The organism is Mesorhizobium sp. WSM4823, from assembly GCF_055811195.1.
Genome location: NZ_JBVVQL010000006.1, coordinates 165,300 through 222,970, shown reverse-complemented (window position 1 = coordinate 222,970; position 57,671 = coordinate 165,300). Strand labels below are relative to the sequence as shown.

48 protein-coding genes (1 of these 48 only partly in view) are annotated in these 57,671 nt (G+C 63.3%); 24 read left to right on the top strand and 24 right to left on the bottom strand.

Annotated features, from left to right (window positions below; translation table 11 throughout):
- On the top strand, positions 1 to 51 hold the 3' end of the coding sequence (locus AC0L26_RS18010; protein WP_473633759.1) for an SDR family NAD(P)-dependent oxidoreductase. The gene continues 711 nt to the left of window position 1, outside the view; only the last 51 of its 762 coding nucleotides appear in the window; the start codon falls outside the window, past its left edge; it ends in the stop codon at positions 49 to 51.
- Positions 52 to 259: 208 nt separating this feature from the next.
- Positions 260 to 850: a transglycosylase SLT domain-containing protein gene (locus AC0L26_RS18005; RefSeq protein WP_473633758.1), complete on the top strand. Its 591-nt coding sequence runs from the start codon at positions 260 to 262 to the stop codon at positions 848 to 850.
- A gap of 78 nt (positions 851 to 928) precedes the next feature.
- On the opposite strand, the gene AC0L26_RS18000 is transcribed toward AC0L26_RS18005, so the two are convergent.
- The 8 genes from AC0L26_RS18000 to AC0L26_RS17965 form a co-directional block, all read right to left on the bottom strand.
- On the bottom strand, positions 929 to 1,366 hold the full coding sequence (locus AC0L26_RS18000; RefSeq protein WP_473633757.1) for a TA system VapC family ribonuclease toxin: 438 nt from the start codon (positions 1,364 to 1,366) through the stop codon (positions 929 to 931).
- Positions 1,363 to 1,590, bottom strand: a complete 228-nt coding sequence (locus AC0L26_RS17995; protein ID WP_473633756.1) for a CopG family transcriptional regulator — start codon at positions 1,588 to 1,590, stop codon at positions 1,363 to 1,365. The genes AC0L26_RS18000 and AC0L26_RS17995 overlap by 4 nt, the downstream gene beginning before the upstream one ends.
- Before the next feature lie 139 nt (positions 1,591 to 1,729).
- On the bottom strand, positions 1,730 to 3,946 hold the full coding sequence (locus AC0L26_RS17990) for a dipeptide ABC transporter ATP-binding protein (protein WP_473633755.1): 2,217 nt from the start codon (positions 3,944 to 3,946) through the stop codon (positions 1,730 to 1,732).
- A gap of 48 nt (positions 3,947 to 3,994) precedes the next feature.
- Positions 3,995 to 5,152 carry an ABC transporter permease gene (locus AC0L26_RS17985; protein ID WP_352936888.1) on the bottom strand — a complete coding sequence of 386 codons (1,158 nt, stop codon included), beginning with the start codon at positions 5,150 to 5,152 and terminating at the stop codon, positions 3,995 to 3,997.
- Between the two features lie 12 nt (positions 5,153 to 5,164).
- Positions 5,165 to 6,199, bottom strand: coding sequence for an ABC transporter permease (locus tag AC0L26_RS17980; protein WP_352936889.1), 1,035 nt, complete (start codon positions 6,197 to 6,199; stop codon positions 5,165 to 5,167).
- 225 nt (positions 6,200 to 6,424) lie between these two features.
- Positions 6,425 to 8,077 (bottom strand): ABC transporter substrate-binding protein, encoded by a 1,653-nt coding sequence (locus tag AC0L26_RS17975; RefSeq protein WP_473633754.1) that lies wholly within the window; start codon positions 8,075 to 8,077, stop codon positions 6,425 to 6,427.
- 354 nt (positions 8,078 to 8,431) lie between these two features.
- Positions 8,432 to 14,479, bottom strand: coding sequence for a translocation/assembly module TamB domain-containing protein (locus AC0L26_RS17970; protein ID WP_473633753.1), 6,048 nt, complete (start codon positions 14,477 to 14,479; stop codon positions 8,432 to 8,434).
- Positions 14,479 to 16,407, bottom strand: coding sequence for an autotransporter assembly complex protein TamA (locus AC0L26_RS17965; protein ID WP_473633752.1), 1,929 nt, complete (start codon positions 16,405 to 16,407; stop codon positions 14,479 to 14,481). Before AC0L26_RS17965 ends, AC0L26_RS17970 begins: the two co-directional genes overlap by 1 nt.
- A gap of 377 nt (positions 16,408 to 16,784) precedes the next feature.
- Between AC0L26_RS17965 and AC0L26_RS17960 the strand changes: the two genes are divergently transcribed.
- The 6 genes from AC0L26_RS17960 (at position 16,785) to AC0L26_RS17935 (ending at position 28,693) form a co-directional block, all read left to right on the top strand.
- Positions 16,785 to 22,274: an alpha-2-macroglobulin family protein gene (locus AC0L26_RS17960; RefSeq protein ID WP_473633751.1), complete on the top strand. Its 5,490-nt coding sequence runs from the start codon at positions 16,785 to 16,787 to the stop codon at positions 22,272 to 22,274.
- 19 nt (positions 22,275 to 22,293) lie between these two features.
- Positions 22,294 to 24,384, top strand: a complete 2,091-nt coding sequence (gene pbpC, locus AC0L26_RS17955) for a penicillin-binding protein 1C (protein ID WP_473633750.1) — start codon at positions 22,294 to 22,296, stop codon at positions 24,382 to 24,384.
- 363 nt (positions 24,385 to 24,747) lie between these two features.
- Positions 24,748 to 25,776, top strand: coding sequence for a sulfate ABC transporter substrate-binding protein (locus tag AC0L26_RS17950; protein ID WP_473633749.1), 1,029 nt, complete (start codon positions 24,748 to 24,750; stop codon positions 25,774 to 25,776).
- A 23-nt stretch (positions 25,777 to 25,799) separates the two neighbouring features.
- Positions 25,800 to 26,651 carry a sulfate ABC transporter permease subunit CysT gene (gene cysT / locus AC0L26_RS17945; protein ID WP_473633747.1) on the top strand — a complete coding sequence of 284 codons (852 nt, stop codon included), beginning with the start codon at positions 25,800 to 25,802 and terminating at the stop codon, positions 26,649 to 26,651.
- Positions 26,644 to 27,528: a sulfate ABC transporter permease subunit CysW gene (cysW, locus tag AC0L26_RS17940; RefSeq protein WP_473633746.1), complete on the top strand. Its 885-nt coding sequence runs from the start codon at positions 26,644 to 26,646 to the stop codon at positions 27,526 to 27,528. The genes cysT and cysW overlap by 8 nt, the downstream gene beginning before the upstream one ends.
- Before the next feature lie 124 nt (positions 27,529 to 27,652).
- A complete protein-coding gene (locus tag AC0L26_RS17935; protein WP_352936898.1) occupies positions 27,653 to 28,693 on the top strand; it encodes a sulfate/molybdate ABC transporter ATP-binding protein in 1,041 nt (346 codons plus the stop codon).
- A gap of 68 nt (positions 28,694 to 28,761) precedes the next feature.
- Here AC0L26_RS17935 and AC0L26_RS17930 read toward each other — a convergent pair whose 3' ends face one another.
- Together AC0L26_RS17930 and AC0L26_RS17925 are read right to left on the bottom strand one after the other, a co-directional pair.
- Entirely contained in the window at positions 28,762 to 29,238 is a 477-nt protein-coding gene (locus tag AC0L26_RS17930) for a GNAT family N-acetyltransferase (protein ID WP_473633745.1), read from the bottom strand.
- Entirely contained in the window at positions 29,238 to 29,519 is a 282-nt protein-coding gene (locus tag AC0L26_RS17925; RefSeq protein ID WP_352936900.1) for a type II toxin-antitoxin system TacA family antitoxin, read from the bottom strand. The genes AC0L26_RS17930 and AC0L26_RS17925 overlap by 1 nt, the downstream gene beginning before the upstream one ends.
- A 264-nt stretch (positions 29,520 to 29,783) precedes the next feature.
- Here AC0L26_RS17925 and AC0L26_RS17920 point away from each other — a divergent pair, with 264 nt between their 5' ends.
- Positions 29,784 to 30,770, top strand: coding sequence for a sulfate ABC transporter substrate-binding protein (locus tag AC0L26_RS17920; RefSeq protein ID WP_473633744.1), 987 nt, complete (start codon positions 29,784 to 29,786; stop codon positions 30,768 to 30,770).
- Between the two features lie 251 nt (positions 30,771 to 31,021).
- Positions 31,022 to 31,471, top strand: a complete 450-nt coding sequence (locus AC0L26_RS17915) for an RrF2 family transcriptional regulator (protein WP_006202816.1) — start codon at positions 31,022 to 31,024, stop codon at positions 31,469 to 31,471.
- Between the two features lie 33 nt (positions 31,472 to 31,504).
- On the opposite strand, the gene AC0L26_RS17910 is transcribed toward AC0L26_RS17915, so the two are convergent.
- The 10 genes from AC0L26_RS17910 to AC0L26_RS17865 form a co-directional block, all read right to left on the bottom strand.
- A complete protein-coding gene (locus AC0L26_RS17910; RefSeq protein WP_473633743.1) occupies positions 31,505 to 32,032 on the bottom strand; it encodes a gluconokinase in 528 nt (175 codons plus the stop codon).
- Between the two features lie 29 nt (positions 32,033 to 32,061).
- Complete coding sequence (locus AC0L26_RS17905) at positions 32,062 to 33,048, bottom strand: ABC transporter permease (protein WP_473633742.1); 987 nt, start codon at positions 33,046 to 33,048, stop codon at positions 32,062 to 32,064.
- Positions 33,045 to 34,025 carry an ABC transporter permease gene (locus tag AC0L26_RS17900; RefSeq protein ID WP_473633741.1) on the bottom strand — a complete coding sequence of 327 codons (981 nt, stop codon included), beginning with the start codon at positions 34,023 to 34,025 and terminating at the stop codon, positions 33,045 to 33,047. Before AC0L26_RS17900 ends, AC0L26_RS17905 begins: the two co-directional genes overlap by 4 nt.
- Before the next feature lie 13 nt (positions 34,026 to 34,038).
- Positions 34,039 to 35,631, bottom strand: a complete 1,593-nt coding sequence (locus AC0L26_RS17895) for a sugar ABC transporter ATP-binding protein (protein ID WP_473633740.1) — start codon at positions 35,629 to 35,631, stop codon at positions 34,039 to 34,041.
- Between the two features lie 69 nt (positions 35,632 to 35,700).
- Complete coding sequence (locus AC0L26_RS17890) at positions 35,701 to 36,825, bottom strand: sugar ABC transporter substrate-binding protein (protein WP_473633739.1); 1,125 nt, start codon at positions 36,823 to 36,825, stop codon at positions 35,701 to 35,703.
- Between the two features lie 313 nt (positions 36,826 to 37,138).
- Positions 37,139 to 38,167: an HTH-type transcriptional regulator GntR gene (gene gntR / locus AC0L26_RS17885; protein WP_473633738.1), complete on the bottom strand. Its 1,029-nt coding sequence runs from the start codon at positions 38,165 to 38,167 to the stop codon at positions 37,139 to 37,141.
- Positions 38,168 to 38,409: 242 nt separating this feature from the next.
- Positions 38,410 to 38,721, bottom strand: a complete 312-nt coding sequence (locus AC0L26_RS17880; protein WP_473633737.1) for a hypothetical protein — start codon at positions 38,719 to 38,721, stop codon at positions 38,410 to 38,412.
- 38 nt (positions 38,722 to 38,759) lie between these two features.
- Complete coding sequence (locus AC0L26_RS17875; RefSeq protein WP_473633736.1) at positions 38,760 to 39,170, bottom strand: SRPBCC family protein; 411 nt, start codon at positions 39,168 to 39,170, stop codon at positions 38,760 to 38,762.
- The gene (locus AC0L26_RS17870) at positions 39,167 to 39,490 is read right to left on the bottom strand and encodes an ArsR/SmtB family transcription factor (RefSeq protein ID WP_473633735.1); all 324 of its coding nucleotides are present in this window, start codon (positions 39,488 to 39,490) and stop codon (positions 39,167 to 39,169) included. Before AC0L26_RS17870 ends, AC0L26_RS17875 begins: the two co-directional genes overlap by 4 nt.
- A 255-nt stretch (positions 39,491 to 39,745) precedes the next feature.
- Positions 39,746 to 40,918 carry an MFS transporter gene (locus tag AC0L26_RS17865; protein ID WP_473633859.1) on the bottom strand — a complete coding sequence of 391 codons (1,173 nt, stop codon included), beginning with the start codon at positions 40,916 to 40,918 and terminating at the stop codon, positions 39,746 to 39,748.
- Between the two features lie 238 nt (positions 40,919 to 41,156).
- On the opposite strand from AC0L26_RS17865, the gene AC0L26_RS17860 reads away from it, so the two are divergent.
- Positions 41,157 to 41,444, top strand: a complete 288-nt coding sequence (locus tag AC0L26_RS17860) for a DUF3175 domain-containing protein (protein WP_473633858.1) — start codon at positions 41,157 to 41,159, stop codon at positions 41,442 to 41,444.
- A 9-nt stretch (positions 41,445 to 41,453) separates the two neighbouring features.
- Here the strand turns inward: AC0L26_RS17860 and AC0L26_RS17855 are convergent, their stop codons facing one another.
- Positions 41,454 to 42,251 carry a FadR/GntR family transcriptional regulator gene (locus AC0L26_RS17855; RefSeq protein WP_473633734.1) on the bottom strand — a complete coding sequence of 266 codons (798 nt, stop codon included), beginning with the start codon at positions 42,249 to 42,251 and terminating at the stop codon, positions 41,454 to 41,456.
- Between the two features lie 101 nt (positions 42,252 to 42,352).
- The gene (locus AC0L26_RS17850) at positions 42,353 to 43,249 is read right to left on the bottom strand and encodes an NAD-dependent epimerase/dehydratase family protein (RefSeq protein ID WP_473633733.1); all 897 of its coding nucleotides are present in this window, start codon (positions 43,247 to 43,249) and stop codon (positions 42,353 to 42,355) included.
- A gap of 147 nt (positions 43,250 to 43,396) precedes the next feature.
- Between AC0L26_RS17850 and AC0L26_RS17845 the strand changes: the two genes are divergently transcribed.
- A complete protein-coding gene (locus AC0L26_RS17845) occupies positions 43,397 to 44,335 on the top strand; it encodes an NAD(P)-dependent oxidoreductase (protein ID WP_473633732.1) in 939 nt (312 codons plus the stop codon).
- 8 nt (positions 44,336 to 44,343) lie between these two features.
- On the opposite strand, the gene AC0L26_RS17840 is transcribed toward AC0L26_RS17845, so the two are convergent.
- The gene (locus AC0L26_RS17840) at positions 44,344 to 45,141 is read right to left on the bottom strand and encodes a FadR/GntR family transcriptional regulator (protein ID WP_473633731.1); all 798 of its coding nucleotides are present in this window, start codon (positions 45,139 to 45,141) and stop codon (positions 44,344 to 44,346) included.
- Positions 45,142 to 45,275: 134 nt separating this feature from the next.
- A complete protein-coding gene (locus tag AC0L26_RS17835) occupies positions 45,276 to 46,265 on the bottom strand; it encodes a sugar-binding protein (RefSeq protein WP_473633730.1) in 990 nt (329 codons plus the stop codon).
- A 432-nt stretch (positions 46,266 to 46,697) separates the two neighbouring features.
- Here AC0L26_RS17835 and AC0L26_RS17830 point away from each other — a divergent pair, with 432 nt between their 5' ends.
- From AC0L26_RS17830 to AC0L26_RS17775, 12 genes are all read left to right on the top strand, one after another.
- Positions 46,698 to 47,438: an ATP-binding cassette domain-containing protein gene (locus AC0L26_RS17830; protein WP_473633729.1), complete on the top strand. Its 741-nt coding sequence runs from the start codon at positions 46,698 to 46,700 to the stop codon at positions 47,436 to 47,438.
- Positions 47,439 to 47,477: 39 nt separating this feature from the next.
- On the top strand, positions 47,478 to 48,476 hold the full coding sequence (locus AC0L26_RS17825) for an ABC transporter permease (RefSeq protein WP_473633728.1): 999 nt from the start codon (positions 47,478 to 47,480) through the stop codon (positions 48,474 to 48,476).
- A 32-nt stretch (positions 48,477 to 48,508) separates the two neighbouring features.
- A complete protein-coding gene (locus AC0L26_RS17820; protein WP_473633727.1) occupies positions 48,509 to 49,276 on the top strand; it encodes an SDR family oxidoreductase in 768 nt (255 codons plus the stop codon).
- 173 nt (positions 49,277 to 49,449) lie between these two features.
- The gene (locus AC0L26_RS17815; RefSeq protein ID WP_473633726.1) at positions 49,450 to 50,277 is read left to right on the top strand and encodes an AraC family transcriptional regulator; all 828 of its coding nucleotides are present in this window, start codon (positions 49,450 to 49,452) and stop codon (positions 50,275 to 50,277) included.
- A gap of 134 nt (positions 50,278 to 50,411) precedes the next feature.
- Positions 50,412 to 50,855 carry an SRPBCC family protein gene (locus tag AC0L26_RS17810; RefSeq protein WP_473633725.1) on the top strand — a complete coding sequence of 148 codons (444 nt, stop codon included), beginning with the start codon at positions 50,412 to 50,414 and terminating at the stop codon, positions 50,853 to 50,855.
- 16 nt (positions 50,856 to 50,871) lie between these two features.
- Entirely contained in the window at positions 50,872 to 51,663 is a 792-nt protein-coding gene (locus tag AC0L26_RS17805) for an FAD binding domain-containing protein (RefSeq protein ID WP_473633724.1), read from the top strand.
- A gap of 50 nt (positions 51,664 to 51,713) precedes the next feature.
- Positions 51,714 to 52,196: a (2Fe-2S)-binding protein gene (locus AC0L26_RS17800; protein ID WP_473633723.1), complete on the top strand. Its 483-nt coding sequence runs from the start codon at positions 51,714 to 51,716 to the stop codon at positions 52,194 to 52,196.
- Positions 52,197 to 52,208: 12 nt separating this feature from the next.
- Positions 52,209 to 53,576: a xanthine dehydrogenase family protein molybdopterin-binding subunit gene (locus AC0L26_RS17795; RefSeq protein WP_473633722.1), complete on the top strand. Its 1,368-nt coding sequence runs from the start codon at positions 52,209 to 52,211 to the stop codon at positions 53,574 to 53,576.
- A gap of 1 nt (position 53,577) precedes the next feature.
- Positions 53,578 to 54,588 (top strand): xanthine dehydrogenase family protein molybdopterin-binding subunit, encoded by a 1,011-nt coding sequence (locus AC0L26_RS17790; RefSeq protein WP_473633721.1) that lies wholly within the window; start codon positions 53,578 to 53,580, stop codon positions 54,586 to 54,588.
- Positions 54,589 to 54,597: 9 nt separating this feature from the next.
- Positions 54,598 to 55,494: an AAA family ATPase gene (locus AC0L26_RS17785; protein ID WP_473633720.1), complete on the top strand. Its 897-nt coding sequence runs from the start codon at positions 54,598 to 54,600 to the stop codon at positions 55,492 to 55,494.
- A 101-nt stretch (positions 55,495 to 55,595) separates the two neighbouring features.
- Positions 55,596 to 56,732 (top strand): vWA domain-containing protein, encoded by a 1,137-nt coding sequence (locus AC0L26_RS17780; protein WP_473633719.1) that lies wholly within the window; start codon positions 55,596 to 55,598, stop codon positions 56,730 to 56,732.
- A complete protein-coding gene (locus tag AC0L26_RS17775; RefSeq protein ID WP_473633857.1) occupies positions 56,732 to 57,619 on the top strand; it encodes an amidohydrolase family protein in 888 nt (295 codons plus the stop codon). Before AC0L26_RS17780 ends, AC0L26_RS17775 begins: the two co-directional genes overlap by 1 nt.
- Positions 57,620 to 57,671 lie beyond the last annotated feature (52 nt).

Sequence of the window (57,671 nt, the reverse complement as noted above, 5' to 3'; positions counted from 1 at the left end):
GGCTACATCAACGGTGAGACCGTAAATATAGCCGGTGGTCTCGGAATCTGAACGCCGAAGGTCAGGCCGAAGGATCAAAACTCTTGAGCGCGCAATTGAAGGAAAGGATCACTGAGAAGTTTCGCGCAAACTCGGCCGCCGACGAGGTGCTTTCCAGCGTTGATCTCTTGGGAAAGCGATTTCTCGTCACGGGGCGGCCGACAAGCGATTAAGGAACGCAGCAAGATTCCCTTTATGTTTTCGGCCTAATCCTGTTCCGATGGGTAGGTCGAGTTTTAGTAAAATCGTAGCTGTTAGCGTGCTGCTCGTGCTGTCGGCCTGCGCGACGCCGCCCAACCATATCAACGATGTCTGCGCGGTGTTCGACCAGAATGACGGCTGGTTCGACAACTGGCAGGCGGCGGCCGAGCGCGTCGAACAAAAGTACGGCGTGCCGGTTCCCGTGCTGATGGCGACGGTGCGAAAGGAATCCGGCTTCAAGAGCAATGCCAAGCCGCCGCGCACCAAGCTTCTCGGCTTCATTCCCTGGAAACGTGTCTCCAGCGCCACCGGCTTCTCGCAGGCACTCGACGGCACCTGGGCGCAATACCAGAGCGAGACGGGCAGCTGGGCGGCGCGCCGCACCAAGTTTGCCGATGCCGTCGATTTCGTCGGCTGGTATCATTCCAAGACATCAGACACACTCGGCGTCGCCCGCAACGATACCTACAACCTCTATCTGGCCTATTATCTCGGCTGGACGGCCTATGGCCGCGGCAACCACGGCGACGCCGGCGTGCAGCGCTACGCGCGGGCCACTGAGCAGATGGCTCGCGACTACGCCACGCAGCTAAGGCAGTGCCGCAACTGAATCCGCCGAAGCTTCTTGCAGCCAGATGAGGTCTCTGGGCGTCGTTGATGCGCTGTTGAACTCGGATCGAGAAACAATTCATTCGGCCGGGATAAGGTGAAGAACCGACTTTCCTCCCTTTACCGCCGCCGTGGACAATTTTCGATCAAAGGTCGCCAACCTGCCGTCACGCGCTTTGGCAAGCGCCAGCAGGTAGCTATCTGTGACTTGCGCCGAGGTCAGGATCTTGCCGGCATCGATATCGGCTGAGCCGACCAGACTGATATCATCAGGCCAGAACCGATGTCCGGCAAGTGCGTGCAATTTGCGGACGATCTGCGCAACGACTGCGGGTGAGCCGGGAGAATTGGGATATTTGGGGTTACTCACGATCCTGATGACACCATTCTCCGTGATAGGACTCGTGGCCCATGAGGAGTGTCCGCTGGATTCGAACCATCTATGAGCGTCATCATGCGCAACATGACCGGGATCGATCAGCGCAATCAAGACATTGACGTCCAGCAGAAACGTCACAGCAGTTCGTCACGAAGCGTATTGACCGTTTCGAGATCAACCATTTGGCTGCCGGGCCGGGACGAAAGCAACGGGATGCCATTGCGCTCGTCGCCAGCCTGAGGCCGACGCAGCGAACGGCGAACAAGGTCTGAAATGACCTCGCCAACACTGCGATCCTGCTGCCGCGCCATGGCTTTGGCGGCAAGCAGGACATCGTCGTCGATCGCAAGTGTCGTTCTCACAATGCACCTCCTTCTGCGCATCAAACATCACGCATCAGTTAGGGTAACCAACAGAAATACTCAAGGGGCGTGGCATGCCCTTGGCATAACGGGACGCGTCGGAGGCAATGCGCCAACTGCGGCGTTGCCTCGATGTTCGTCAGCTTGGTCTCTTGCCGCGTGGACGCTTGGGCGGGGTGCCGGCAAAGCCCGGACCGACGCCCTGCGGCGCGTCGTCCGGCACCCCCTCATGGGCGGCATGCTCCTTGTCGAACTTGATCACCGGCTCCATTTTCGCCAGCACGTCGTCGGCAAGCCAGCACAGGCTCATATGGCCGTCACCGAGATTCTTCACCGGCGGCACCTGCGTCTCGCAAAGATTGTCCGGCACCAGTTTCTTGTAGCCGCAGCGCGTCTGGAACGGACAGCCGGTTGGCGGGTTCATCGCCGACGGAATGTCGCCTTCCAGCACGATGTGCTTCTTGATCACTGACGTATCGGCAATCGGGATCGCCGACAGCAGCGCCTCGGTATAGGGATGATAGGGCGGCGAAAAGATCTGGTCGGTCGTGCCCTGCTCGACGATATAGCCGAGATACATGACGACGACGCGGTCGGCGATGTAGCGCACCACCGACAAGTCATGGCTGATGAACAGCATCGTCGTCTTGTTCTTGCGCTGGATGTCCATCAACAGTTCGGTCACCGCCGCCTGCACCGACACGTCGAGCGCCGAGACCGGCTCGTCGGCCACCACCACCTTGGCGTTGCCGGCAAAGGCCCTGGCCACGCCGATGCGCTGCTTCTGGCCGCCGGAAAGCTGGCGCGGCTTGCGGGTCTCGAACGCCCGCGGCAGCTTCACCAGGTCGAGAAGCTCCAGCATGCGCTTGCGGCGATCGGCAACTGTGTTGCCGATATTGAACTTTTCCAGCGTGCGGATGATCTGCGAGCCGACCGAGTGGCTGGGATTGAGCGTGTCGAACGGATTTTGGAACACCATCTGGATCGACGACACCGTATCGACGCTGCGCTTCTCGATGCTGGTCGAACCGATCTGTTGATTTCCAAGTGTCACGTTGCCGGAGCTCGCGGTCTCCAACCCGAGCAGCACCTTGGCCAGCGTCGACTTCCCGCAACCGGACTCGCCGACGATGGCGACGGTTTCGGATTCGCGCGCCATGAACGAGATCGTCTCGTTGGCCTTGACGACGCGGCCTTCGCTCGATCCGAACACCTCGCTGCCGCCGACCTTATAGTATTTCCTGAGGTCCTCGATCTTGAGCACCGGCGCGCCGGGCTCGACGCGCTCGTTGACCTTCTTGGCGCCGGGCGGCAGCGCCTCCCAATCAATCTCGTTGAAGCGCACGCAGCGCGAAAAATGACCTTCATGGCCTTCGACCGCGATCATCGGAATTTCGGCGGCGTTGCAGACGCCCTCGACGAAATGGTGGCAGCGCGGGCCGAAATTGCAGCCCTTCGGCCGCTCATGCGGCAGCGGCAATTGCCCCGGAATGGAGATCAGAGGCCGCGAATTTTTGTCGGCGCCGGGCAACGGGATCGAGCGGAACAAGCCTTGCGTATAGGGGTGGCGCATCCGGTCGAAGACGTCCTTGATCTTGCCGGTTTCCACCGCTTCGCCCGAATACATCACCGTGATGCGGTCGCAGGTTTCCAGGATCAGGCCGAGATTGTGCGACACGAAGATCATCGAGGTGCCGAACTTCTCGCCGAGCCCCTTGACCAGGTCGACGATGCCAGCCTCCACCGTCACGTCGAGCGCCGTCGTCGGCTCGTCGAGCAGGAGCAGCGCCGGCTTCGACAGCAGCGCCATGGCGATGACGATGCGCTGTTGCTGGCCGCCGGAAAGCTGGTGCGGAAAGGAGCGCATCATCCGCTCTGGATCGGGCAGCCTGACCGAGCGCACCATTTCGAGCGCGCGTTTATAGGCCTCTTCCTTCGACACTTTGTCGTGGATCAGCGGCACTTCCATCAGTTGCTGGCCGACCTTCATCGCCGGGTTCAGGCTGGCCATCGGCTCCTGGTAGATCATCGCGATCTTGTTGCCGCGGATGGCGCGCAGCTCCTCGTCGGACAGTTCGCCCATGTCCTTGCCCTGGAACTTTATCCGGCCGCCGACGATCTTTCCGATATTGGAGAGATCGCGCATGATGCCGAGCGACACGGTCGACTTGCCGCAGCCGGATTCGCCGACGATGCCCATCGCTTCGCCAGGCATGACCGTGCAGGAAAAGTCCATGACCGCCGGTATCTCGCCCTTGCGGGTGAAGAAGGAGATCGACAGGTTCTCGATCTCGATGATCGGTTCGGTGGTTGGCCCAGGGGTCGGCTTGCCGGGATTTCGAACTGCCTCATTCATGGGTCGCTCCAATCCTTGTCTTTTCATATCGGGTCGAGAACCCGTCCATCAATCTTTCATCGATTGTTCACGCAGCGAGTCGGCCAGGAGATTAAGGCCCAGGACGAATGACATCAGCGCGATCGTTGGCGGCAGCGCTGGATGGATGAAGGAACGCAGCAGCCGGCTGGCGTCCTTGATCGCGGTGCCCCAGTCCGGGCTCTCGGGCGCCAGTCCCAAGCCGAAATAGCCGAGCGTGCCGAGCAGGATCGTGGTGTAGCCGATGCGCAGGCAGGCATCGACGATCAGCGGCCCGCGTGCATTGGGAAGTATCTCCCACAGCATGATGTACCAAGGCGATTCACCGCGCGTCTGCGCCGCCGCCACATAATCGCGCGTCTTGATGTCCATGGTGAGGCCGCGCACGATGCGGAACACGCCCGGGCTGGAGGCGAACACCACTGCCACGAAGATATTGAGCTGGTTGGGATCGATATGGATGATCCTGAACGGGTCGGCATCGAAGACGAGGCCGGCATAGACCCAGCCGCCAATGATCAGCGTCAATCCCAAGAGGATGTAGAGACGGTCGGGTCGTTTTTTGTAGCGCGTCCAGAACAGCACGCTGAAAAAGATGATCGGGAACAGGAAAAACAGGCCGGCCATCGCATAGGGGATCGGTGTCTCCATGATGCCCGGCGTCACCAGCAGGTAAAACAGGAGGATAACCGGGAAGGCGAGCACCAGATTGGCGAGGAAGGACAGCACCGTATCGATCCTGCCGCCATAATAGCCGGCAGGCAGGCCGAGCGTGATGCCGACCATCAGCGCGAAACCGGTCGCCGCCGGCGCGATGATCAGCACGATCTGGCTGCCATAGATCATGCGGCTGAATACGTCGCGGGCAAGCTTGTCGCCGCCGAACAGGTAGACAAGTCCAGATTGCGGCTCGATCGCGCCGGGCAGCGCGTCCTTCATGATCGGGATCTGGGCAAGCGGATTGAAGGGCGAGATGGTCGACGCGAAGATCGCCGTGAACATCCAGAACAGACAGATGCCGACGCCGACGATGCCGACGCTGCTGTCGAAAAGCTGACCATAGAGGCCAAGCCTCTTCTTGTAGGCGAAGCTCGCCCCCATCACCAGGACGAGAGCGATCCAGACCGGCCAGAAACGGGCAAGCACGCCAAGCACCACGTTGAAGGCGCCGATATATTCAAGCTGCATCCGCCCGATCCCCTATTGAACTCTGATACGCGGATTGAGAAACGCGTAGCCGACATCGGAAATGAGCTGCGTGATCAGGACGATGAACACCGAGACCAGGGAGCAGCCGAGCAAAAGATCGATGTCGTTGTTGCCGGCCGCCTCGACCAGCGTGTAGCCGAAGCCCTGATAGCGGAACATCACCTCGACGATGACGACGCCGGTGAGCAGCCAGGGGAATTGCAGCATGATGACGGTGAACGGCGCAATCAGCGCGTTGCGCAGCGCATGCTTGACCACCACGCTTCCGAAGGAGAGGCCCTTCAACCGGGCGGTGCGGATATATTGCTGCGTCATCACCTCGACCATCGAGGCGCGGGTCATGCGGGCGATGTAGCCGATGCCGTAGATCGCCAGCGTCATGACAGGCAGCGTGAAGTTGTAGAAGGTGATACCCCGGCTGGCCGAGGCCGCCGAACCGTTGAGCCAGCCGAGCCATGATGCGAAAATGACCGTGAAGATGACGCCCGACACATATTCGGGCGTCGCCGTCGAGGCAATCGAGGCGACGGACAATGTCCGGTCGGTTCGAGAGCCCTCGCGCATGCCGGCGAGGATGCCGATCAGAAGCGAGATCGGCACCATCACCACAAGCACCCAGAACATCAGGATTCCTGTGGCGGCGAGCGCCGGGAAAAGCTTCGATGCGACCGTCGTCTTGAACTTGGTCGAGCAGCCGAAGTCGCCTTGCAGCACGCCGGAGAACGTCGGCTCGACAGGATCATTGCAGAAAGAAAAACGTCGCGCCGGCTCGCCCGTTGCCGGATCTGTGACCGGCTGTTTGGGCACGATACCCAGCCATTGGCCATAACGGGAGAAGAAATTCTGGCGGTAGCCATGGTTGACCAGCCAGCTTTCGAGCTGCTCGGCCGAGGTGTGCATTTCGGTCTGGCTGATCGCCAGCTTTTTCAGATTGGGATCGAGATTGATCAGGAAGAACACGACCATCGTCAGGCACAGCATCGTCAATGCCATGGTACCGAGGCGTCGAATGATGAAAGAAAGCATGGCGGTCCCCTGCCGGTCTGGTTGGGGTTGGGGTCAGCTTGGAACCAGCTCAGCCGCTGGCGGCAAAGCTGGCTGTCAAACGGACCTCAGAATGCGATCAACCCTGTCTTATCGCACACCCCAATCCGAAGTGTTCGCGCCTTGTTTGCTGCGCCGACTTTCGGTTGTGGAATCATGCGTGGAGTGGGTGGAAGGGGCGAACCGCCCCTTCCACGATCGATCGGATCAGGCCTCGTCGAGCCAGATCTTGCCGTAATCGCGCTCGTATGTCGGATGCATGGCATAGTTCTTAACGGCAGCCACCGAGTGGCTGTAGAGCTTGCGCCAATACGGCTGGATGATGATACCGGAATCCTGCAGGATCTGCTCGATGTCCTTCATCATCTCCTTGCGCTTGGCCGCGTCAGCGACCGAAAGCGCCGCGTTGAGCTTGGCGTCCCATTCGGGATTCGACCAGGCGCTTTCGTTCCAGGCTTCGCCGGTACGATAGCCGATCGCCAGAACCTGGACGCCGAGCGGCCGCATGTTCCAGTTGGTCATCGACAGCGGATACTTAGTCCAGTCGTTCCAGAACGTCGAACCCGGCAGCACCGTGCGCTTCACCTTGATGCCGGCGTCGCGCATCTGCGCGGCGATCGCATCACCGGTGTTCTTGTGCCAGTCCTCGTCGACCGTGATCAGCTCGTGCTCGAAATCGGCCTGACCGGCTTCTTCCATCAGCGCCTTCGCCTTGGCCGGGTCGCGTGCAACCTTTGCCAACTCATAGTATTCCGGATGGATCGGGGCAACATGGTGGTTTTCGGCGACAGTACCGGCATTGCCGTTGCCGAGCTGGAGCACGACAGCGTTGTCGACCGCAAGCTGCAGCGCATTGCGAACCTTCTGGTCATCGTAAGGCTTGTTGGCCACATTGGTGCGGCAGACGATCGTCGCTGCGGTGACCACCTCGTACTTGATCAGGTCGACACCGTCGAGGATCGACACGTAGTCGGCCGACGTCTCGAAATTGGTATGGACCTCTCCTGATTCGAAGGCGCTGACCGTGGCCGCGGGATCGGTGCCGTAGTCGATGAACTCGATGCCGTCGAGGAACACCTCGCCGTCCCACCACTTGTTGTCTTCGCGGCGCTTGTAGACGACTTTCTGGCCAACATCGTAGGAGACGAGTTCAAACGGACCAGTGCCGATCGGGCAGGCTTTGAAATCGCCGCCCTTTTCGTCGAAGGTCTTGTGAACGATGAGGCCGGGATAGTCGCACATGTTGGGAATGAGCGCGATATCAGGCGTGTCGAGCTTCAGCTTCACGGTCAAATCGTCGACCTTGGTCACCGCGCTTTCGTCCAGCTTGTCCTCCTTGACAAGCGAACCGAGTCGGCCGGGCATGGAATTGCCCTCGGCCTTCTTGTCGGCCCAGCGACGAATGTTGAAGATCACGTCCTCGGCGGTGAACGGATCGCCGTTCGACCACGTCACGTCCTTGCGCACATGCAGCGTGTACTCGGTGGCATCGTCGTTGACGTCCCAGCTTTCGAGCAGGTAGGGACGGAACGTGTATTCGGTTGTGTATTTGACCAACGGCTCGAGCGCCTGGCGCTCGGCATTGGCGATTTCCGACCAGTCGGCCTTGCGCGGATCCTTCGGATCCTTGATCCACATCGCGACTTTCAGTATGCCGCCTTTCTTGGCCTCCGCGTCCTGCGCTCTCGCCGGCGTCGGATCGGCAAGTCCGATCATGCCATAGGCCATTGCCGTGGACGCGCCGAAAACGCTGGCCAAAGCGAGAAACTCACGGCGATCGACACGTCCGGCCCTGGCTTCTTCGGCCATTGCATGGATGTGATCCGGAACGCGATCGCCATTACTCCTAAAGATTGTCATCACGAACTCCCATTGTTGGCTTTCTGCCTTTTACCATTCCGCATCCGGGCCATGATGTCAAAAACAGCACGAATTGGGAACATCCCAAAGAATGTGCAACTTTGGAAGGGAAGCGGTTCGCGTGATAACGACAGTCTTGGCGCAAAATTGCTACTGCCCGGCAGATTTCGTTCGAATCTCCGGCATCGATTAAACTGAGACATTCGCCGCGGCGCCAAGCCTCACTCGGCGCGGTAATCTTGGACACATCCTTTCGAAACCGATCCGGTGTTCTGGGTCATGCGCCAGGGCTTGCACAGCGCCAGCCCAATCCCGAGCATGGTGCCAAAAACCGTGGCGCCATGCCGGCTGGCTTTAGTATTCGCGTTCGTAAAAAACGCCGCCCTTGGCTTCGCCGGCATCGGTGGCCTCGCCGCGCAATTTGACGCCGCGCCCGACATTGAAATCGATCGCCGCCCTGCCCGAACCCGGCTTGTCGCCCTTCTGGATCGTCACATAGGTACGGTCGTTCAGATATTTGCCCGCCGAGACGGCGGTGCCGCCCTCCTCGTCAGTGATGACGTCGAGATCGTCGACGCCGATCGCGCTGCGAAGGTTCTGAAGCAGCGAGGTCGAGCCGCCGACACCGGCCAGTTGCGCGGCGGCTTCGGCAAGCTGGGCGATCTGCAGCGGCGACAGGTTCGACATAGAGCGGCCGAAGATCAGCTGCGCCAGAACCTCGTCTTCCGGCAGCGCCGGCACCGACGAGAAGTTGAATTTCGGATTGGTCGCCTCGCCAGACACCACGATGGTGACGGTGGCGCTGTTCGTCGTCGATGTCGCTGTGAGATTGAGATAAGGCACCAGCGACCCTGAAAAGCCGACCGTGCCTTCGGTGAAGGTCAGCCGCTTGGCGAGAATCGTCAGCCGCCCACGCTGCAAATCAAAGGTGCCGACCGCTTGCGGCGACGATGCCGGGCCGGTCAGCCGCAGCGAACCACCAAGCTCGGCATCGACACCCCTGCCCTGGATGAAGATCTGGCTCGGCGCGTTGACGGTGACGTCGAGGTTGAGGCCGCTGCCGCCACTGCCGCCGCTCGCCGTCGCCGGGCGCAACGCCTTTTCCTGCGCGCGTACTGCGGCCGGCGCGTTCCTGTGCTTGACATCGAGCGCGGCCAGCGAGCCCGGCAGCTTTTCGGGAACGGTGATCACGGTCTTGGCCAGATTGATCGTGCCCGAAATCACCGGCGCCGACGCGAGCGGCCCCTTGATCGTCAGGTCGCCGCCGAGATTGGCGGTGACCACCCTGCCGTCGGTATAGCGGCCGTCGACGAGCTTGACCGACAGGTCGGCCGGAAAACCTTGCGCCGGAACGATGCCGACGGTGCCGTTGGCCGACAGGCTGCCGCGCGTCGACAGCGTGCCGGTCAGGCGGTTGATCCTGGCCACGCCACCGCCGATTGCGACATCCGCGGCGATATCATTGATCGCAAGGCCGGAGCGTGCATCGATCAGGCGAGCGCCTGACGTACGGACCGTGCCTGAGATCACCGGCGATGTCGCCGGGCCGCGCACCTGCAGATTGACGTCGGCCGCGCCGCTCAACGACAGGCCTTGCGCGGCGAGCGTCCGGGTGAGGAAAGCGAACGGCACCTTGCCGGAAAAGTCGAGATCAAGAGTGGGTGTGCCTGATGTCGCCACTGTGCCGCCGCCCTTGAGACCGAGGCCGGCGCCGTCGCTCATATTGGCGTCGAAGGCCAGTCTGTTGCCCGAATACGTACCGGAGGACGAAACACCCATGCCGCCGAAACCGGCGCCGCGGGTCTGCGACGTCTGAACGCCTGCGGCGTCGATGTTGAAGGCAACGGCCGGATTGGCCGGCGCGCCCGTCACCTTCACCGTGCCCGAAATCGAGCCGGCGGCATCGAGGCCCGGCGAAAAACTATTGGCAAGCGAGATCGGCACCCGCGCCAGCGTCGCGTTCAGATCGAGCGCCTGCCCGGCCTTGCCCGAAACCGTCGCCGTGCCGCCGCCGAGGTTGAGCACGACCCTGTCCAGGCTGGTCGTGCCGTTGGCGATGGTTATGGTCGAGGCCTGGGCGATCGCCGCCTTGATGCCGCGCATGGTCGCCTCGCCGGAGGTGAGCTCGACCGTCGTCATGCCCTCGGCGATCCTGACGCGGCCGGCGGCCCTGGCTGGAATGTCCTTAACGGTGGCGCCGCCGGAAAAGCCGGTCCAGTTGCCGTCACGCTTTAGATCGACGTCGATGCCGCGAATGACGGTGCCGCCGGAAGTGACGCTGTCGGCACGAATCTTTCCGGAGATCACCGGTGCCGCGAGATAGTTGGCGATCTGCGCATCGATGTTGACCGTCTTTGCCGAGAGATCGCCGCGCGAAATCGAAGCCGTCGAAGCCCTGATGGTGACCTCAGGCGCATTGTTGGTTTTCGAGAAGACAATCGTGCCGCGCACGTCGCCTTCCGCCTTTTCCAGCGCAAGCGCTGCGAGCGGTCCGATGTCAGGCAGGTCGAGCGCCACGGTGCCATCGGGCACGAAGGCATTATCGAGTGCCAGGTCGCCCGATACCCGGTTTTTGCCGAGCGACAGCAGAAGCCCGTTGATGGCGCGCTTGCCGTCGGACGTTGCCAGCACGGCGCTGCCTTGCAGGGCCTGGCCCGCGACATTTCCGGTCAGCCGTACATCGGCCGCCGGGTTGGCGGCATCGGCCTTGCCGGTTGCGGTGAGCCTCAGCCCGGTGATCTCGCGTTCGGCCACCGAAAGGCGGTCGCTGTTCACCGTCAGCGACAGGTCGGGCGCGGTGCTGGCGCCTTGCGCGTTCAGCGCGAAAGCGATGGCGCCTTTGGCATCCCTGGACAGAAGCGAGATGTCGGCCAGCACGCCCTTGATATCGGCGGCGAGTTTGTTGTCGGCAAGGCTGGCTTGCCCGTCAGCGGTCAGCGCGCCGGACACCAGCCGGATTGCGTTAGCGGTGACATTGCCTTTGGCGTCGCGCTTCAGCGCGGCACTGAGTTCCGTTCGCTCGGCGAGCACACCGCGCGCTGCCGCCGGCAGTGCTGCGGAAGCCGCATCCGCCCTGAGGTTGAGATCGATGGCGCCGTTGGCCAGCGAGACCCTTCCGTTGAAGCCGGTGTTCAGCGCATCGCCCGTCACCGACCCGCTGTCGATGACGACGGTGTCGACAGCGAGGCTGCCGGCGACCTTGGCTGTGATCTTGCCGGCGATCAGCGGCGCGATGGTCGGATTGTCCAGGCCGATCTTGTCCGCCGTCACCGTGCCGGAGATCGGCCCCGTCCGGCTTTTCACGTCGAAGGCGTCCGAGTGCAATGAAAGGGTGAGCCCCTCGACATTGGTGAAATTCGTCGCGACCGAAGGCAGGACAGCGGAGATATCGACCTTCGGCTGCGTGCCCTGCCCCGCAGCCTTTACCGAAAGCGCCTGCAGCTCGAGCTTGATCGGGCTTTCGGCGCTGCCAAGCGCCAGCGGCAGGCTCGGGCCGATCGAGGCCAGGTCGAGCGCAAAATCGCTGATGCCGTTTGGATTGATAGTGCCGGCGGCCTTGCCCGAAATCTTGTCGCCGGCGAGCGTCGCTCGATCAATGGCAATGCCGCCAGCGGAGGAGAAACTGCCTGCCGCATTGACATTGAGCGGACCGAGCCCCGCCTGGCGCGTCTGGCTGGTTTCGGCGCCGTCGAGTTGTGCATTGAAACGAATGTCCGGGGCAGCCGACGGCCCCGTCACTTCAGCTGTTCCGCTGAGCGCGCCCGCGGCGTCGAGGCCGGGTGAAAGATCATTGGCGAGGGCGGCCGGCAATGCGGAAAATTCTGCCGCGAGGTCGAGCGTCTGGCCGGCGGTGCCGGACACGTTGACCGATCCGCCGCCGACACCGAGCATCAGCTTCTCGATGCTGGCCGCGCCATTGGCGATGCTCAAGCTCGACGGCTGCGCAATCGCTGCCTTGATGCCGCGGATGGTCGCTTCACCCGAGGCGATCTCGACACTTGTCGTGCCGTCCGCGATCTTCACCCTGCCTTCGGCCGTCGCCGGGATCCCGGCCACGGTGGCGCCGCCGGTAAACCCGGTCCAGTCGCCATCGCGCTTCAGATCGACCCCGATGCCGCTGATCACGGTGGCGCCTGATGTGACCGTATCGGCCTTGATCGTGCCGGAGATTGCCGGGCCCTTGAGATAGTTGGCGACCAGCGCATTGACGGCAATAGTCTTCGCCGCCAGGTCGCCGCGCGAAATGGACCCGCTTGTCATGTCGATGGCAACTGCTGGCACGCCATCATCATTCGAGAACCGGATGCTGCCCTGCACGTCGCCCGTCGCCGTCTGCCCGGCAAGTGCGGCCAGGGGGCCGATATCGGGCGCTTCGAGTGCCAACGTCCCCAGCGGCAGCAAGCCGTCGCCGAGAGCGAGATCGCCCGAGACCTTGTTGTCGGCCAGCGACAGGCTTAGCCCGCTGAGCGAACGCTTTCCGTCATTCGTGACCAATGATGCCCTGAGATCGAGCGGCTGGTCGTCGACAGACCCGGTTAGGGAGACATCGGCGGCAGGGTTGGCGATGTCGGCCTTCCCGGTCGCCGCCAGCTTGATCGTCTTGACCGTATGACCGGACGCCGTAAGGCTGTCGCTGTCGGCCGAAACCGAGAAATCCGGCGCCGAGCGCGCGCCGCTCGCCGTCAGCGCGAAATCGACGGCCCCGCCGACCGGTACGCCAACCATGGGCGACAGCACCGAAACGTCGCCGAGCGTGCCTTTGATGTCGGCCTGAATGTCGGTGCCGATCGCGCTGGCGGTGCCGCTGGCGCTGAGCGAGCCCGAGGTAAATTGCAGCGCATTGGCGGCAAAGGAACCCTGCGGGTCACGCGTTGCTGTCGCCGAGAATGTCACGCGCTCGCCGAGAACCGAGCGGATCTGCGGCGGCAGCGCCGTCGAAACGGCATCGGCATTCATCTTGAGCGTCATCGCCAGATCGGCCAGCGTCACATTGGCCGTCACCGAGGCATTGAGCGCGGCGCTGCGCAGCGTGCCTTGATCGAGGAGGATCCCCTCCTTGCTGACCGATCCGGCGAGATCCGCTGTCACCCTGCCGGTCACCAGCGGCGCCAGCGTCGCCACGTCGGTGTTCAGGCCGCCGGCCGCAAGCTTGATGGTGACCGGTCCGCTGCGGTCTTGGATGTCGAAGCCGTCGGAATGGATTTCAGCCGCCAGATCGTCCACTCGCGTGCCGCCCGCCACCACCGAAACCAGAGACGCGCCGATATCGATGATCGGCGCTTTGCCGCCGCCGAACGCGCGGGCCGTGGCGCCGGTGATCGCGACGGTCACCGGCTGCGCCGCAGTACCGAGGCTGAGGACGATCGGCGGACCCTTGGCGGCGAGCTCCACCGAAAGATCGCTGGCCCCATTGGGGTCGATGATACCCGCGGCGGTGCCATGCACCGCATCGCTGTCGATGCTGGCGCGCTCGACTTCGACGCCGCCCGTCACGATCGCGGTTCCGGCAAGGTCGAAGCTGGTCTTGCCGGCAAACAAGGGTTTCAGATTGTCGGGTATGAAGCGCTGGAAGTCGCCGTCGCCCTTGGCCTCGACATAGTTGCCCTTGTCGGTAAGCTGATGACGGCCGGTCAGCTGGGTGACGATCTGACCGTCGACGACGAAGGTGCCGATGCCGCTCCAGTTGGCGACCGGCCCCGTGCCCGTGACGACGATGTCGACCGGAGGCGCATCCGGCAGCTTGAGCAGATTGGCGATGATGCCGCCGGCCGGCTCGGACGCCTTCAGGTCGAGGTCGAGCTTGTTGTCGGCGGGCGCGAAATGGACGTTGGCGTCGACCTTACCTTCCTTGCCATCGTGGCGGGTGATGTTGAGGCTCGTTTCGAGCGCCAATGGCGCCGCGTCCGCCTTGAACGAACCTTTGGCCGCGAGTTCTGCGATACCGCTGCCGGCCAGGGCCTGCCCAAGCGCGATTTCGGGCAGGTCGATCTGCTTGATGTCGAGCGACACCGGCAGCGTGGTGGCGCCTTGGCTCGGCTGTGTGCTCGCCACCGGCAACCGCGCCAGTTCGATCCGATCGGCGGCGATGCGGCCGGCGCTGAAGTTTTTCGACAAAAGAGCAAGCGGCGACCAGTCGACTGCCACCTTGCGCGCCACCAGCCAGGCGCCCTGGCGATCCTCCAGTATCACATGGTCGACAGTCAGCGCGCCGGACCAGATGCCGTCGATGCCGCTGACCGTGACCTTTCGGTCATCGGTCGACGCCATGGTCGAAATGATGCCGGCGAGATTGTCGCGGCCGCGCTCCGTCTTGGTCAGCACGACGAGCGCACCGACCACCGCCGCCACCACGACGAGCAGCGTGTAAAGGACAATGCGGAGGATGCGCTTGAACATTGCCATCAGAACGCCTGACCGATGCCGGCATAGATGCCGAAACGCGGGTCGTCGGGACCCCGATTGAGCGGCACCGCCGCATCGATGCGCAGCGGCCCGAACGGCGTAATATAGCGCAAGCCGACGCCGGCGCCGACCTTCATGTCGGAAAAATCCGGGAATTGCTCGGTCGAGACAGTGCCGGCATCGACGAACGGCACGACGCCGATCGTATCGGTGACGGCAATGCGCATCTCGAGCGAGGTTTCGAAGAAGGAGAGCCCGCCGATCGGCTGCCCGTCGATGTCCTTCGGACCGATGCCCTGATAGGCATAACCGCGCACCGAGCCGCCGCCACCGGAATAGAAGCGCCGGTCCGCCGGAACATCCTGAAGGCCGGCACCGATGATCGAGCCAATGGCGACGCGTTCGGCCAAGATGAACTTGGAAGCCGTGTCGAGCGACTGATAGGCCGATCCCTCGCCCCTCAGCTTGACGAAGGCCGCGCCGTTCAAAATATCGTAGCTCGGCTCGGCATAGGCCAGCAGCCTGAATCCCTTCGTCGGGTTCAGCCGGCTGTCGCGATTGTCATAGACATATCGCAGCGGAACGCTGGCGATCAGATAGGTGTGCTTGCCGAAAGAATCGGTGATCTTCGAATAGTCGAGCGCGACTTCCGCGGAAACCGTCTGCTGCTTGTCGAGTTCATAAGACAGGCCGGTATTGCCCTTGACCGAGAAATGATCATACGCATCGGGATGCTCCAACACGGTGTTGACGCCCGCGAAGAACTTCGATGACGGCCCGACCACGCCCGGCTTTTCGAACATGATGCCGGCATTGTAGTTGAGCTCGGTCAGGTCGTTGCTGCCGATGCCGCTGATTGCACCCTCGATGCGCAGCTTTTCGGCACGGCCGAACAGATTGCGGTGGCCCCAATAGCCTTCGAGGCCGAGCCCCTCGGTGTTGGAGAAGGTGCCGCCAAGACCGAAATAGCGCGGCTTGCGCTCGCTTACTTCGACGCCGATCGGGATGTTGCCGTCGGCGTCGAGACTGTCGGCCTCCTTCAGCGTCACGCTGTTGAAAACTTCCAGCCCGAGCAGCCGGTCGCGCGCCTCGTCGACCTCTTCCGGCGAATATTGGCGGCCGCGCTCCAGGCCGGTCATGTATTCGGTGAAATCGCGGTCGACCTTCTCGGTCCCCTCGACCGTGGTGTCGCCGTAACCGGCAACCGGCCCGGCCGCCACGGTTAGCGTCACGTCGAGCGTAGAGGTGGCGTGGTCGGCAATGATCTCCCGGTCCGTCACCTTGGCCAGCGGCCTGCCTTCCTCTTTGAGCGCCCGCACGATCGAGACCTCGGCCTTGAGCACGGCACCGGAACCGGCATCGCCGCCGGCGATCAGGCCGAAGTCGGCGCTCGCCAGTCCCGCCGCGTCGCCCTCCAGCCTGATATCGCCAAGCGTGAATTTCGGCCCGGTCGCAACGTTGATCACCACCGGGATAGGCTGCGGACCGGAAAATTCGGCGTCGGGCGGCAAATCGTCGAGCGGCTTGCCCTCGATCGTGATGGTGACGACGCCCTCGTAGCGGGCGTCCGCGTAAAGTGCGGCGATAAGCTGATCGCGGTCGCCGCGCGCCTTGGCCATCAGGCCGAGCGAACCGGAGACCGGACGTTCTTCGTCGGCCTTCAGCGCCGAGGCATTTTCGAGCTTCTTAACGAGATCCTCGTCGGCATCGGGCGCTTCGATGGTAACCGCATAGCGCAGCGGATCGACGATGTCGGCGTCTTCATCCTCCGACGATCCCCACAGCTTGATGCCGAAGATCTCGAAAGCGGCCGCATTTCCGCTCGCCGAAACCAATGCAGTCGAGCACAGCAAGGCGAAAAGCAAGGCGTGCAAAAGCACACGCCGTGGCGCTTTTCCTCTCCACATCTGCCTCTCGTACGCCAACATTACAACTCTACACTAGCTCCCAAAGCTAAAATTGGAATGAAGTTCTGAATTGCTCGTAAAGGAGCCACAATCCAATTGTCTGAAATAGACAGGGCTTGGAATTCACACCTTCTGCGTCGCCGCAAGAAAGCGTGATCCCTGCCCTATGGAGGTACTACCGGCGATCGGCCGGAAAGGAAACCGTCGGCAGGCGGAACCTGCAGTGTCCTTGTGTTGACAAGCCGGATTGAAGCTTGAACATGTCTGGACGTTAGAGCGACGTGCGTCCATCCGGACGCACAAGGTACGCGGCAAGACTTTGAAGTGTCGCATCGTGCTTTCCGAAAACCGATTTCGATTTTCGGGCCGATGCGAAAAGCAGTGTCTGGAGGGGTGTTATGGCAATGCGCGCGGCTCGTGGTCTATCGATCCTTTTCCTTCTCCTTTTCGCCTGGGGCAGTGTCGCGCAAGCGGCCGAAGCGCGCCGGGTGGTGACATCGGACAATTCCGATTATTTCGGTTTCGATCTCAGATCCGACCAGAATGTCAGTCTCGACCAGTGCAAGACGACATGTCTCGGCGATCCCGCCTGCCGCGCCTTCACTTACAACCCCAAGGCCAAATGGTGTTTTCTCAAATCCGACTATAATTTGCTGAAGCCCTTCAAAGGCGCCGTCGCCGGCAAGGTCGTCAACATCGAAGGCGACCCCGATATCGGCGCGCCGCCGGAACTCGCCTTCTTCCCCGCCTGGATGGCCGACCAGGCCCAGCAATACCGCAACCGGCTCACCGGCCCGGCCTACACCAAGCCCACCGAAGGGCTGGCGGCGCTGAAGGCGGCGGCCGAACAGGCGTCGCTGACCGGCGACCACCGCTCGGCGATGGAAAAATACGAGGCTTTGGTTTCGGTGTCACCCGACGACGGCCAGCTCTGGTTCGAACTGACGCAGGAAACGCTTGCCGTACAGCCGGCCGCCAACAGCGCGGAGACGTCTACCTTGCCTGCGAACGCCACCTCCGCCGGCTTCAACGCCTACAAATTGCTGCGCACCACCAAGACGCGCGCCGACGTGCTGGCCCTGCTCGCCGCCGGGCTCGATCGCCGCGATCTCTCGCGGCCCGCCCTGCAGGCTTACGAAGCGAGCCTTGCGCTCGTCAATTCGCCGGCGGTCAAGGCCGACTATGAAGATTTGAAAGCCCGCAAGGGTTTCCGAGTCGTCGAGCACACGGTCGAAGCCGACACCAGCGCGCCGCGCATCTGCGCGCAGTTTTCCGAGGAATTGGTCAAGACCGGCGTCGACTATTCGCAATTCGTCACCGTCGACAACGCCGCCCCCAAGGGCGTCGAGGCCAAGGACAAACAGATCTGCGTCGAAGGGCTCGAGCACGGCCAGCATTACGACGTGACCTTCCGCCCCGGCCTGCCGGCCGCCATCGGCGAGGTGATCACCGCCCCGGTGGTGCTGTCGATCTATGTGCAGGACCGCGCCCCGTCCGCTCGTTTCACCGGCGACAGCTTCGTGCTGCCGGCCGGCGTGCGCCGCGGCATCCCGGTCGTCACCGTCAACATGAACGCCGCCGAAATGAAGCTCTACCGCATCGGCGACCGCTCGCTGACCCAGCTTCTGTCCGGCTACCAGTTCCTGCGCCAACTTGACGGCTACGACATCTCCAACATCTCCAGCCAGATGGGCGAGCCGGTCTGGCAAGGCCAGCTCGACATCGCCAACGACTTGAACAAGGAAGTCACAACGTCCTTCCCGGTCGACGAAGCGCTGCCGCAGCGCAAGCCCGGCGTCTATGTGTTGACCGCGCAACCGGTCGACGAGAACGACGATGACAACGAAGACTATGATTCGCGCGCCACGCAATGGTTCGTCGTCTCCGACATCGGCCTGTCCACCTATACCGGACAGGATGGGCTGAACGTCTTTGCCCGTTCGCTCGGAACCGCCAAGCCGATATCAGGTGCCGAACTGACGCTGCTCGCCAGGAACAATGAAATCCTCGGCACTGCGATCACGGATGCAGAAGGCCGCGCCGTCTTCAACCCCGGCCTGACGCGCGGCGACGGCGGCATGGTGCCGGCTGTGCTGACAGCCAAACAGGGCGACAGCGACTTCGTCTTTCTCGACATGGGCCGCGCCGGCTTCGACCTGTCGGATCGGGGCGTCACCGGGCGCACGGCGCCGGGCGCGCTCGACGTCTATGCCTGGACCGAACGCGGCATTTACCGCGCCGGCGAAGACGTCCATGTTGCAGCGCTCGCCCGCGACAGCGCCGCCAAGGCGGTCGAGAACCTGCCGCTGACCTTCATCTTCACCCGCCCCGACGGCGTCGAGAACCGCCGCATCGTCAGCGACGGCGCATCGGCCGGCGGCCATGCCGTCGACCTGCCGCTCGAACCCAACGCCATGCGCGGCACCTGGACGGTGGCGATCCACACCGATCCCAAGCAGGCGGCGGTCGCCAGCCACATGTTCCTGGTCGAGGACTTCGTCCCGGATCGCATCGAGTTCGACCTGTCCTCCGACAAGCAGGAGATCGCGCAGGGCGAAACCGCCAACGTCACCGTCGACGGCCGCTTCCTTTATGGCGCGCCGGCCGCCGGGCTGGCGCTCGAAGGCGAGTTAACGCTGTCGACCACCCGTGACTGGGATCGTTTCAAGGGCTATTCCTTCGGCCTCGCCGACGAGCAGTCGGCGGAACCGTCGGTCACGCCTTTTGCCGGCCTGCCGGTGGTTGGCGAGGACGGCAAGGCGACCTTCCCGGTTTCCGTCGATCAGTTGCCCTCGACCACCAAGCTCGTCGATGCCAAGGTTACGGTCAGGATGCGCGAGACCGGCGGCCGCGCCGTCGAGCGCTCGCTTAGCATCGGCATCCGCCCGCAAGGCCATATGATCGGCATCCGTCCGGATTTCGACGGCGACGAGGTGCCGCAAGGCGGCACGGCGAAATTCGGCTTGATCGCCGTCGATCCCGACGGCAAGCGCGAGGCGCTGCAGGGCGCGCAATGGTCGCTGGTCAAGGTCGAACGGAATTACCAATGGTACCGCTCGAGCAATTCCTGGAACTACGAGCCGGTCACCTTCACCAAGTCGGTAGCCAACGGCCAGGTCGACCTCACCGCTGACGGCGAGGCCACCGTTTCGCTGCCGGTCGACTGGGGCCGCTACCGGCTCGAGATCGAGACATCGGATCCGGAAGGCCCGGCGACCAGCTACGAGTTCGACGCCGGGTGGTATGTCTCCTCCACCACCACCGAAACGCCCGACGGTCTCGAAATCGCTCTCGACAAGGAAATGTATGCGGCGGGCGAAGTGGCCAAGCTGAAGGTTTCGCCGCATTTTGCCGGCGAGCTGCTCGTCACCATTGGCGCCGACAAGCTGTTGAAGACCGTCACGGCAACCGTGCCGGCCGGCGGCAGCAGCATCGACATCCCGGTCGGCGACGACTGGGGCGCCGGCGCCTATGTCACGGCAACGCTGTTCAGGCCTGGCGATGCGCAGGAAACGCGCATGCCGGCGCGCGCCATCGGCGTCAAATGGCTGAAGGTCGATCCGGGCTCGAAGAAGCTCGCCGTCACCTTGACGCCGCCGGACAAGACCATGCCGCGCCAGCAGCTGTCGATCCCGGTTTCCGTGGCCGGCGTGCAGCCGGGTGCCAATGCCTATGTCACGGTCGCGGCCGTCGATGTCGGCATCCTCAACCTGACCAATTACAAGACGCCGGATCCGGAGACCTGGTTCTTCGGCCAGCGCATGCTCGGCCTTGAGGTACGCGACCTCTACGGCCGGCTGATCGACGGATCGCTGGGCACGTCAGGCAGACTGCGCACCGGCGGCGACGGCGCCAACATGCAGTCGCAAGGCAGTCCGCCGACCGAAAAGCTGGTCGCCTTCTTCTCCGGTCCGGTCCAGCTGGACGCCGATGGCAAGGCGCGGATCGACTTCGACATCCCGCAGTTCAACGGCACCGTGCGCGTCATGGCCGTCGCCTGGACCAGGGACGGGGTCGGCCATGCCCAGTCCGATTTGATCGTGCGCGATCCGGTGGTGATCACCGCCGGCCTGCCACGCTTCCTGGCGCCCGGCGATTCGGCCGTCATGCGGCTCGACGTCACCGACGCCGACGGTCCGGAGGGCGACTATGCGCTTACCATCGACACGACAGGCGATCTTTCGACCGGCAATGCCACCCTGCCCGAAAAGCTGACGCTGGCCAAAGGCAAGCGGCAGACGCTGACCGTGCCGCTGGTGGCTCAAACGCCGGGCAACGCCTCGATCACCGTCAAGCTCGCGCATGCCGACGGCACTGCTGTCGAGCAGACGCTCTATGTGCCGGTGCGCCCGGCGCAATTGCCTGTCACCACCCGCATGGTGGTCGGCCTCAAGGGCAATGGCGGGTCGCTGCGCGTCGACAAGGAGCTGCTGGCGGCAAGCCTGCTCGACGGCGCTTCGGTCAGCGTCGGCGTTTCACAGGCGGCGGCCTTCGACGTGCCGTCGCTCTTGATGACGCTTGACCGCTACCCCTATGGCTGCGCCGAGCAGACCACCAGCCGTGCCATGCCGCTTCTCTATGTCAACGACATGGCCTCGGGCATCGGCATGGCCAGCGACCCCGACCTGCGCGGCCGCATCCAGGACGCCATCTACAAGGTGCTGAGCTATCAGGCCTCGGCCGGCAGCTTCGGCCTGTGGGGTCCGGGCTCCGGCGATCTATGGCTTGACGCCTATGTCACCGATTTCCTGACCCGGGCGCGCGAGCAGAAATACGAGGTGCCGGCCTTGGCGATGAACCAGGCGCTGAGCAATCTGCAAAACTCGATCGGCTACGACCAGGACGTCAAGGATCGCGGAAGCGAGATCGCCTATGCGCTCTATGTGCTGGCCCGCAACAAGAAGGCCTCGATCGGCGATCTGCGCTACTATGCCGACACGCAGCTCGAAGCCTTTACGAGTCCGATGGCCCTTGCCCAATTGGCCGCGGGCCTGGCGCTCTACGGCGACACGCAGCGCTCGGAAGCCACCTTCCACGCCGCGCTGCAGCTGGCCAGTTCAACGTCCGCATACGACTACTACAGGTCCGACTATGGCTCACCGCTGCGTGACGGCGCGGCGATGCTGGCGCTTGCCGCCGAATCGAAGCCGGTGCCGACGATCGTGCCGGCGCTGATCAAGCTGGTGACGAAGGAACGCGCCGCCGTCAGGTGGACCAGCACGCAGGACGAGTCCTGGATGCTGCTGGCGGCCCGCGCGCTGAAGGCCGGCAATGATGCGATCGCTCTGACCATCAACGGCGCGCCGCATGCCGGCGCCTATTCGGACCAGATCGCCGGCAGCGACCTGCTCGACAGCCCGCTGACCGTCGCCAATACCGGCAGCAACCCGCTGCAGGCGGTCGTCACCACGGTCGCCTCGCCGATCCAGCCGCTGCCGGCCAGCGGCAATGGCTTCACCATCGGCCGCACCTATTACAAGCTCGACGGCACCGAAGCCAACGTCACCGAGGCGACCCAGAACGAACGCTATGTCGTCGTGCTCAACATCTACGAGCAGAATAAATGGCCGTCGCGGCTCGTGATCACCGATCTGCTGCCGGCCGGCTTCGAGATCGACAATCCGGGCCTGGTTTCCAGCGCCCAGTTGTCGAACTTCTCCTGGCTGGCCCAGACCGACGCCGCCCATCTCGAATTCCGCGACGACCGTTTCGTCGCGGCCTTCAATCCGAACGATGGCGACGGCGACCGCAACATCACGCTCGCCTATGTCGTGCGCGCGGTGACGCCGGGCACCTATGCCCATCCGGCGGCAACGGTCGAGGACATGTACCGGCCGCAATATTCGGCCCGCACCGCGACCGGGATGATGGAGGTCAAGGCGCCGTAAAGGGCCGATGGTGGCGAACATGATCATGACGACCACGCTGCGCCGTTCGGCCATCGCCGCCGCCTCCCTCGCCGGCTTTGCAGCAATCGCCGCGGGCGGGCTTTGGCAGCTCGACCGCGCCTATCCGCCGCCGCTGCCAGCCGCGCTGACGATGTCGACCGAGGTGCAGGACCGCGACGGCCAGCTGTTGCGGGCCTTCGCCACGCCGGACGGTTATTGGCGGCTTGCCACCCGGCTCGATCAGGTCGATAAGCAACTCGTCGATATGCTGGTGGCGTACGAAGACAAGCGCTTCTGGGACCATCAAGGCGTCGACGTGCTGGCGCTGGCCCGCGCCGCCGGCCAGTTCGTGACCAATGGCCGTATCGTCTCCGGCGGCTCGACACTGTCGATGCAACTCGCCCGGCTGGCAGAGCCGCGCGACAGCCGCAGCCTCGGCTCGAAGATCAGGCAGATGCTGCGCGCCCTGCAGATCGAGCGGCGGCTCACCAAGCGCGAGATCCTCGAACGCTATTTGACGCTGGCCCCCTATGGCGGCAATCTCGAAGGCGTGCGCGCCGCCTCGCTGGCCTATTTCGGCAAGGAGCCGAAGCGGCTGACGGTCTCTGAGGCGGCGCTGCTCGTCGCCCTGCCGCAATTGCCGGAAAAGCGACGGCCCGACCGCAACCTCGCAATCGCTCACGCCGCCCGCGACCGGGTGCTGATGCGCATGGTTTCATCAGGCCTGCTTGGCGCACGCGAGGCCGCACGTGCTGCGCTCGACGAAGTTTCCAGCATACGCCGCACGCTGCCGGCGCTCGCCGCCCATGCCGCCTATGCGGTGCTGCCCAAAGCCGTTCCTGGCCAACCCCTGCAATTGACGATCCGCAAAAGCGTTCAGGAAGGGCTGGAACAGGTGGCCAGGGATGCCGCCACCAGGCTCGGCCCCCGCCTGTCCGTCGCCATGGTGATGGCCGACGCCCGCACCGGCGACATCCTTGGCGAGGTCGGCTCCGCCAACTATTTCGACGCCAGCCGTTCCGGCTGGATCGACATGACCAGGATACTCCGCTCGCCCGGCTCGACGTTGAAACCGTTCATCTACGGGCTCGCCTTCGAACAGGGACTGGTCGCGCAAGAAATGCTGATCAACGACAGTCCGGCGGATTTTTCCGGCTACCGGCCGAAGAATTTCGACATGGGCTACCAGGGAGACGTCAGCATCCGGCAGGCGCTGCAACTGTCGCTCAACGTGCCGGCGATCAGGGTGCTTGACGCCGTCGGGCCGGCGCGGCTGCTGGCGCGCTTCCGGCAGGCTGGCGTCACGCCGGTCCTGCCCGTCGACAAGGCGCCGGGTCTCGCCATCGGCCTTGGCGGCGTCGGCACGACGCTGCACGACCTCGTCCAGCTCTATGCCGGGCTTGCCAATGGCGGCAAGGCACACACGCTGCATGACGGCACCGAGCCGGCGAATGCCGATCGCTCCACGGCTACGATCCTCGACAATCAGGCGAACTGGCAGATCACCGATATATTGTCGGGCGTCAAGCCGCCCGAGGGCGCCGCACAGCGCGGCATCGCCTACAAGACCGGCACCTCCTACGGCTACCGCGATGCCTGGTCGGTCGGCTTCGACGGACGCTACGTGCTGGGCGTCTGGGTCGGCCGTCCCGATGCCGGCGCAGTGCCCGGCCTGTCCGGCTATGTCTCGGCCGCACCCATCCTGTTCGAGGGCTTTGTCCGTTCCGGCCTGGCTGCCGTGCCGCTGCCAAGCCAGCCGGCCGGCGTCATCAGATCCAGGCGCGACGATCTGCCGGTGACATTGGCGCGCTTCGGTTCTGGCGCCGACGGGTTGGTCCAGGCGACGCCGACCGAGCCCGCGCCGACGATCGTCTTTCCGCCCGACGGCGCCCGCGTCGATCTCGGCACCACTACCGCCGAAGCCTCACCGCTGGTGCTGAAGCTGCAAGGCGGCCGCGCGCCGTTCCGCTGGCTGGCCAACGGCAAGCCACTGCTCGGCATCGACCGGCGGCGCACCGCGACCTGGCAGCCGGACGGCACCGGCTATTCGACCCTGACTGTGATCGATGCGGCCGGTCGCGCGGCCAGCGTGAAGGTTTTCGTTGAATAGACGGCGCCAAGCGATTCAAGGAGTTGGTTTTCCATAGGTTAGCGGGTAACAGGATATTCACCTCGTGCCTGTTCCGAGGCTTCCCCCTCTGGCCAGCCGGACGTCCGAAGCGCTGCTTCCACCGCTGGCCGTCGCGAAGTAAATCGCGTCCGGATCACATCCAGCCATTGCCGAGGCCCGACCTGTCTCTAGATGGATATCATCATGTGCCCGGATTCGGCCTCGCGACGGCGAGAGGAAAGATTTTCTTCATCGCGCCGAAGACAAGCGAAAGATTGCTTCAAAGGCACGAAAAAAGCAACATTGAGTGCATCTAATTTCTACCAATTCGGTAGATTTGCGGTGATCTCAACGGAGGCGTAAATGACCAATCCTCATTTCAGGAAACTGCTCGGCGCCCTTGTCGCTGCATCGGTCCAATTCGGAACACTCGGTTTCGCGTTTGCCGATACCACCATCCTCAACGTGTCCTATGATCCGACACGTGAGCTGTACAAGCAATTCGACGAGGCCTTTGTCGCCCACTGGAAGGCCGAGACCGGTGAGACAGTAACCGTCCAGCAGTCGCATGGCGGGTCAGGCGCGCAGGCCCGCGCCGTGATCGACGGCCTCGACGCCGACGTGGTGACGCTGGCGCTCGAAGGCGACATCAATGCCATCGTCTCGAAATCGCAGAAGATCAATCCCGACTGGCGGACCAAATTCGAGAACAATTCGGCGCCCTACACTTCGACCATCGTCTTTCTTGTGCGCAAGGGCAATCCGAAGGGCATCCAGGACTGGGGCGATCTGGTCAAGGACGACGTCCAGGTGATCACGCCGAACCCCAAGACTTCGGGCGGCGCGCGCTGGAACTATCTCGCCGCCTGGTCCTATGCCAACGCCAAGGATGGCGGCGACGAGGCCAAGACCAAGGAATTCGTCGGCAATCTCTACGCCCATGTTCCGGTGCTCGACACCGGCGCGCGCGGCTCCACCGTGACCTTCGCGCAAAAGGGCCTGGGCGACGTGCTGCTGGCCTGGGAGAACGAGGCTTATCTGGCGCTCGACGAGTTCGGCGCCGACAATTTCGACATCGTCTACCCGCCGACCTCGATCCTGGCCGAGCCGCCGGTCGCCGTGGTTGACGCCAATGTCGATGCCAAGGGCACGCGAAAGGTCGCCCAAGCCTATCTGAGCTACCTCTATTCCAAGGAAGGCCAGACTCTGATCGCCAAGAACCACTATCGCCCGTCGAAGCCGGAATTGGTGCCGGCGGAGGACCTCGCCAAATTGCCCGAGATCAAGCTGATCACCATCGACGATCCACTTTTTGGCGGTTGGAAGAAGGCGCAGCCTTACCATTTCGGCGACGGTGGTATATTCGACCAGATCTACAAGCCGGCCCAGTAAGCTAAACTCTAGATCAGGACGACATGACCACAGCACCCGCAAAGGCGGGGTGGCGGTTCAGACAGCCGAGCGTCATTCCGGGTTTCGGATTGACGCTCGGCTTCTCTCTTGCCTACCTCACGGTTATCATCCTCATCCCCTTGTCAGGGCTGATCTGGCGATCGGCCGCGCTCGGCTGGACCGATTTCTGGGCGATCGCCATCGACCGCCGCACCATCAACGCGCTTCAGATCAGCTTCGGCACCGCCTTCGTTGCCGCCGCGGTCAACGTCGTCTTCGGCACGATCGTCGCCTGGGTGCTGGTGCGCTACAACTTTCCTGGCCGCCGCATCGTCGATGCCATGGTAGACCTGCCCTTCGCGCTGCCGACAGCTGTGGCCGGCATCGCGCTGACCACGCTCTACGCGCCGAACGGCTGGCTCGGCAGCCTGCTGGCGCCACTCGGCATCAAGGTCGCCTACACGCCGCTCGGCATCGTCATCGCGCTGATCTTCATTGGCCTGCCTTTCGTCGTGCGCACCGTCCAGCCGATCATGGAGGAGATCGACAAGGAGGTGGAGGAAGTGGCCGCCACGCTCGGCGCCAATCGCTTCCAGACCATCTCCCGGGTTCTGCTTCCAGGCCTGGCGCCAGCCATTGTCACCGGTTTCGCGCTGGCTTTCGCGCGCGGTGTCGGCGAGTACGGCTCCGTCATCTTCATCGCCGGCAATCTGCCCTACAAATCCGAGATCGCGCCGCTTCTGATCGTCATCCGGCTGGAGGAATACAATTATGCGGCGGCGACCGCGATCGCGGCAATCATGCTCGCTTTGTCGTTCGTGATGCTGCTGGTCATCAATCTGGTGCAGACGTGGAGCCGCAAGCGCTATGGCTGACCCCGAGATCAAATCCTACGCACCGCACCACGAAAGCCAGTCGGCGGCAGTGACCGAAAGCCGCCCGGCGAAAGCCGTGCTGATGATCGTGACCTTTGCCTTCCTCGGCATTTTCCTGCTCTTGCCGCTGATCGTCGTCTTCAACGAAGCCTTCGCAAAGGGTCTCAGCGCTTATACTGAGGCGCTCACCAGCCCCGACACGCGCTCGGCGATCCACCTGACGCTGATGGTGGCGGCGATCTCGGTGCCACTCAACGTCGTCTTCGGCATCTCCGCCGCCTGGGCGATCGCCAAGTTCGAGTTCAAGGGCAAGGCCTTCCTGACCACGCTCATCGACCTGCCGTTTTCGGTCTCGCCGGTCATTTCCGGCCTCGTCTATGTGCTGTTGTTCGGCGCGCAAGGCTTGTTCGGCGCCTGGCTGAAGGCGCATGGCATCGTCATCCTGTTTGCCGTGCCGGGCATCGTGCTGGCCACCATCTTCGTCACCTTTCCATTCGTCGCCCGCGAACTGATCCCCTTGATGCAGGAACAGGGCAATGGCGACGAGGAGGCAGCCCTGTCGCTCGGTGCCAATGGCTGGCAGGCCTTCTGGTATGTGACGCTGCCCAACGTCAAATGGGGACTGCTCTACGGCGTCTTGTTGTGTAATGCCCGCGCCATGGGCGAATTCGGCGCGGTCTCAGTCGTGTCGGGCCACATACGCGGACTGACCAACACCATGCCGCTGCATGTCGAAATCCTCTACAATGAGTACAATGCCGCCGCCGCCTTCGCCGTCGCTTCGCTGCTTGCCGGCCTGGCGCTCGTCACGCTGGTCTTGAAAACACTTCTCGAAATGCGCTACGGCGCCGAGATCGCCGCGACGCGCGGACATTGAATGCATGTCGCCCCAAAGTGCGTAGCGATTTTGGGCGACATGCATAAACAAAGATTTTGATGTCGCCCAAAAGCGCGTAGCGGTTTTGGGATAACGACATGCATCGACAACAAAGGGACGGTTGATGGAAGTTCGCGTTGCCAACGTGCGCAAGGAGTTTGAGCGGTTTCCGGCCCTCCATGACGTTTCGCTCGACATCAAGTCCGGTGAACTGATCGCCCTGCTCGGGCCTTCCGGTTCCGGCAAGACGACGCTGCTCAGGCTGATCGCCGGGCTGGAGCGGCCGACGAGGGGAAAGATCTTCTTCGGTGAGGAGGACGCGTCGCACAAGTCGATCCAGGAGCGCAATGTCGGCTTCGTCTTCCAGCATTATGCGCTGTTTCGCCATATGACGGTCGCCGACAATATCGGCTTCGGCCTCAAGGTCCGGCACGGGCCGACACGTCCGTCGGCGCAGGAAATCCGCCGCCGCGCCTCCGAGCTTCTCGACCTCGTCCAGCTTTCCGGCTTGGAAAAGCGCTATCCGGCGCAGCTTTCGGGCGGCCAGCGCCAGCGTGTGGCGCTTGCCCGCGCCATGGCGATCGAACCGGCCGTGCTTTTGCTGGACGAGCCGTTCGGCGCGCTCGATGCCCAGGTCCGCCGCGAGTTGCGCCGCTGGCTGCGCGACATCCACGACGCCACCGGCCACACCACGGTCTTCGTCACCCATGACCAGGAAGAAGCGCTGGAGCTTGCCGACCGCGTCGTGGTGATGAGCCAGGGCAGCATCGAGCAGGTCGGCACCGCCGATGAAATCTACGACACGCCGAACTCGCCCTTCGTCTACGGCTTCATCGGTGAATCGAGCTCACTTCCCGTCAAGGTCGAGGACGGCCAGGTCTGGATCGCCGATCGCCCGATCGGCCTCTCCGCGCCACAGGCGCCGCAGGGCGAAGCGACGCTGTTCTTCCGCCCGCACGATGTCGAACTGGTGGACGAATGCAATGGCTGCATCGCCGGCACGGTCGCCGCCAGCCGCCGCGTCGCCGGCACCAGACGCGTGGAACTCGAAATCGGCGGCGAACGCCAGCGGGTCGAGATCGAGCTACCCGTCGACCATCCGGCGGCGCAGAAAAGCCGGGTGGCGTTCAGGCCGCGGCGCTGGAAACTTTTTCCAGCTGCTTAGCCACAAGGCGATGGCGAATCCATGCTGGTGACAGCCGCCCTTTCATACTGAGCGACACCGGGTATCTTTCAACGCGCCTTTAGCGAGAGCACCAGGGTCATCGGATTCTTTGGGGAAGCCGCAAAGCCGTAGTGCTCATAGAAGGCTTTCGCTTCAGCCGATATGGCATGAACAAAAACGCCGCGAATCCCGAGGATCATCGCGGCGTGACCGGCGCGCAGAACGGCGTCTTGTAAGAGTGCTGCGCCTAGCCCCTTCCCTTGCCAGCTTGCGTCCACGGCGAGACGCCCGAGCACAGCCATAGGAACGGGATCCGGCATGTTGCGGCGAATGGCGCCTGGCGCTTCCGCAAGATCAAGCCCACCCGAGGACAGACAGTAGTAGCCGACAACGCGCACGCCTTCCGTTACTACATAAGTGCGGGAGGCGCCGCTGACCTGGTTGGCCCGCGCCCTGCGACGAAGCCATTGATCCAGGCTCTCGGTCCCGCTTTGGAATAGTTCGAGATCATGATTGTCGGTAAGAGGCGTAGGCGCCGACAGCATCAACCCTGCCAAGGCTTGGGCGCATTCATAAGCCGTGCATAACCTTCACCGCTCGGTGGTTCGTCGAGGATTTCGAGATAATGCTGGTAGCTCTCGGGATCCACCTTGATCAGCGCTTGGTCGAGCAGCGTGTCTTCGGCCGCGCGGTAAGCGGCGTCGATCATAAAATCGGAGCGGGTTTTCCCGCGTATTTTCGCAGCGCGGTCAATCAGAATGCGCACATCCTCTCGGATGCGCAGATTGACAGGCTTTGCGCGGGTTTCATGTGTGGTCTTTGTCATGGAGGACTCCTCTTTCCCACCATAGCACTCCGCATACACAATGTGTATCTATTTCGTTTTACCTCCTAGGAAGGTGACTGGAAAGCACCTGCGGCATGGCGAGAAATTGACTCTTCTTGGAAGAAAATCCTAGCAATGGGCTGTTTCGGCAACGCTTTTTCTCACTGCAACGCCATAGATCCGGCCTGCATGCCTCGTCTCGCCGGGCATCGCTCGATTATCCTGCAGCATTCAACAAACGGCGTTTTCAAGGAGCCTGTTTTCATGAAGCGATTTTTGCTTGGCGTCGCCACATTGGCCGGCCTGTTCCTCGCATCCTCCCAAGCCTGGTCGGCCGACAAGCTGCTGAACGCGTCCTACGATGTCGGCCGCGAATTGTTTGCGCAGGTCAACAAGGCCTTCAGCGCTGGGCACCCCGGCGTCACTATCGATCAGTCGCATGCCGGAACGTCGGCGCAGGCGCGTGCCATCGCCGAGGGTCTCGGCGCCGATGTCGTCACCTTCAACCAGGTACTCGACATCGACTTCCTGGTCTCGAAGGGTCTTGTGTCCGCCGACTGGCAGAAGGATTTTCCCGACAACGCCTCGCCTTTCTATTCGCTGCCGTCCTTCCTGGTGCGCGCCGGCAATCCGAAAAACATCAAGGATTGGAACGATCTCGTGCGCGACGACGTGCAGGTGATCTTCCCCAATCCGAAAACATCGGGCAATGCGCGCTACACCTATCTCGCGGCCACCGCCTACGCCAAGGAAGCCTTCAAGGGCGACGATGCCAAGGTGAAGGAATTCGTCACCAAGCTCTTCAACAACGTGCCGATCTTCGACAGCGGCGGACGCGCCGCCACCACCACCTTCGTGCAGCGCGAGATCGGCGACGTGCTGATCACCTTCGAGTCGGAAACCCGCGGTATCAGCAGGGAATATGGCGAGGACAAGTTCGAGCAGGTGACGCCTTCGGTCAGCCTTTTGGCAGAATTTCCGGTGGCAATCGTCGACACGATCGCCGACGAACACGGCACACGCGAGCTGGCCAAGACCTATCTCGACTTCCTCTATACGCCGGAGGGCCAGGACATCGCCGCCCGCAACGGCCTGCGGGCCCGCGACCCGGCGGTCGCCGCCAAATACAAGGCTGAGTTTCCCGACGTCCGCCTGCTGACGGTGGAAGACGTCTTCGGCGGCTGGACCAAGGTCCAGACCGAGCATTTCGCCGCGGGCGGACTGCTCGACCAGACCTATGGCAGTCGCTGAACGAGCGATCTTCAAACCTGAAGCGAAAGCCGGCTTTTGCCGGCTTTCTTCGTTTTTCCGCTCCGCAAAGCTGATTTCCCGCTTTCCGCGCGCCTGCCGTCCAAAACGTCACGAAGAATCAACGTGTTTGTGCCTACTGTTCCTTCAGACGGCTTGTTCGCGAAACTGCATAGCACGACCAAAACGTCATGATTTGCACACAAACAACCGCCAGACGCGGGCGGTTGGGGTTTTCATGAACTGACTCGGGCATGCTTACCAAAAAAGGCAAATACGGCCTCAAGGCCCTCGTGCATCTGTCCGGCCTGCCGGTCGGCCAGCTCGCATTCGTCAACGACATTGCGGTCGCCAACAACATCCCGAAGAAATTCCTGGATGCCATTCTGGGCGAATTGCGCAATGCCGGCTTCGTCCAGAGCCGCAAGGGCAAGGAAGGCGGCTATCGCCTCGCCCGGCCGGCCTCCGAGATCAAGATCGGCCATGTCGTGCGTGTCCTCGACGGGCCGCTGGCGCCGATCCCTTGCGCCAGTCGCACGCAATATCAGCGCTGCGAGGATTGCGACGAGGCGACATGCCAGGTCCGGCACATGATGCTGGAAGTGCGCCAGGCGATCGCCGAGGTGCTGGACAATCGCAGCCTCGCCGCCATGCGCGATGCCGACAATGACGATTTTCCGGTCGAGCTGACGTCGCAGATCTGATCGGGCGTCCTGAAGCGGGATCCGCGAGACCGTTCATGAATTCGCTTCGAACAGGCCCGCGGCATCGGCGACAATGTCGGCGACCGGACGCCTCGCATCGAGCGTCAAAGCCCGCTCGTCCGCTGCCGGCGCTTCGAGCGTCGCGAACTGACTGTCGACCAGGCTTGCCGGCATGAAATGGCCCCGGCGGGAGCCGACGCGCTGCTTTGCCGTCGCGGGATCGATTTCCAGATAGAGGAAAACGATGTCCTGGCAAAAGCCGCGCAGGCGCTCGCGGTAGCTGCGCTTCAGCGCCGAGCAGGCGGCGACGACGCCCTGCCCCTCGCCGACCGATCCCGCGATGCGCCGGCCGATCGCGTCAAGCCAGCCTTCCCGCAATGCGTCGGTCAGCGGCTCGCCGCGCGCCATGCGCGCGACGTTTTCGGGCGGATGCAGCCTGTCGCCCTCGATGAAGGTGGCGCCTAACGCTGCGGCCAGCGCTTCGCCGACCGCCGACTTGCCGCAACCGGCGACGCCCATCACCACGACCGCCGGTGCGGACCGAACGGGACCCCTGTGCATTTGTGCTGCCTTTTCGTCCACAATGCGGGTCAGCGGCTGGCCGGCGCGCGGCCGTAAAGCAGGAGCATGGCAACGATGACGACGCCATAGATGATCTGCCGCCCCGCCTCAGGCATCTGCATGACCGAAAGAATGGATTGCAGGAGCGTGATCAGGATGACGCCGGCGACCGTGCCGAGATAGGAGCCGCGCCCGCCGAGGATCGAGGTGCCGCCAAGCACGACCGCTGCGATCGACGGCAGGAGATAGGCATCGCCCATCGACTGTGCCGCCTTGGAAGCATAGCCGGCCAGAAGCACGCCGCCGAAGGCCGAGAGCCCGCCGGACACGGCGAACGCGATCATTACGACACGCCGCGTATCGATGCCGGAGAGGTAGGCGGCACGTTCGCGGTTGCCGATGCCGTAGACGGTGCGGCCGAAGCCGGTGCGGGTCAGCACGAAAACCGTCGCGGCACCGATCAGCGCCCAGATGACGACCGCGTTGGGCACGCCCGGAATGGCAAAGCCGGTCGCCAGATAGCGCATCGCCCGAGTCGCCGAATCCTGCGGCGAGAAGCCGCCCGTATAGACCACCATCAGCCCTTGCGCGACGGCATTGGTGGCGAGCGTGATAATCATCGAGGGAATGCGCAGATAGGCGACGCCGATGCCGTTGACGATGCCGATCGCGACACCGCAGAAAATGCCGAACGGGATAGCCAGCGCCACGCCGACCGGGCCGTATGCGGCCGCCGCGCAGGCCATCATCGCACCTGCCGCCACCGACCACGGTACCGACAGGTCGATCTGGCCGAGCAGGATGACCAGCATCATGCCGGTGGCGATGACGCCGAGAAACGAGGCCACTTTGAGCTGCTGCAGCAGATAGTCCGGCGACAGGAAGCTGCGTGAGTAGAGACTGCCGACAAACAACAGCAGCACGATGCAGGCAAAGGCGGTCAGCACCGCCGGATCGGCGCGGCGAAGGAATTTCGGCATGCGGCCGGCGATGCCGTTGGCGGTCGTTTCGCTCACAGGAACCACTCCAAGCGGTTGCGGACCCTGAACAGGGCGAAGGCGCCGAGGCTGACCGCGATCAGCAGGATGACGCCCTGGAACAGCGGCTGCCATAGCGGATCGAAATCGAAAACGAAGAGCAGGTCGCCGATGGTGCGGAAGGCGAGCGCACCGAAGATCGCGCCGATGGCACTGCCCTTGCCGCCGAACAGCGAGACGCCGCCAAGCACCACAGCGGCGATGGAAAACAGCGTATAGGCATTGCCGCTGGCATAGGCCGCCTCGCCCGTATAGGTGAAGAAGGTCAGGAACAATCCGCCGATCGCGGCCAGCAAGCCGGCCAGCGCATAAGCGGCGAATTTGCCGCGGCGGATCGGCACGCCGGACATGTAGGCCGCCATCTCCGACGATCCCGCGGCATAGGCGGCGCGGCCGAGCACCGAGCTGCTGAACGGCACCCAGACGACAAGTACGACGGCCAGCAGCACCACCAGGCTCGCTGGCACCACGCCGAACAGCCGCCCGGTCAGCGCGTCGGCGAGACCCTCGTTGACCGAACCGCCCGGAAACGGTCTCAAAAGCAGCGCGATGCCGAAATAGACCGCGCCCGTCGCGATGGTAGTCACGATCGGCTGCAGCCGTCCGTAGATGACGATGGCGCCGTTGATCGCGCCGCAAAGCAGCCCGGCGCCAAGCACCGCGACGACGCCGAAGGCGGTCTCGATGCCGGTGCCGACGACCAGCCATGAGGCCAGGCAGTTGGTCAGCAGAAAGATCATGCCGACGGATAGGTCGATGCCGGCTGTGATCACCACCAGCGTCTGCGCCATGGCGACGAAGGCGAGCAGCACGCCCTTGTTCGAGGCCGTCTGCACGACATTGGCGGTAAAGCCCGCCGGATGGTTCGAGGTGTAGATCGTAAACATCACGATGAAGATGCCGAACGCCAGCAGCGTTCCGCGTTGTTCGGCAAGCCAGTAGCGCCAATCTTTCACGCTATGATCCCTTTCACGCGTCCGCTCCTCGGGCTGGCGTCTTCGCCATGCCTCGGGCTGGCGTCTTCGCCATGCCGCCAACAGCCATCTCTTCGCCATGGATGTTGAGCGCGCTTGATATCAGCGCCCGCTCGGTGATCTCGGCGCCGACCAGCTCGCGCTTGACCGCCCCGTCATAGAGCACCAGCACCCGGTCGCAGCAGCCGATCAGCTCGTCATAGTCGGTGGAGTAAAACAGGATCGCCGCCCCCTGGTCGGCAAGCTTGCGCATCAGCTGATAGAGTTCCTGCTTGGTGCCGACATCGATGCCCCGCGTCGGGTCGTTGAGCAGGATGATGCGCGGCCGTCGCATCAGCCATTTGGCGATGACGACCTTCTGCTGGTTGCCGCCCGACAGCGCACCGACCGGAATGTCGAGGCCGGCCGTCTTGATCGCCAGCAGAGCGACCATGTCGTCGATCAGCCGCTGCTCGGCAACGCGATCGATGATGCCGGCCCTGGACAGCCGGTCGAGCGCGGCGAAGGAGAGGTTTTCGCGTACCGTCATCGGCAGCATCAGGCCTTCCGTCTTGCGATCCTCCGGGATCAGCGCCATGCCGATCCGATCATCGCGCGCCTTGGCTGGGCTGGCGATCGCCACTGGCTTGCCATCGATCAATATCTGGCCGGAAAGGCCGCGCAGCACGCCGAAGAAGGCGAGCAGCAATTCACGCTGCCCCTGGCCGTCGAGACCGCCGAGACCGACGACCTCGCCTGCCCCGACCGTCAGCGAGACATTGTCCAACCGATCGGTCCAGGACAGTTTTCGCGCCTCTAGAACGGGCGCGGCGGTGGCCGGCGCGCGCACCGGCTTTGGCGGAAAGATGTGGCTGTATTCGCGGCCGATCATCAGCTCGACGACTTCATTGTCGCTCTTCGTGCCTGCCGCATAACTGGCGACATTGCGGCCGTTGCGGAACACCGTGCACTGGTCGGCAAGCTCGGCGATCTCGTTCATGCGATGCGAGATGTAGAGCAGCGCCAGCCCTTCCGAGCGCAGCCGCTTCAAGACGCCGAATATCTTGGCGACGTCGGCCGCGGTGAGCGCCGAGGTCGCCTCGTCGAGGATCAGGATTCGCGGCTTCCTGGCAAGCGCCTTGGCGATCTCGACCATCTGCCTTCTTGAAAGAGGAAGATCCTTGACCAGCGCCAGCGGGTGGATGTCGGCGGCGCCCGCGCGCGCCAGCGCCTCCTCCGCGATGCGTCGCTGCGCCTTGCGGTCGATCATGCCGAAGCGCTTGGGCGGATCGGAAATGACGATGTTGTCGGCAACGCTGAGTTCGGGGACGAGCGACAGTTCCTGGAAGATGCAGACGATGCCGGCCTGGTTGGCCGCGGCCGGCGACGCGAAGGTCACCTCGCTTCCATCCAGCGTCATGCGACCTTCGTCAGGCGCGACGACGCCGGCCATGACCTTGATCAGCGTCGACTTACCGGCGCCGTTTTCGCCGAGGATGGCGTGAATGCTGCCTGACGTAACGGAAAGCTCGGCCTTTTCCAGCGCCCGCACACCGCCATAGCGCTTGGATATGCCTTCCATCCGGAAGAGCGGAACCGCACCGTCCATCGGCCCCTCCCAAGGCGCTTGTTTTCGGGACCGGCGCCGCAGGATTAGCCTGCGGCGCCAGCGATCAGCCTATTGGTTTTCCTTGCTCTGACCCATGATTTCCTGCGCGGTGAAATTGATGCCGCAGGTCGGGAAAGAATTGCCGACGAAGAAATTGTCGGACTGGTCGGGGAAATAGTCCTCGCCTTCCTTGAAGTTCGGATCCTCGACGATCGCCAGCGGCAGCTTCACCGCCTGCGGAACGACCTGGCCTTCGAGCGCGGCAATCGCCGTCTTGATGGCGACCGCGACCTGGGCGGGACCGGTTCCGGCCGACGAGCATTTCAGCCCGTCAGCGGCAAACTTGGCGCAGAATTTGCGAAAGCCATTCTCCGTTTCGCCGCCGAACGGCACGAACGGATGCTTGGCATCGATCATCGCCTGGACGATGCCGGTGTCGCCGCCCTGGCCGGTGACGCCGTCGAAGGGACCGTTGGTGGCGATCGCGTCGGCCGAAGCCTTTTGCGCCACACCATCGTCCCATTTGCCGATGACTTCGGTGACCTCCCACTTCTTGCCCGAAGCATCGAAGACCTCATGGATGCCATTGTGGCGGTCGGTATCGACCGACGTGCCGGCAACGCCGCGCACTTCGAGGATCTTGCCACCATTGGGAATATGCTTGATCAGCCAGTTGCCCCACAATTCGCCGAGGCCCTTCTGGTCGACATTGACGTTGATGGCGTCCTTGGTGTCGAGGATGTTGTCGAATGCGACCAGCACGACGCCGGCTTCCTTGGCGCGCTTGATAACCGGCCCGAAAGCTGTCGGATTCTGCGCGTTGACAACGATCGCGTCATAGCCGGAATCGATGAAGTTGTTGATCGCCGAAATCTGCGCCGGCACGTCTTCGCCGGTCGAAACGACCTTGAATTCCTTCAGTTTCGCCGCGACCTCCGGCTGCGCTGCATAGGCCTTCGCCGTCTGCACCATCTGGATGCGCCACGTATTGGCGATATAGCCATTGGCGAGCGCGATGCGGTATGGGCCTTCTTTCTTGGGGAACTTGAAGAACTGCGTGTCGGCGGCCCATGGCGCAAAGCAGTCCGGCTCGGCGGACGGGCCAGTGACGATTTCAGGCTCGGCGAGCGCCGACGAGCTCAGCATGACGAATGCAGTGGCGGCAACGATGCCGCCAACGAGCGACTTGATCATCGATATTCCTCCCAGTTGCAGTTTTGCCAGTTGCAGTTTGTGATTGTTTCTTACGCGTCTCGCGCGTTTGGCCCGGCACCTCCAGCCTTGCCCCTCGCGCATTTCAGGTGGCCGAATGCCGACCCGATCTCCTCCCTTGCCGCACGGCAACCGAAGTAAAAACTATCATATTATACATAATAAACAAGCATGAGCTGTCGCTTATATATAATAAACAGACTTCGGTCTTTGCCGCGAGTTTTGCCCAGAAGCAGATGGTAGCGCTACCATGACGTAGTGTAAAGCGGCATTTCGCAATGCCTGCAAAGTGCCTTCAGCGGGCCGTGCTCTCGCGGCGCTTGAGTTCGAAGCCGAGGTCGACGACCGGCTCTTGCGGCCGCTTGCCTGCAATCGCCGCGAGCGCCATGGCAACCGACCGCCGGCCGATCTCGTAACGAGGCGTCCGGATGCTGGTGACCGACGGAAAGGCCACTTCCATCATATCGAGATCGTTGAAGCCGGTGATGCCGATCGTCTTCGGCACGGCGATCGAGGCGCGATGGCACTCGAACAGCACGCCGAGCGCGATGTCGTCATTGTTGCAGAAAACCCCGTCGAGCGTCGGCACCTTGGCCAGCGCGTCGCGGAACAATTCGCGCCCGAGCGTCACGCTGGACGGCACCGGCGTGGTGGTGATCAGCCGCGCATCGAACAGACCGGCCGCTTCCATCGCCGCGCGATAGCCGGCCAGGCGCCGCTGCGAGCGCGGGTCCATACGCGCGCCGATGAAGCCGATGCGGCGATAGCCCATTTCGATCATGTGCTCCGTCGCCGCCTTGCCGCCGTCGAAATGCGAGAAGCCGACCATCATGTCGACTGGATCAGGCCCGGTCTCCATGACCTGCACCACAGGGCAGCCGGCCGTCTCGAGCAGTCTTCGCGACGTCGGCGTCTGGTCGATGCCCGCCACGATCAGCGCTGCCGGGCGCTGGGGGCCGAACACCTGCAGCAGCCGTTCCTCCTCGAGGCCGGAATAATGCGTGTTGCCGAGCTGGATGCGGTAGGAGCTGTCGGACAGGCTGTCATAGATGCCGCGCAACACTTCGGCAAAGACGCTGTTGGTGAGCGACGGCACCAGCACGCCAAAGACCTCGGCGCGCGCCGAAGCCAGCGCTCGCGCATTCGGGTCGGGCAGATAGCCGAGCTCATCGACGGCCGCCTGGATCTGGCGGCGCAGATCCTCCGAAACGCGCTCCGGCTCGCGCAAGGCGCGGGAGACGGTGATGGCGCCGACACCTGCCTTGCGCGCGACATCGGCGATGGTCGGACGGCCGCCGCCGCGGCGCGAGCGCGGTTTGGTCACAGCCTTGTCCCGAACGCGGCGCCTTCGCCGAAGCGCGGCCGCGAAATGCTATTCAGCGTCTTTGCCACTGTCGCCATGCCAACCCATGCTTACCAGAGATTATGGCTGCCGCACCCGTCTGGCGTCGCGCAGCCTTACCCCATTGTCAAGCGGACGGGCCAGGATGGCTACCTGAGCTCGGGTGGTGATTCAATTTCGGCTGTGGATGGATTCGCGGGCGTCTTGTCCGTCATGTCACGCTTCTACGCCGTGCGTCGTCCGCTGCGCCACCTGCCGGCATAGGGCAACGCGAACAGGTACAGACCGCTGAGCATGAACAAGGCGAGCGGGATCAACGGCATCAGGTATACCCAGGAGGCGGGCTCCACACCTACGCCCAAGGTGATGAAGATGGCGGCGACGACCGCCGTAAAAATGATCGATAGCCAGCGGTGGAATTGTCGAATCCAAATATTCCAGTTCATGAGGACCTCCTCTGAAGACGAGCTGAAGCGGATCGGGCGACCCGCTTGGCGGCGGCCTTGCTTGATTTTGATGGACGTCTTGCTGGGCATCGCGTTCACCCGCGGATGCCTGTTGATGCCGGCACGCCTTACTCGATTCGCGCCAGAACCTGCTCCAGGTTCGCAAAGAACCGCTGCCACCCGTATTGGGCCCCCTGGTAGTACTGCTGCTGATCCGGCCGGAAGCCCAACTGCTCCATACGTAGATGGGTCCCGGTGCTAGTCGGGGTGAGCGTCCATGTGACGACACTCCTGAGATCCTTGGTGTCCCAGCTGTAGGACAGGGTCTTGTAGGGCTCGACTGCCTGGACCTGGCAGTCGACCGCCCCCCAGTCCGCGCTAAGATTGAAACGGTGACCCTCGTCTGGCTTGAAATCGTTCTTCATCAGCCACTCCTCGATCAGGTGCGATTGCGTAAGCGCGCGCCAGATCTTTTCCGGGGGAAAAGCGACCTCCCGTTCGACAATTACGGAGCGCGTTTCGGTCGCAGTATTGGTCATTGGTCCATCCTTTTGAGCAGATCTTCGAGGTCGTTGAACCGGCTTTGCCAAAACCCGTTCATTTGGCTTGTCCAGTCGATCAGCGGCGCCAAGGCGCCCAGCTCCGCGCTATAGTGCGTGTTGCGGCCTTCGTGGCGGTCGCGCACCAACCCGGCCTGCTTCAGCACCCCAAGATGCTTTGACACGGCCGGCTGCGAGACCCCGGCCCGAGCCGTCAGGGCTGCGACCGTCTGGTCTCCGTCGCGGCACAGTCGCTCGAAGATGGCCCGTCGCGTCGGATCGGCAAGCGTTCTGAAAAGGATTTCGTGGGGCTGCGGCATCGCAATCGATAACTCACTGGCTATTGATCAATCCAATAACCGCCGAGATATGGGTAAGTCAAGCAGGGTGTGGCCGGAACAATCATCCGTGTCGCAGGAGCCACGATCCGTTGCTAAATGACGGCAGATATGCTAGCTATCTAGGCATGGTGATGATTCGCGCCAGCAACCCGCCTTTGAGGCGGGTTTTTTGTACGCGGTGCTAACCGGCTCTGCCGTCGACAGGCACGGCAGGTCTTGGATCCGTACTCCGCTTCAGGCCATTGCGGCGGCGCTGCGCCGTGCCTTCCACAGCAGCAGCACCATGGCCGCTATGTTCAGCAGGTTCCAGGCGATGCCGTTGAGGAACGCCGCGGCATAGGAACCGGTCAGATCGTAGATCCAGCCCGACATCCAGCCGCCGATCGCCATGCCGAAGATCGTCGCCATGATGACGATGCCGACGCGCTGGCCGGCCTCTCTGGCCGGCATGTATTCCCGCACGATGATGGCATAGCAAGGCACGATGCCGCCTTGCGACAGGCCGAAGACCAGCGAGACGATGTAGAGCGACGCAAGCCCGTCGAACGGGACATAGAAAAACAGCGACAGGCATTGCAGCACCGAGCCGATCAGCAGGGTTTTCACGCCGCCGATGCGATCGGCAAGGAAGCCGGATGCCAGCCGGCTAACGACGCCCGCCGCCATCATGATCGACAGCATGTCGGCGCCCCGCGCAACGCCATAGCCGAGGTCCATGCAATAGGCGACGATATGGACCTGAGGCATCGACATCGCCACGCAGCAGCTAAGGCCGGCGACGACGAGCAGCACCTGCAGGGCTGCTGGCGACAGCGATATCGGCTGGACGGGCCGGCTACCGGGTGAACCGGGAGCGGCGGCGCGTGGTGCGCCGCGCCTGAGCAGCAGGGTCAGCGGCACCATGGTTGCAAGGCAGACGACGCCGATCGCGGCATAGGTGAAACGCCAGCCTTCGCTCTGCATGACATAGGGCATGACCGTGGGCCAGATCGCCCCGGCGAGATAGCTGCCGGCGGCGGCGGCCGACACCGCAACGCCGCGCCGGCGGTTGAACCAGTGCGAGATGTCGGCGATCAGTGGCCCGAAGATCGCCGAGGTGCCGACGCCGATCAATAGCCCCTGGACAACAGTGAACTGCAGCACCGAGGTGGTCAGCGACGCCAGCAGGAAACCAGCACCGAGCGCCACCGAGGCCATAAGCGCCGGGATCCAGTAGCCGATGCGGTCGATGGCGCGACCGACCACGACATTGCCGACGGCGAAGCCGACCATGGTCGCGGTGTAGGGCATCGACGCGGCGGCGCGATCGACGCCGAATTCCGCCTGAACGGCGGGCAGCACCACGACCACCGCCCACATGCCGACGCCGCCGATCGTCGACAGCAGCATCGAGATGCCGAGCCGCATCCAGGCATAGGCGCTGTCGATGCCGGGGCTGCTTGCCTGGCTGGAGACGGTTGTGATCAAGGCGTTTCCTGTCCGCGGTTCTGCAGAATCGACCGGTTCGACACCACTAACGGCAGATTGGCGGCGCCGTGCAGCGCCACATCACGCAAATCCGTGGCTCCAGGGATTTGAGCTGCAGTGGAACAGCGGCCGCCGTCCCGGAGTTTTGCGTCAACGCACCAACGGAAGGAGTTTTATCATGACCGCGAAAAGGAAATGGTCGGCCGAGGTGACCGAGCACAGCGATGCGCTGGACCTTGAGGAGCACGTCTTCGAATCCCACGATCCCAAGAAGATCGCGGCCTCGCTCAAGCGATCGGCCGAGCACAGCGACCGGCGCAAGGCCGAGCCGTTCCAGTCCGCCATGTCGATGCTGAATTTCTACATCAACCGTGCCGGCAAGAACCTGCCAGCAAAGCAGAAGAAAGTGCTGGAGGACGCCAAGGACGAACTGCGCGCCGCGTTTGGGCGCCCGAAAGAAGACTAGAGGATCGGCCTATCTCGACTTGATGACGCCGTCGGTGTTGGCCAACAGCTTGCGGACCGCGTTGCGCGCCGCATCCGGCCGCTGCAGGCGGATGCACTTCTCGATCGCCTCGTGCAGCTTCTGCGCATGCTGCAAATCGTCCAGCTCCCGCGTCGTATAGGCGAACAGATGATCGAAAGCCGATTCGATCAGCACGCCGAGCGGCACCAGGAGATCGTTGCCCGACGCCCGCAGGATGGCCAGATGAAAACGCGTGTCGGCGCGGGTGCGCTCCTGCAGCGTCGTCGCCTCCCCCATCTCCCGGCAGGCCTGGCTGATCTCGGCCATCTGCTCGTCTGTACGGCGCATCGCGGCAAAGGCGGTCGCTTCGGGCTCGATGATGTGGCGGAACTCCTGCACCGTTTTCAGGAACACCTCGCGGTCGGGCGATGTCGCGTACCAGGCCAGCACGTCGCGATCGAGCAGGTTCCAGCGCTCCCTCGGCTCGACCCAACTGCCGATCTTCGGACGCGAGGCGAGCAGGCTCTTGGCCATCAGCATCTTGATCGCCTCGCGCACCGCCGAGCGGCTGACGTCGAAGGTCTCCGACCATTTGGCTTCGTTGGGGAGGATGGTTCCCGGCGGATAGTCGCCGCGCACGATCCTGAGGCCGATCTCATTGGCCAGCGACGCATGCACGCTCGATCCAGGCATGCGCGCCGCGTCGGCACGGCGAACGCCGGCCTGGGCATGGCGAACGGTGGTCGGGCGCTCGGCGAGTGCCGCCTTGGCCGGTGTTTTTCCCTTATTCGGCTTGCCGTCCCGCATGTGCTCACAAAGTCCGGATTCCGAAGACTGTCAAGCACGGGAAAAGACCCCGGGTTGGAAACCCGGCCGTCGGGCACAGATCAGCCAGGAACGATGCCCTGTCAGGCCGTCTTGACGTATTTCCGCCAGCTATGCTCCGGACGAAAACCGAGCACGTCCCGCGCCTTGCGGTTGGAAAGCAGCGTCTCGTATTCGCCAAGTTCGCCCTTGACCGGCACGTCAGGATAAAACCGCCTCAAGAGTTCGGCCGTCGGCAGGTCGGACGAAGTGTCGTCATTGGCGGCGTTGAACACCTGATAGCCGAGCCCGTCCTTCTCGATAGCGCGCAACGTGATCTGGCCGAGATCGCGCGCGTCGATGTAGCTCCAGGCGATGCGCTTGCGGAAACCCGGATCGGCGAACCATTTCGGAAACAGCGAATATTCGTGCGGCTCGATGACGTTGCCGATGCGCAAAGCATAGATGTCGATGCCGCTCCGCAGCGCGAAGGCGCGCGCGGTCTTCTCGTTGACGATCTTGGACAGCGCATAACTGTCCATCGGATCGACATCGTAGTCTTCGTCGAGCGGGAAATGCGTCGGGTCGCGCGGCTCGTTGGCGAAGACCAGGCCGTAAGTTGTCTCGCTGGAAGCGATCACCACCTTGGGGATGCCGAGCTTCACCGCCGCCTCGATGACATTGTAGGTGCCAAGCGCGTTGATGCGGAACACCTCGTTGTCGGGCGTGATCATGATGCGCGGGATGGCCGCGAAGTGCACCACGGCATCGACCGGCTGCGCGCGCAGCGACGGGTCGAACTCATGCAGGCCCATATAGCTCGACAGCGCGTTGAACACCTGCCCGCTGTCGGTGATGTCGGTGATCAGCGTGCGCGCCTTGGGATTGTCGAGCGGCTTGGTATCGATGTTGAGCACCTGGCAGCCTTGCTCGACCAGATACTGCACGACATGACGCCCGGCCTTGCCGCTGCCGCCGGTGAACATGATCCGCTTCGTCATTTTGCTCTCCTTGGAATTCATGTGTATTGTCAGACAATACTGAACTCTGCAATCGCCTACCACCGCCTGCGGCAAAAACCCGCTTCAACTATTCGCCGGCCAAAGCGCAGCACCGTCATCGATACCAGCAACACAGGACGACACGACATGAATACGACTGCCGCGAGCGAAAAGATCGGCTTCATCGGACTTGGTTTGATGGGGCACGGAATTGCTAAGAACATCGTCGACAAGGGCTATTCCCTGACATTTCTCGGCCGCAAAAACCGCGCTCCGGCGGAAGACCTGCTCGGCCGTGGCGCGAAGGAAGCGGCAACCTCACGCGACGTGGCAGTGGCGTCCGATATCGTCTTCATCTGCGTCACCGGCTCGCGCGAGGTCGAAGCCATCATCCGCGGTCCCGGCGGCCTCAAGGAGGGCCTGAAGAAGGGCTCGGTTGTCGTCGATTGTTCGACCTCGGATCCGACCTCGACCGTAGCGCTTGCAGCCGAACTCAAGGCACTCGGCGTCGACTATGTCGATGCCCCGCTCAGCCGCACGCCGAAGGAGGCGTGGGAAGGCACACTCGATGCCATGGTCGGCGCGCCCGACGCGGTCTTTGCCCGGCTGAAGCCGGTGCTCGACACCTGGGCCGGGCGCATCGTCCATATCGGCGACACCGGCGACGGCCACCGCATGAAGCTGCTCAACAATTTCATCTCGCTGGGTTATGCGGCGATCTATTCCGAGGCGCTGGCGTTGGCGCAGAAGGTCGGCATCTCGCCGCCGCGCTTCGACAGCGTCATCCGTAACGGCCGCATGGATTGCGGCTTTTACCAGACCTTCATGCGCTGGACGCTGGAAGGCGACCGCGACGCGCACAAATTCACCATCGCCAACGCCTTGAAGGACCTCACCTATCTCGAATCGATGGCGGGTGCTGCCGGTATCGCCAACCCGCTCGGCAATGCCACAAAGAACGCCTTCGCCGGCGCCTTCGCAACCGGGCCCGCCCATCAATATGTGCCGATGCTGGCGACGCATATCGGCAAGATCAACGGCGTCGACCTGACGCCGAGCAAGGACGGCAAGCGGCAAGAGGTTTAAGGGCCGCTTTAGCGCCGCGACCGTCCGATAACGTCATCGGTGTTGGCGAGCAGTCTGTGCACTGCGCTGCGGGCTGCAGCCGGCCGCTGGAGGCGGATGTTCTTCTCGATGGCCTCATGCAGCGCCTGCGCCCGAGGCTGGTCACTGGTTTCGCGCGTGACGAAAACGAAGAGGTGGTCGAGCGCCGATTCGATCAGCACGCCGAGCGGTACCAGGAGATCATTGCCCGAGGCTCGCAGGATGGCCAGATGAAAACGGGTATCGGCGCGGGTGCGCTCCGGCAGCGTCACCGCCTCCCCCATCTCCCGGCAGGCCCGGCTGATCTCGGCCATCTGCTCGTCGCTACGCCGGATCGCGGCAAAGGCGCTGGCTTCCGGCTCGATGATGTGGCGGAACTCCTGGACGGTGCGCAGGAACATTTCGCGATCGGGGGCCGTCGCGTACCAGGCCAGCACGTCGCGATCGAGCAGATTCCAGCGCTCCTTCGGCTCGACCCAGCTGCCGATCTTCGGGCGTGAGGCGAGCAGGCTCTTGGCCATCAGCATCTTGATCGCCTCGCGCACGGCCGAGCGGCTGACGTCGAAGGTCTCCGACCATTTGGCTTCGTTGGGCAGGATGGTTCCCGGCGGATAGTCGCCGCGCACGATCCGAAGACCGATCTCGTTGGCCAGCGACGCATGCACGCTCGATCCGGGGATCAGCGCCGCGTCGGCGCGGCGAGCGCCGGCCGGCCGGGCGACCCGTGCCTTGATCTTGGCCCGTTCCTTGACCGTGGTAAGTCGCTTTTTCGGTCTTGCGTCCGGCATCCACGTTCCCCGGTGCAGGCTGAGCTCAAGGCGCGGCAAAGCAGGAGCGGCTCGCCCCGGCAATGTCGCCTCGCACGTTTCATGAACCGGCGTGACGGGGCGCCCGTCGATCGGACGCCCCGAAAACTGCGAACCTACTTCTGGATGCAGGTGTCGACCGTATCTTTGGTGCACTCGTCGAGACCGGTGAAGACCGGATCGGCGACGGGCTTGCCTTCGACCAGGTCGATCATCACCGAGGGCGCCTTGTAGCCCATCTCGAACGGCCGTTGGCCGACCAGCGCGGTCACCAGACCCTCCTTGGCAATGGCCACTTCATCACCGATCGTATCGGCGGCGCCGATGACGAACTCGTTCTTGGCGATTTTCTCGGCCATCGGCTTGAACAGGTCGCGATAGGGCTGCGGCGCACCGAACAGCGGCCAGCCGCCCATGATGCCGAAGGCGTCGAGATCGGGATTGGCGGCGAGGATATCGGTCATCGCCTGCACGCCCTTGGCGCCGTCATCATTGGTGAACACCGGGCAGCCGGCAACCTCGGTCCAGCCGCCCTCGCCGGCGAGCGCCGGAAGATCCTTCTGGCCTGTAAGTGCGTCGCGCATGCCCTGGGCGCGGCGCAGGATGTTGTCGGCCGCCGGATTGCCTTGGATGGTGCAGATCTTGCCGCCATCTGGCTTGCCCTTCTTGATATACTCGCCGATCTTGTATCCCATCAGGTAGTTGTCGGTGCCGAGATAGGTCTTGCGCAGCCCCGCATCTTCCTTGGTGAGGTCGGCGTCGAGCGTCATGATCGGGATCGATGGATTGGCGCTTTTGATCGTCTGCGCGATCAGCGGCGCGTTGGACGGCGAAATGGCCATCGCCACTGTATCGGGCTTGCTCAGCATGTCCTGAACGATCTGGGCTTCGCCAGCCTCGTCCGAGGTCGATGCCGGCCCGGTGTAGAAGCACTCATACTCCGAGCTGGCATTTTCCTTGTTCCATTTCTGGCAGCCCTGGTTGATGGCCTCGAAGAACGGATTGTCGAGCCCCTTCACCACGATGACGAGCTGTTTCTTGGCCAAAGCCGGCCCGGCGCCCAACGCCATGACGGCGACGGCGGCGAGCAATAGTGATTTCCTCATGTCAGTCCTCCCTTGAAACAGACGGACACGGCGTGCCCGCCACACAGACCAGCCCGGATCAAGCGATGACAGAGGTTCGTTTCGCGAGCGCTCGTGTCGTCAAGCCGGGCCGATAAGCATTTCCAGATGCGGTCGCAGACCAGCGCGATACGGACGCTGCCAGATCCTCGACCGATAAACCTCCACCTACTCCGCCCGGCGAGCCGGAACAGGAGATCGGCATAATCTCCTCCGGCGCTTAGCTAATATCGGCTTGCGACGAACGTCAATTGCTATTTGTCCTACAAAACGGATTTTTCGAAAGAAGCCGCTGTTGACGCCAAGGGGGCATGTGCGTAAATGGGCGAAAGCGCTGTTTCCGGGAGGGGCTGGGAAAGAGCGAGGCCGCGGACAGAACCGCAGGCCGCAAAAGCACGGGGAGGAAGCAGTCTGGTGGCGGTTCTCGAACTCACCAATATCTCGAAACATTTCGGCGCCATCCAGGCGGTCAACGACGTTTCGCTGTCGATCGAGGCCGGACAGGTGGTCGGCCTGATGGGCGACAACGGCGCCGGCAAGTCGACGCTGGTCAAGATGATTGCCGGCAATTTCCCCCCGAGCCACGGCACGATGCAGATGGACGGCAAGGAGCTGATCCTGCACAAGCCGGTGGAGGCGCGCCAGCACGGCATCGAGATCGTCCATCAGGACCTGGCGCTGTGCAACAATCTGACGGCCGCCGCCAATGTTTATCTCGGACGCGAGCTGCGCCGCGGGATCGGCCCGTTTCGCATCCTCGACTACGCCGCGATGTACAAGCGCGCCGGCCAGATCTTTGCCGAGCTGAAATCCGAGACCCGCCCGCGCGACCTGGTCAAGCAGATGTCGGGCGGCCAGCGGCAAGCGGTGGCGATCGCCCGCACCATGCTTTCGCAAGCCAAGATCGTGCTGATGGACGAGCCGACGGCGGCGATCTCGGTCCGGCAGGTCGCCGAGGTGCTGAACCTGATCCGCCATCTACGCGACCAGGGCATTGCGGTCGTGCTGATCAGTCACCGCATGCCAGACGTCTTTGACGTTGCCGACCGCGTCATCGTCATGCGGCGCGGCCGCAAGGTCGCCGACAAGACGATCGCGTCGAGCTCGCCCGAGGAAGTCACCGGGCTCATTACCGGCGCTATCGAACAGGTTTGATGTCAGCGGGTTCCACACGCAAGCAAATAAAGGTCGACGATGGCAGTAACTCTTGACCAGACGATCGCGCAGAAACAGCACACTTTGCTGAGCAGGGTGTTTGCCAGCCAGACCTTCTGGGTGGTGATCGCGGTCATCCTCGCCTGTCTGTTCCTGTCCGTGGCCACGGATTCCTTCGCCACGACCAAGAACCTCTACAACATCACCCGCAACGTCACCTTCGTCGCCATCGTCGCGCTCGGAATGACCTTCGTCATCATCACTGGCGGCATCGACCTGTCGGTCGGCTCGGTGCTTTGCCTGTGCTCGATGGTGCTGGCCGTCACCATGCATGCCGGCTACGGCATCGAGATCGGCATCGCCGCTGCGATCGCGACAGCGCTGATTATCGGCGCCTTCAACGGCATTTTGATCGCCTATCTCGGCTTTCCGCCCTTCGTGGTGACGCTCGGAATGCTGTCGATCGCCCGCAGCCTCGCCATGGTCGCCTCCAACAACACCGTCGTCTTCCAATTCGGACCGGATCACGACAAGCTTCTGGCGTTGGGCGGTGGCGCCTGGGTGTTCGGCATCGCCAATCCGGTGCTCTACACCATCCTGCTGGCGCTGATCACCGGCTTCGTCCTGCGCTGGACGAAATTCGGCCGGCACATCTTCGCCATAGGCGGCAACGAGCATGCGGCGACGCTGACCGGCGTTCCGGTGCGCCAGATCAAGGTCGCGGTCTACATGATCTCGGCGCTGGCAGCGGGCGTTGCCGGTATCGTCCAGACCGGCTGGCTCGGCGCCGTCACCACCAATCTCGGCAACGGCATGGAGCTTCAGGTTATCGCCGCCACCGTCATCGGCGGCGCCAATTTGGCGGGCGGCATGGGTACGGCCTTTGGCGCCGTCGTCGGCGCAGCGCTGATCGAGGTGATCCGCAACAGTCTCGGCCTGCTCGGCATCAATGCGTTCTGGCAAGGTACCTTCATTGGCGGCGCCATTCTGATGGCGGTCCTGTTCGATCGGCTACGCAATTTCAGGCGCAACGAATAGGACCATGATCCCGAACCGAAGGAGGCAACCCGGTGACGAAATCGTTGTTCAGCCTCGACGGGCGGCTGGTGCTGATCACCGGTTCCGGCCAGGGCATCGGCTTTGCCCTGGCGCGCGGCTTTGCCGAACATGGCGCGAGCGTGGTGCTGAACGGCCGCGATCCGGACAAGGTGGCTGGTGCGGTGGCAAGGCTGGTCGACGCCGGCTTCAAGGCGCATGCCTCGATCTTCGACGTGACCGATTTTCATGCGGTCGATGAAGACATTGCCCGGATCGAGGCCGAGATCGACGCCATCGACATCCTCGTCAACAATGCCGGCGTGCAGTTCCGCGCCCCGCTCGAGGATTTTCCCGAGGATCAGTGGGAGCGTCTGTTCAGGACGAACGTCTCGGGCGCCTTCCACGCCGGCAAGGCGATGGCCCGGCACATGATCCCGCGCGGCAAGGGCAAGATCATCAACATCGGCTCGGTGCAGAGCGAGCTCGCCAGAACCGGCATTGCCCCCTACACCGCGACCAAGGGCGCGATCAGGAATCTGACCCGGGGCATGTGCGCCGACTGGGCGAAACATGGCCTGCAGATCAATGCGATAGCACCCGGCTATTTCCGCACCGAGATGAACCAGGCGTTGGTCGACAATCCCGAGTTTTCCGCCTGGCTGGAGAAGCGCACGCCGGCCGGGCGCTGGGGCAATGTCGACGAGTTGATCGGCGCCGCGGTCTTCCTGGCGTCGGATGCATCGTCCTTTGTCAATGGCCACACGCTTTATGTCGACGGCGGCTTGACCGCGTCGGTGTAGCCATACCAGCCTGGAAACATTCACCTTCTTCCTATCGCTCAGTCTGAAAATCGGCCGGCGCGGTCCATGGCGGGCGCCAGGCGTGCGCATGTGCCTTGACGCGGACATGAAGCCCGCCGCACTATCTCCATTGCAGGCGAAGGGAGGCCAGTCGCCTGCGGGAGGATATACCCATGACGGAAGCGATCAGGCTCTACTGGGGCCGGTTCGGACATGTTTCTGTCCTGAACGTCGCCAGCGACTTCGTCACCCATGCCCATGTCGAGGCGCATATCATCATCTGGCTGGAAGGCACGGCCGGCGAGATGACCATCGGTCGCGAGACGGTGCGGCTTGGACCCGGCACCGCTGCCGGCATCAATTCCTTCCAGCCGCACAGCCACGCTTTGTCCCGCGATGGCCGGCCCGGCCTGTTCCTCGCCTTTTACATCGATCCGGATTGGGCGCGACGGCGCCGCGATCTGCCATCCGCTGCGCCACTGTTCTCGACGCCGGCGATCGTGCTTGAGCCATGGCTGCACAAGGCGGCGGCCAACCTTCTCGACCATCTCAGCGACAATGAGAGCATCGACGACATCGCGAACTACGAGATCGAGCGTTTTATCGACAGCGTGCTCGACGCTGCCGACGCCTCGGCCCCCCCGGTGACGCGCGCCCGCGTCCATACCATGCAGGACTTCCGCGTCCGCAAGGCGATCCAGCTGATGAAGGCCAATGTCTGCGAGCGCATCTGCTTCGACGACGTTGCGCGCAGCGTCGGCCTGTCGCGGCCGCATTTCTTCGCGCTGTTCAAGGAACAGACCAATCTGACGCCCAACGTCTACTGGAACACGCTGCGCATGGAGGAAGCGGTGCGGCAGTTGCAATGGTCGCAGGAGCCGCTGATCTCTGTCGCCTGCAATCTAGGCTTCACCACGCAGGGCAATTTCTCGCGCTTCTTCCGCGACCATGTCGGCGTTCCGCCGACGCTCTATCGCGAGGCGGCGCGGGGGATTTCCTGAACCATTTCAGACTGCCCGACCGCTCGGCGGGGCGTTTTTCAGACTATTTGATAGGCGTTCAAGACGCATTGATAAGCGCCGCCGGGCTCGCCGCCCTACCCTCGCGACATAAATATTCGCAAGGGAACGATCATATGGCGAAAGTCACCATCTCCAGCGTCATCGACGCACCGGTCGAAAAGGTCTGGGCGCGCATTCGCGACTTCAACGGACTGCCGAGTTGGCATCCGCGTATGGTCGAAAGTCATATTGAGGACGGGAAGGACGCCGGCACGATCGGCTGCGTGCGCAATTTCGAACTCGCCAGCGGCACCCGCATCCGCGAAAAGCTGCTCGACTTCTCCGATGACAATTTCCTCGTCAGCTACTCCATCCTGGAGACGCCGCAGCCGCTCACCAACCACAAGGCGACGCTGCAGTTGCGGCGGGTGACCGACGGCGACCGCACTTATGCCGAATGGACCGCCAGCTTCGACGCCGCTCCGGAAGAGGCCGACAAATTGGCCGAGGGAATGGGCGCCAACGTCTTCCAGGGCGGTTTCAACGCTTTGAAAAGTCATTTCGCCGGCCAAAGCTGAGCCAAGGGAGCGTACCATGGCGCTTGCAGTGCAGACTTTTTCGACGGTGAAGGACGCGAATGCGGCGCTGAAATCCGCCGGCACCCGTTATCTCGGCGGCGGCACGCTGGTAATACGCGCCGCCAATGAAGGCGATGTTTCGGTCTCCAGCCTCATCAGGTCGACTGAGCCTTCGTTGTCGGCCATCACCGTTTCCGGCGGCAAGGTTCGCATCGGCGCCTCGGTGACCATGGCAGCGATCGCCCGCCATCGCGATCTCACTCCGCTGGCCAGCGCGGCGCGCGCCGTCGGCGGCCCGGCGATCCGAAACATGGCGACCGTCGGCGGCAATCTGTTCGCCCCGGCGCCCTATGGCGATTTCACCGTCGCTCTGCTGGCGTTGGATGCAATTGTCAGCACCGATAACGGCGAGATGCCGATCGAAACCTTCCTGGCAAAGCGTGAAAGCAACCACGCCATCGTCACGGCAGTTGGATTTACGCTTCCGACGGAAGGCTTTCGCTTCCTGAAAGTGTCGAGGGTCAAGCCGAAGGGCGTCTCAGTACTCAGCATCGCCGTCGTGCTGGAGCAGACGCCGGACGACACCGTGTCCTCGGCGCGGATCGCGCTTGGCTGCATGGCCGACCGTCCAATGCGTGCCAAGGCGGCAGAAAAGACGCTGATCGGCAGGAAACTTACCAGTGACGGCATCGCGCCGGCGCTGGCTGTCGCGAGCGACGGCACCTCGCCCGTCACCGATCCAATCGCTAGCGCCTGGTATCGCAATGAAGTCCTGCCGGTCCACCTCGGCCGGCTGCTGCTCGGCTGAAATTGCTCATTGGGGGCGCGCGCTTGCTTGGCTGCGCGCAAGGAGAAAACATGGCAAAGGTCCCGGTTCAGTTCACGCTCAACGGCGCGGAAAAAGCCGAATTCATCGAGAGCGGCACGACGCTGCTCAACGCATTGCGCGACAAGATCGGCGACACCTCGCCGAAAGGCGGCTGTCACCAGGGCACCTGCGGCGCCTGCTCGGTCATCATCGACGGTGAACTCAGGCTCTCCTGCCTGACGCTGGCCGAAACCTGCGGCGGCGCAGCCATCACCACGACATCGGGTCTCTCGGAAGGCGGCGTGCTGCATCCGTTGCAGCGCGCCTTCCTCGACGCCTTCGCCACGCAATGCGGTTTCTGCACACCGGGCATGATCATGGCCGCCAAGGTGCTGCTCGACCACACGCCGAACCCCAGCCGCGAGGATGTAGTCGAGGCGCTGTCGGGCAATATCTGCCGCTGCACCGGTTACGAACCGATCATCCAGGCGGTGCTGACCGCCGCGCGGTCCAATTCGCAGAACGCGGCTTGAGGGAGTAAAAAGATGGAACTCCGCAAGAGCCATTTCGCCGACCAGCGCAAGGACGATCTGCACGAGATCGGCCAGCCGCGGCCGCGCTCGGATTCGCCCGGCCACGTCACCGGCAAGACTGCCTATTTCGCCGACCGCAATTTTCCCGGCATGCTGCATCTGAAGATGGTGCGCAGCCCGCACCACCACGCCCGCATCCTCAGCATCGACACTTCAGAGGCGGAAAAGCATCCGGGCGTCGTCAAGGTGCTGACCGCCAAGGACGTACCGCACAATGTCTACACCATCCTGATCCTGATCCAGATCGGGCCGGAGGACGAGACGGTGCTGGCCGACGGCAAGGTACGCTGGAAGGGCGAGGCGGTGGTGGCGGTGCTCGCCGAGACCGAGCGCGCCGCCCAGGAGGCTGCGGCCAAGGTCAAGGTCGACTACGAGGTGCTGCCGGCCGTCTTCGACATGGAGGAGGCGCTGAAACCCGGCGCGCCGATAGTGAACGAATATCACGGCCAAAATTATTACCTCTATGACAGCGGCGAATGCCGCAAGGTGCGCTTTGGCGATGTCGAGGCCGGTTTCGCCGGAGCCGACCACATCCTGGAACAGAGCTACCAGTCCTCACCGATCGAGCATGCGCCGACCGAGACGACCGGCTGCATCGTCGCCCCAGAGGGCAATGATCGCTTCACCTGCTACACCAATACGCAAGCGATGTTCTTCACCCTCGACAATGCCTCGATCATCCTGCAGATCCCCGGCAACAAGCTGCATTTCGTCGGCGGCACCGTCGGCGGCGGTTTTGGCGGCAAGGTCGACGTCATCGTCGAGCCGATCGCCATCCTCGGAGCGAAGCTAACCGGTCGACCGGTTTGTTTCATCTACAGTCGAGAGGAAGAAATGCAGATATCGTCACCCCGCGCGGCCGAAAAGGTCGTCATCAAGGACGGCGTCATGAAGGACGGCCGCATCGTCGCCCGCAAGGTCACCGGCTACACCGATGCCGGCGCCTACTCGCGCCATTCGCCCTATGGCGCGCAAAAGGGCGCGGGGCATTATCCCGGCCCTTACACGATCCCGAATGTCTGGATCGATACCTACTGCGTCTACACCAACCGCACGCCGTCTTCCGCCATGCGCGGATTCGGCGTCACCATCGGCGATTTCGCGCTGGAGGTGCAGATGGACAAGCTAGCCCGGCTGATCGGCATGGATCCGCTCGAATTCCGCTTCATCAACGCCTACCGCGACGGCGATATGAAGGCGCATCGCCAGCCGACCGAAGGCGCGGCACTGATCGAGTGCATGCAGGAGGCGGCGCGCGCCGCCAACTGGCCGGTTGCGGAGAAGTTCATGGCGATGTCCTCCTACGCGAAGGGAGCTTGAGATGGCGATCAGGCGCGGACGCGGCGTCGCCGCGATCAACTACCCAACCGGCATGAATCTCGGCGGCGACCCGACCCAGGCGCTGGTGCATTCGACGCCGACCGGCAACTTCATGGTGACGCTCTCCAGCGTCGATCTCGGCCAGGGCATGAAGCAGATCATGGCGCAGATCTGCGCCGAGACGATCGGCGTGCCGACCGACCGCGTCGTCGTCGACACCGCCGACACCGACACCGGCCCGCACTGCATGGGCACCTTCGCCTCGCGCGGCACGCATCGCGCCGGCAACGCCGTCATCCAGGCGGCCAGGGAAGCCCGCCAGGTGATGCTGGAAGTGGCGGCCGAGGAGCTGGAAGTGAATGCGTCGGACCTCGAGACCGACGGCCAGGGCAACATCCTGGTCAAGGGCGCGCCGCAAAAGTCGATCTCTATCTTCGATGTCGCGCTGTCGGCGCATTTTAAGCGCGGCCGCTCGATTTCCGGCCGCGGCATGTTTTTGATCCCCCGCTCCTACCCGGAGAAAGAAACCGGCGCGATGAAGCCGTCGACCTGCTATGCCCATGCCTGCACGGTGGCGGAAGTCGAGGTCGACGATGAAACCGGCGAGGTCACCGTGCTGGCGGTCAAGAACGTCTTCGAGATCGGCCGCGCGCTGAACCCGAAAATGGTCGAGCAACAATTGGTTGGCGGCTCATGGATGGGCATCAGCCACGCGCTCTACGAGACGACGGAACCGTATTATCCCAATCGCGATCATGGCGGCACCGACTTCAATCAATATCTTATGCCGGGGCCGGGTGATCTCGCGCAAACCGAGATCATCGTGCTGGAACGGCCCTCGGCCGATGGGCCGTACGGCGCCAAGGGGCCAGGCGAAATGTGCGCCAACCCGCAAATCCCGGCGGTCGCCAATGCCGTCTTCGACGCCGTCGGCGTGCGCATCGACACGCTGCCGATCACGCCGGAGCGCATCCTGCGGGCGCTGAAGGCGCAAGCCGGCGCGCCGAACTGAGTGCTGGAAATGCCCAAGACAAACGCCCGGACTAGAAGCGCCGAGACTGTCGCGACCTCGCCGGAGGCGGTGGCGTCGCGCCTCGCCGCCTCGCGCTATCTGGCCGATGAAAGCCTGGCCACCGCCATCTTCCTGGCGATCAGGCTGGGCAAGCCGCTGCTGCTCGAAGGCGCGCCGGGCGTCGGCAAGACGGAAGCGGCCAAGGCGATAGCCGAGCTGCTCGGGCGCAATTTGGTGCGGCTGCAATGTTATGAGGGCATCGACGCAGCACACGCGCTCTACGAATGGAACTACCAGCGCCAGTTGCTCGCCATCCGTCACGCCGGCGAGCGTGAGGTCGACATCTATGACGACCGTTTTCTGATCGCGCGGCCGCTGCTGCAGGTCTTGAGAGCGCCGGAAAAGCGCGTGCTGCTGGTCGACGAGATCGACCGTTCCGATCATGAGTTCGAAGCGCTGCTCCTCGAGTTCCTTTCCGATTTCCAGATCAGCATTCCCGAGCGCGGCACAATCCGCGCGACGGCGCAGCCGATCGTCATCCTGACCTCGAACCGCACCCGCGAACTGGCAGAGGCGTTGCGGCGGCGCTGCGTCTACCACTGGATCACCTATCCCGGCGCCGAGCGCGAGGCCGAGATCATCATGCTGCGCGCCGGTGAGGTCGCCGAGGCCACGGCGCGTGCCGTGGCTGCTGCCGTGCGCGACATCCGCGCCCGCCCGCTGGCGAAGCCGCCGGGCATCGCCGAAGCGGTCGAATGGGCAAACGCCGCGACGATCCTCGAAAAAGGCGGCAGCCCTTGGCCGGAAGCGTTCCGCCGCGCCATTGGGGTGCTGATCAAGGACGAGGAGGATCTGTCCTACATCGCGCCTGAGCTTGGCCGGATCGTCGAGGAGGCACTGGCGTGATGCGCGATCTCAACGACTCCTTCGCCCTGGGGCGGCCGAATACGGATCGACCTCACCGGCGCATTCCGCAACGCTGGCAGGACAGAGGGGGGCGCGAAGGAATGATGCGGGGAGAAAGCTTACCCCGCGCCGCTGCGCCGTTGCTCGGCTTCGGCCGGCTGCTGCGCCGCTATGGCTTTCCGGTGGCGCCCGAGCAGGTGTCCGGCTTCATGCAGGCGGTGACGCTGCTCGGGCCCCGCTCTATCGCCGATATCCACGAGGCGGCCCTTGCCACGCTGGCGCCGCCGCCCGACCGCCGCGACGAATTCGAGGTGCATTTCCAAAGCCATTTCTACGGCAACACCGCGGCAGAGGTCGAAGGCGAGGCCGACGAGGAAAACCGCATCAAGGACGACGGCGGCACCAGCGATGAAGAGATCGAGGTGACGCGCCAGGAGGAAGGGGGCGAGCTATCATCCGGCGCCGAACAGTTGAGCGCCCGCGACTTCCAGCGTGACGGCGACGGGCTGGCCGCCTTCCGCCGCAAGCTTTCCGCTGCCCTGCCCGCCCGCCGCTCCTTCCGCACCGTGCGCACGCACGCACGCGGAAAGCTCGATCTGCGTCGGTCGCTCAGGGAAATCGTCAGCGCCGACGGCGACGTGCCATCGCCGCTGCTGCGCCGCAGGCAGACGGTGCCGCGCAAGCTTTTGCTGCTGATCGACATCTCGGGCTCGATGAAGCTGCACACATCGGACTATCTCAAACTGGCGCATGCGGCTGTGCAAGGCGCGGACCGGGCAGAGATATTCACCTTCGGCACGCGGCTGACCCGCATCACCGGGGCGTTGCGCATACGCGACCGGAACCTGGCGCTGGCCCGCGTGGCAGCACTGGTCGACGACTGGGATGGCGGCACCCGCATGGGACCGACGCTGCTCGCCTTCCTGTCGGTGCCGCGCTTTTCCGCATTCGCGCGCGGGGCCACGGTGGTCATCCTGTCGGACGCGCTGGAGCGCGGCGACCATGCCGAGCTGGAAATGGCGATGCGCCGGCTGAGCGCCCGCGCCTTCCGGCTTTCGCTGGCGACGCCGCTGGCCGGCGATCCGCGTTTCCAGCCGGCGACGGCCGCGCTTCGCGCCATCCTGCCGGTGCTCGACGATCTGGTCGATGGTTCATCCATCTCCGGTCTTACCGATTTCATCCTGTCGCTCGCCCGCCCTGCCCCGCCGGCCGCGGCAATCTGGAAAAGGGTTTCATGATGCAAAAGGCGATCGACGCGCATTTCCATATCTGGCGCCAAAAGGACCAGCCCTGGCTGGTCGGACCGATGGTGCCGCGCATCTTCGGACCCTACGAGCCGATCCGCCGCGACTATCCGATCGAGGAATTCCTGGCAGACCAGCAAGGCTCAGGCGTCGAGAAGGCTGTCTATGTCCAGACCAACTGGGCCAAGGAGGATTTCGAGACCGAAGTCGCCTTCCTGCAGAAGACAGCTAACGAAACCGGCTGGCCGCATGCCATCGTCGGCTATGCCGACATGACGGTGGACGATGTCCGCCCCCAGATCGATCGCTTGAAAAAATATCCCCTGCTGCGCGGCGTGCGCATGCAATTGCACTGGCACGAAACGCCGGCCTTCCGCTTCGCCGCCTCCCCCGATCAGGTCATCGACCCGAAGGTGCGGGCCAATGTGGCGCGGCTGAAGGACTACGGCCTGTCCTTCGACTTGCAGCTTTTCCCGGCCCAGATGAAGGACGGGCTGACGCTTGTCGGCGAAAATCCTGAGACCAATTTCATCCTCACCCATGCCGGCATGCTGACCGGCATGGAGCTCAAGACCACGGAGGCCTGGAAGGCCGGTCTGCGCACGCTTTCAGCCGCACCCAACCTCTACGCCAAGCTCTCCGGCCTCGGCACCTTCGTCCACCGCAACGACCCGGCGTTGATCGCCTACATCGTCGACAACGCGATCGACATCCTCGGCAGCGATCATCTGATGTTCGGCTCGAACTTCCCGATCGAGAAACTTTGGACCAGCCACGCCGAGTTGATCAAGGCCCACCGCGCGGCGGTGGCCAAGCATGGTGCGGCGGCAGAGTCGGATATCTTCTGGAACACTGCGGAGAAGGTATATCGGCCGGTGTAGCGCGGCGTTTCTCTTCACTCCCTCACGTCAAACGTTTGATTCTCCGTACGAA

Coding starts and splice junctions, on each gene's coding strand:
- AC0L26_RS18005 (WP_473633758.1), top strand. CDS start 260: ATGGGTAGGTCGAGTTTTAGTAAAATCGTAGCTGTTAGCGTGCTGCTC.
- AC0L26_RS17990 (WP_473633755.1), bottom strand. CDS start 3,946: ATGAATGAGGCAGTTCGAAATCCCGGCAAGCCGACCCCTGGGCCAACC.
- AC0L26_RS17985 (WP_352936888.1), bottom strand. CDS start 5,152: ATGCAGCTTGAATATATCGGCGCCTTCAACGTGGTGCTTGGCGTGCTT.
- AC0L26_RS17980 (WP_352936889.1), bottom strand. CDS start 6,199: ATGCTTTCTTTCATCATTCGACGCCTCGGTACCATGGCATTGACGATG.
- AC0L26_RS17975 (WP_473633754.1), bottom strand. CDS start 8,077: ATGACAATCTTTAGGAGTAATGGCGATCGCGTTCCGGATCACATCCAT.
- AC0L26_RS17970 (WP_473633753.1), bottom strand. CDS start 14,479: ATGGCAATGTTCAAGCGCATCCTCCGCATTGTCCTTTACACGCTGCTC.
- AC0L26_RS17965 (WP_473633752.1), bottom strand. CDS start 16,407: ATGTTGGCGTACGAGAGGCAGATGTGGAGAGGAAAAGCGCCACGGCGT.
- AC0L26_RS17960 (WP_473633751.1), top strand. CDS start 16,785: ATGGCAATGCGCGCGGCTCGTGGTCTATCGATCCTTTTCCTTCTCCTT.
- pbpC (WP_473633750.1), top strand. CDS start 22,294: ATGATCATGACGACCACGCTGCGCCGTTCGGCCATCGCCGCCGCCTCC.
- AC0L26_RS17950 (WP_473633749.1), top strand. CDS start 24,748: ATGACCAATCCTCATTTCAGGAAACTGCTCGGCGCCCTTGTCGCTGCA.
- cysT (WP_473633747.1), top strand. CDS start 25,800: ATGACCACAGCACCCGCAAAGGCGGGGTGGCGGTTCAGACAGCCGAGC.
- cysW (WP_473633746.1), top strand. CDS start 26,644: ATGGCTGACCCCGAGATCAAATCCTACGCACCGCACCACGAAAGCCAG.
- AC0L26_RS17935 (WP_352936898.1), top strand. CDS start 27,653: ATGGAAGTTCGCGTTGCCAACGTGCGCAAGGAGTTTGAGCGGTTTCCG.
- AC0L26_RS17930 (WP_473633745.1), bottom strand. CDS start 29,238: ATGCTGTCGGCGCCTACGCCTCTTACCGACAATCATGATCTCGAACTA.
- AC0L26_RS17925 (WP_352936900.1), bottom strand. CDS start 29,519: ATGACAAAGACCACACATGAAACCCGCGCAAAGCCTGTCAATCTGCGC.
- AC0L26_RS17920 (WP_473633744.1), top strand. CDS start 29,784: ATGAAGCGATTTTTGCTTGGCGTCGCCACATTGGCCGGCCTGTTCCTC.
- AC0L26_RS17915 (WP_006202816.1), top strand. CDS start 31,022: ATGCTTACCAAAAAAGGCAAATACGGCCTCAAGGCCCTCGTGCATCTG.
- AC0L26_RS17910 (WP_473633743.1), bottom strand. CDS start 32,032: ATGCACAGGGGTCCCGTTCGGTCCGCACCGGCGGTCGTGGTGATGGGC.
- AC0L26_RS17895 (WP_473633740.1), bottom strand. CDS start 35,631: ATGGACGGTGCGGTTCCGCTCTTCCGGATGGAAGGCATATCCAAGCGC.
- AC0L26_RS17890 (WP_473633739.1), bottom strand. CDS start 36,825: ATGATCAAGTCGCTCGTTGGCGGCATCGTTGCCGCCACTGCATTCGTC.
- AC0L26_RS17880 (WP_473633737.1), bottom strand. CDS start 38,721: ATGCCCAGCAAGACGTCCATCAAAATCAAGCAAGGCCGCCGCCAAGCG.
- AC0L26_RS17875 (WP_473633736.1), bottom strand. CDS start 39,170: ATGACCAATACTGCGACCGAAACGCGCTCCGTAATTGTCGAACGGGAG.
- AC0L26_RS17870 (WP_473633735.1), bottom strand. CDS start 39,490: ATGCCGCAGCCCCACGAAATCCTTTTCAGAACGCTTGCCGATCCGACG.
- AC0L26_RS17865 (WP_473633859.1), bottom strand. CDS start 40,918: ATGCGGCTCGGCATCTCGATGCTGCTGTCGACGATCGGCGGCGTCGGC.
- AC0L26_RS17860 (WP_473633858.1), top strand. CDS start 41,157: ATGACCGCGAAAAGGAAATGGTCGGCCGAGGTGACCGAGCACAGCGAT.
- AC0L26_RS17855 (WP_473633734.1), bottom strand. CDS start 42,251: ATGCGGGACGGCAAGCCGAATAAGGGAAAAACACCGGCCAAGGCGGCA.
- AC0L26_RS17850 (WP_473633733.1), bottom strand. CDS start 43,249: ATGACGAAGCGGATCATGTTCACCGGCGGCAGCGGCAAGGCCGGGCGT.
- AC0L26_RS17845 (WP_473633732.1), top strand. CDS start 43,397: ATGAATACGACTGCCGCGAGCGAAAAGATCGGCTTCATCGGACTTGGT.
- AC0L26_RS17840 (WP_473633731.1), bottom strand. CDS start 45,141: ATGCCGGACGCAAGACCGAAAAAGCGACTTACCACGGTCAAGGAACGG.
- AC0L26_RS17835 (WP_473633730.1), bottom strand. CDS start 46,265: ATGAGGAAATCACTATTGCTCGCCGCCGTCGCCGTCATGGCGTTGGGC.
- AC0L26_RS17825 (WP_473633728.1), top strand. CDS start 47,478: ATGGCAGTAACTCTTGACCAGACGATCGCGCAGAAACAGCACACTTTG.
- AC0L26_RS17815 (WP_473633726.1), top strand. CDS start 49,450: ATGACGGAAGCGATCAGGCTCTACTGGGGCCGGTTCGGACATGTTTCT.
- AC0L26_RS17810 (WP_473633725.1), top strand. CDS start 50,412: ATGGCGAAAGTCACCATCTCCAGCGTCATCGACGCACCGGTCGAAAAG.
- AC0L26_RS17805 (WP_473633724.1), top strand. CDS start 50,872: ATGGCGCTTGCAGTGCAGACTTTTTCGACGGTGAAGGACGCGAATGCG.
- AC0L26_RS17800 (WP_473633723.1), top strand. CDS start 51,714: ATGGCAAAGGTCCCGGTTCAGTTCACGCTCAACGGCGCGGAAAAAGCC.
- AC0L26_RS17795 (WP_473633722.1), top strand. CDS start 52,209: ATGGAACTCCGCAAGAGCCATTTCGCCGACCAGCGCAAGGACGATCTG.
- AC0L26_RS17790 (WP_473633721.1), top strand. CDS start 53,578: ATGGCGATCAGGCGCGGACGCGGCGTCGCCGCGATCAACTACCCAACC.
- AC0L26_RS17785 (WP_473633720.1), top strand. CDS start 54,598: ATGCCCAAGACAAACGCCCGGACTAGAAGCGCCGAGACTGTCGCGACC.
- AC0L26_RS17780 (WP_473633719.1), top strand. CDS start 55,596: ATGATGCGGGGAGAAAGCTTACCCCGCGCCGCTGCGCCGTTGCTCGGC.
- AC0L26_RS17775 (WP_473633857.1), top strand. CDS start 56,732: ATGCAAAAGGCGATCGACGCGCATTTCCATATCTGGCGCCAAAAGGAC.